This is a genomic window from Pseudomonas quasicaspiana (assembly GCF_021147825.1).
GTDB classification, from domain to species: domain Bacteria; phylum Pseudomonadota; class Gammaproteobacteria; order Pseudomonadales; family Pseudomonadaceae; genus Aquipseudomonas; species Aquipseudomonas quasicaspiana.
Genome location: NZ_JAGTPI010000055.1, coordinates 1 through 40,894 on the forward strand (window position 1 = coordinate 1; position 40,894 = coordinate 40,894).

At 55.8% G+C, this 40,894-nt stretch carries 37 protein-coding genes and 2 pseudogenes; 18 read left to right on the plus strand and 21 right to left on the minus strand.

All coding sequences use genetic code 11. The features are described from left to right. Positions 1–4,155, minus strand: a 4,155-nt coding sequence (locus KDX30_RS29590; RefSeq protein WP_319946098.1) for a M10 family metallopeptidase, incomplete at its 3' end; no start/stop codon positions are given. A 310-nt stretch (positions 4,156–4,465) separates the two neighbouring features. Between KDX30_RS29590 and KDX30_RS23495 the strand changes: the two are divergent. Together KDX30_RS23495 and KDX30_RS23500 are read left to right on the plus strand one after the other, a co-directional pair. After that, positions 4,466–5,111, plus strand: a pseudogene (locus KDX30_RS23495) (MBL fold metallo-hydrolase). Positions 5,112–5,211: 100 nt separating this feature from the next. Next, the gene (locus KDX30_RS23500) at positions 5,212–5,916 is read left to right on the plus strand and encodes an OmpA family lipoprotein (RefSeq protein ID WP_027899547.1); all 705 of its coding nucleotides are present in this window, start codon (positions 5,212–5,214) and stop codon (positions 5,914–5,916) included. 149 nt (positions 5,917–6,065) lie between these two features. Here KDX30_RS23500 and KDX30_RS23505 read toward each other — a convergent pair whose 3' ends face one another. The 3 genes and pseudogenes from KDX30_RS23505 to KDX30_RS23515 all read right to left on the minus strand — a co-directional run bounded on the left by KDX30_RS23505 (position 6,066) and on the right by KDX30_RS23515 (position 9,588). After that, positions 6,066–6,977, minus strand: coding sequence for an acyltransferase (locus KDX30_RS23505; protein WP_231677630.1), 912 nt, complete (start codon positions 6,975–6,977; stop codon positions 6,066–6,068). Between the two features lie 80 nt (positions 6,978–7,057). After that, positions 7,058–9,148 (minus strand): phosphate acetyltransferase, encoded by a 2,091-nt coding sequence (pta, locus tag KDX30_RS23510; protein WP_027899552.1) that lies wholly within the window; start codon positions 9,146–9,148, stop codon positions 7,058–7,060. Positions 9,149–9,236: 88 nt separating this feature from the next. Beyond that, positions 9,237–9,588, minus strand: a pseudogene (locus KDX30_RS23515) (DUF3565 domain-containing protein). On the opposite strand from KDX30_RS23515, the gene KDX30_RS23520 reads away from it, so the two are divergent. The 3 genes from KDX30_RS23520 to KDX30_RS23530 all read left to right on the plus strand — a co-directional run bounded on the left by KDX30_RS23520 (position 9,557) and on the right by KDX30_RS23530 (position 12,214). Further along, complete coding sequence (locus KDX30_RS23520) at positions 9,557–10,042, plus strand: FKBP-type peptidyl-prolyl cis-trans isomerase (RefSeq protein ID WP_027899554.1); 486 nt, start codon at positions 9,557–9,559, stop codon at positions 10,040–10,042. The pseudogene KDX30_RS23515 and the gene KDX30_RS23520 sit on opposite strands and share 32 nt — an antisense overlap. Positions 10,043–10,162: 120 nt before the next feature. After that, positions 10,163–10,645, plus strand: a complete 483-nt coding sequence (locus KDX30_RS23525) for a glutathione peroxidase (protein WP_027899555.1) — start codon at positions 10,163–10,165, stop codon at positions 10,643–10,645. Between the two features lie 465 nt (positions 10,646–11,110). Continuing rightward, the gene (locus KDX30_RS23530; protein ID WP_231677631.1) at positions 11,111–12,214 is read left to right on the plus strand and encodes an NADH:flavin oxidoreductase; all 1,104 of its coding nucleotides are present in this window, start codon (positions 11,111–11,113) and stop codon (positions 12,212–12,214) included. Here KDX30_RS23530 and KDX30_RS23535 read toward each other — a convergent pair. Beyond that, positions 12,211–13,404, minus strand: a complete 1,194-nt coding sequence (locus KDX30_RS23535) for a glycosyltransferase family 4 protein (RefSeq protein WP_231677632.1) — start codon at positions 13,402–13,404, stop codon at positions 12,211–12,213. The two genes, KDX30_RS23530 and KDX30_RS23535, sit on opposite strands and share 4 nt — an antisense overlap. Positions 13,405–13,725: 321 nt before the next feature. On the opposite strand from KDX30_RS23535, the gene KDX30_RS23540 reads away from it, so the two are divergent. Continuing rightward, positions 13,726–14,130, plus strand: coding sequence for a hypothetical protein (locus tag KDX30_RS23540; protein ID WP_231677633.1), 405 nt, complete (start codon positions 13,726–13,728; stop codon positions 14,128–14,130). 61 nt (positions 14,131–14,191) lie between these two features. Here the strand turns inward: KDX30_RS23540 and KDX30_RS23545 are convergent, their stop codons facing one another. The 3 genes from KDX30_RS23545 to cysZ form a co-directional block, all read right to left on the minus strand. Next, complete coding sequence (locus KDX30_RS23545; RefSeq protein ID WP_231677634.1) at positions 14,192–14,710, minus strand: hypothetical protein; 519 nt, start codon at positions 14,708–14,710, stop codon at positions 14,192–14,194. Positions 14,711–14,731: 21 nt separating this feature from the next. Beyond that, on the minus strand, positions 14,732–15,022 hold the full coding sequence (locus KDX30_RS23550) for a hypothetical protein (protein WP_231677635.1): 291 nt from the start codon (positions 15,020–15,022) through the stop codon (positions 14,732–14,734). Between the two features lie 349 nt (positions 15,023–15,371). Beyond that, positions 15,372–16,127, minus strand: a complete 756-nt coding sequence (gene cysZ / locus KDX30_RS23555) for a sulfate transporter CysZ (RefSeq protein WP_231677636.1) — start codon at positions 16,125–16,127, stop codon at positions 15,372–15,374. 423 nt (positions 16,128–16,550) lie between these two features. On the opposite strand from cysZ, the gene KDX30_RS23560 reads away from it, so the two are divergent. Together KDX30_RS23560 and trxB are read left to right on the plus strand one after the other, a co-directional pair. After that, the gene (locus KDX30_RS23560) at positions 16,551–17,150 is read left to right on the plus strand and encodes a peroxiredoxin (protein ID WP_027899561.1); all 600 of its coding nucleotides are present in this window, start codon (positions 16,551–16,553) and stop codon (positions 17,148–17,150) included. Between the two features lie 142 nt (positions 17,151–17,292). After that, entirely contained in the window at positions 17,293–18,255 is a 963-nt protein-coding gene (trxB, locus tag KDX30_RS23565; protein ID WP_027899562.1) for a thioredoxin-disulfide reductase, read from the plus strand. 260 nt (positions 18,256–18,515) lie between these two features. Here trxB and KDX30_RS23570 read toward each other — a convergent pair whose 3' ends face one another. The 4 genes from KDX30_RS23570 to KDX30_RS23585 form a co-directional block, all read right to left on the minus strand. Continuing rightward, a complete protein-coding gene (locus KDX30_RS23570) occupies positions 18,516–18,857 on the minus strand; it encodes a HopJ type III effector protein (RefSeq protein ID WP_122395468.1) in 342 nt (113 codons plus the stop codon). Then, positions 18,850–19,146 carry a DUF1244 domain-containing protein gene (locus KDX30_RS23575; protein WP_099270462.1) on the minus strand — a complete coding sequence of 99 codons (297 nt, stop codon included), beginning with the start codon at positions 19,144–19,146 and terminating at the stop codon, positions 18,850–18,852. Before KDX30_RS23575 ends, KDX30_RS23570 begins: the two co-directional genes overlap by 8 nt. 75 nt (positions 19,147–19,221) lie before the next feature. After that, the gene (gene folM / locus KDX30_RS23580; RefSeq protein ID WP_231677637.1) at positions 19,222–19,920 is read right to left on the minus strand and encodes a dihydromonapterin reductase; all 699 of its coding nucleotides are present in this window, start codon (positions 19,918–19,920) and stop codon (positions 19,222–19,224) included. Positions 19,921–20,093: 173 nt separating this feature from the next. Continuing rightward, positions 20,094–20,663, minus strand: coding sequence for an antibiotic biosynthesis monooxygenase (locus tag KDX30_RS23585; protein ID WP_231677638.1), 570 nt, complete (start codon positions 20,661–20,663; stop codon positions 20,094–20,096). A gap of 237 nt (positions 20,664–20,900) precedes the next feature. Here KDX30_RS23585 and KDX30_RS23590 point away from each other — a divergent pair, with 237 nt between their 5' ends. Continuing rightward, a complete protein-coding gene (locus KDX30_RS23590) occupies positions 20,901–21,851 on the plus strand; it encodes a MerR family transcriptional regulator (protein WP_231677639.1) in 951 nt (316 codons plus the stop codon). Between the two features lie 9 nt (positions 21,852–21,860). Here KDX30_RS23590 and KDX30_RS23595 read toward each other — a convergent pair whose 3' ends face one another. Together KDX30_RS23595 and KDX30_RS23600 are read right to left on the minus strand one after the other, a co-directional pair. Further along, positions 21,861–22,469, minus strand: a complete 609-nt coding sequence (locus KDX30_RS23595) for a hypothetical protein (protein WP_027899568.1) — start codon at positions 22,467–22,469, stop codon at positions 21,861–21,863. A 69-nt stretch (positions 22,470–22,538) separates the two neighbouring features. Beyond that, a complete protein-coding gene (locus tag KDX30_RS23600; protein ID WP_027899569.1) occupies positions 22,539–22,985 on the minus strand; it encodes a PAS sensor domain-containing protein in 447 nt (148 codons plus the stop codon). Positions 22,986–23,083: 98 nt separating this feature from the next. On the opposite strand from KDX30_RS23600, the gene KDX30_RS23605 reads away from it, so the two are divergent. The 4 genes from KDX30_RS23605 to KDX30_RS23620 all read left to right on the plus strand — a co-directional run bounded on the left by KDX30_RS23605 (position 23,084) and on the right by KDX30_RS23620 (position 29,547). Continuing rightward, positions 23,084–23,539: a flavodoxin gene (locus tag KDX30_RS23605; protein ID WP_027899570.1), complete on the plus strand. Its 456-nt coding sequence runs from the start codon at positions 23,084–23,086 to the stop codon at positions 23,537–23,539. A gap of 128 nt (positions 23,540–23,667) precedes the next feature. After that, complete coding sequence (locus KDX30_RS23610; protein WP_231677640.1) at positions 23,668–24,579, plus strand: SDR family oxidoreductase; 912 nt, start codon at positions 23,668–23,670, stop codon at positions 24,577–24,579. Positions 24,580–25,193: 614 nt separating this feature from the next. Beyond that, entirely contained in the window at positions 25,194–25,757 is a 564-nt protein-coding gene (locus KDX30_RS23615) for a hypothetical protein (RefSeq protein ID WP_141562239.1), read from the plus strand. 352 nt (positions 25,758–26,109) lie between these two features. Beyond that, the gene (locus KDX30_RS23620; RefSeq protein WP_231677641.1) at positions 26,110–29,547 is read left to right on the plus strand and encodes a dermonecrotic toxin domain-containing protein; all 3,438 of its coding nucleotides are present in this window, start codon (positions 26,110–26,112) and stop codon (positions 29,545–29,547) included. Here the strand turns inward: KDX30_RS23620 and KDX30_RS23625 are convergent. After that, the gene (locus tag KDX30_RS23625; protein WP_231677642.1) at positions 29,544–30,347 is read right to left on the minus strand and encodes a SirB1 family protein; all 804 of its coding nucleotides are present in this window, start codon (positions 30,345–30,347) and stop codon (positions 29,544–29,546) included. The two genes, KDX30_RS23620 and KDX30_RS23625, sit on opposite strands and share 4 nt — an antisense overlap. A gap of 171 nt (positions 30,348–30,518) precedes the next feature. On the opposite strand from KDX30_RS23625, the gene KDX30_RS23630 reads away from it, so the two are divergent. Next, a complete protein-coding gene (locus tag KDX30_RS23630) occupies positions 30,519–31,541 on the plus strand; it encodes a Glu/Leu/Phe/Val dehydrogenase family protein (protein WP_231677643.1) in 1,023 nt (340 codons plus the stop codon). Positions 31,542–31,626: 85 nt separating this feature from the next. Here the strand turns inward: KDX30_RS23630 and KDX30_RS23635 are convergent, their stop codons facing one another. The 3 genes from KDX30_RS23635 to KDX30_RS23645 all read right to left on the minus strand — a co-directional run bounded on the left by KDX30_RS23635 (position 31,627) and on the right by KDX30_RS23645 (position 33,768). Next, complete coding sequence (locus tag KDX30_RS23635; protein WP_231677644.1) at positions 31,627–32,559, minus strand: FecR family protein; 933 nt, start codon at positions 32,557–32,559, stop codon at positions 31,627–31,629. Further along, on the minus strand, positions 32,552–33,091 hold the full coding sequence (locus tag KDX30_RS23640; RefSeq protein WP_049826849.1) for a sigma-70 family RNA polymerase sigma factor: 540 nt from the start codon (positions 33,089–33,091) through the stop codon (positions 32,552–32,554). The genes KDX30_RS23635 and KDX30_RS23640 overlap by 8 nt, the downstream gene beginning before the upstream one ends. Positions 33,092–33,513: 422 nt before the next feature. Further along, a complete protein-coding gene (locus tag KDX30_RS23645) occupies positions 33,514–33,768 on the minus strand; it encodes a YebG family protein (protein ID WP_027899577.1) in 255 nt (84 codons plus the stop codon). Positions 33,769–34,124: 356 nt separating this feature from the next. On the opposite strand from KDX30_RS23645, the gene KDX30_RS23650 reads away from it, so the two are divergent. Continuing rightward, the gene (locus tag KDX30_RS23650) at positions 34,125–34,574 is read left to right on the plus strand and encodes a phosphate-starvation-inducible protein PsiE (RefSeq protein ID WP_027899578.1); all 450 of its coding nucleotides are present in this window, start codon (positions 34,125–34,127) and stop codon (positions 34,572–34,574) included. A 61-nt stretch (positions 34,575–34,635) separates the two neighbouring features. Here KDX30_RS23650 and KDX30_RS23655 read toward each other — a convergent pair whose 3' ends face one another. Both KDX30_RS23655 and KDX30_RS23660 read right to left on the minus strand, forming a co-directional pair. Beyond that, a complete protein-coding gene (locus KDX30_RS23655; protein WP_027899579.1) occupies positions 34,636–34,965 on the minus strand; it encodes a YXWGXW repeat-containing protein in 330 nt (109 codons plus the stop codon). Positions 34,966–35,280: 315 nt separating this feature from the next. Continuing rightward, positions 35,281–35,616 (minus strand): DUF3509 domain-containing protein, encoded by a 336-nt coding sequence (locus KDX30_RS23660; protein WP_027899580.1) that lies wholly within the window; start codon positions 35,614–35,616, stop codon positions 35,281–35,283. Between the two features lie 165 nt (positions 35,617–35,781). Between KDX30_RS23660 and KDX30_RS23665 the strand changes: the two genes are divergently transcribed. Together KDX30_RS23665 and KDX30_RS23670 are read left to right on the plus strand one after the other, a co-directional pair. Further along, positions 35,782–36,327, plus strand: a complete 546-nt coding sequence (locus tag KDX30_RS23665) for a sigma-70 family RNA polymerase sigma factor (protein ID WP_231677645.1) — start codon at positions 35,782–35,784, stop codon at positions 36,325–36,327. After that, the gene (locus tag KDX30_RS23670; protein WP_231677646.1) at positions 36,324–37,286 is read left to right on the plus strand and encodes a FecR family protein; all 963 of its coding nucleotides are present in this window, start codon (positions 36,324–36,326) and stop codon (positions 37,284–37,286) included. Before KDX30_RS23665 ends, KDX30_RS23670 begins: the two co-directional genes overlap by 4 nt. Before the next feature lie 85 nt (positions 37,287–37,371). Here KDX30_RS23670 and KDX30_RS23675 read toward each other — a convergent pair whose 3' ends face one another. Then, positions 37,372–37,800, minus strand: coding sequence for an HPF/RaiA family ribosome-associated protein (locus KDX30_RS23675; RefSeq protein WP_027899583.1), 429 nt, complete (start codon positions 37,798–37,800; stop codon positions 37,372–37,374). A gap of 250 nt (positions 37,801–38,050) precedes the next feature. On the opposite strand from KDX30_RS23675, the gene KDX30_RS23680 reads away from it, so the two are divergent. Beyond that, positions 38,051–40,549, plus strand: a complete 2,499-nt coding sequence (locus tag KDX30_RS23680) for a TonB-dependent siderophore receptor (RefSeq protein WP_231677647.1) — start codon at positions 38,051–38,053, stop codon at positions 40,547–40,549. Positions 40,550–40,894: the final 345 nt, after the last annotated feature.

A 40,894-nucleotide genomic window follows, 5' to 3' on the forward strand; every position in this document is an offset into this window, starting at 1 on the left:
GTCATCGCCTGCACCGCCGTTGAGGGTGTTGGCGAAGGCATTGCCGACGAGGATGTTGTTCTGATCGTTACCGATCACACCGAACAACCCCGCACCCAGCAGCGTGACATTTTCCACGTTACGCAGGTTGGCGCTGCTCAGATCCACGGTGTTGTTGATCGCTGTGGCGGCGAAGCTGATATTCAGGGTGTCGGAGCCCTGATTGCTCAACTCTTCAAGCAATGCCAGTTCGGCAAACTGGTCGAGCACGAAAGTGTCGTTGCCATCGCCGCCTTTCAGAGTGTCGATACCTGCACCGCCGTTGAGGACGTTATTCCCGGCGTTGCCAATCAAGACGTTGGCCAGAGCGTTGCCAGTGCCGTTCAGGTTATCGCTGCCGGTGAGGGTCAGGTTTTCCAGATTGGCGCCCAGAGCCCAGTTGACTGAGGATTCGACGGTGTCGATTTCAGTGACCAGGGTGCTGGTTTCGACGACCACGTCCTTGAGGTTGTCGACCACATAAGTGTCGTTGCCCAAGCCGCCGGTCAAGGTGTCGATGCCAAGGCCACCGTCCAGACGGTTGCTACCGCTGTTGCCGGTAATGCGGTTGTTCAGTGCGTTGCCGGTGCCGTCGAGGCTGTCGCTGCCGGTGAGGGTCAGGTTTTCGACATTAGCGCCTAGCGTGTAGCTGATTGATGCCTGAACGGTGTCGATCTCGGTGAGTAGTGCGCTGGTTTCAACGACCACGTCACCGATGTTGTCGACTATATAAGTGTCATTGCCCAGGCCACCGATCAGGGTGTCGGCCCCCGCTTTACCATCAAGAACGTTGGCGGCGTTGTTGCCGGTGAGGGTGTTGTCCTGATTGCTGCCAGTCAGGTTGATCGCCGCAGCGCCCAGCAAGACACCGTCTTCTACAAAATCGCTAAGGGTGTAGCTGACCGTGGTTTGCACGGTGTCACGGCCTTCGCCGTCGAGTTCGGTAATCTTGTCGCCGAGGTTATCGACGACGTACGTATCGTTGCCGGTGCCGCCGATCAGGGTATCGATGCCCGCGCCACCGTTGAGGGTGTCGTCGCCTGCACCGCCTTCAAGAGTGTTGGCCAATGCGTTGCCAAGCAGCAGGTTGTCTTGGTCATTGCCGGTGAGTCTTAGCGCAGCGTTGCCGAGTAACCTGCCTTCTTCCACGAAATTGCCGAGCGTATAGCTGACCGAGGTCTGCACCACGTCGTAACCTTCGTTATCGAGTTCGGTGATGGTGTCGCCGGAGTTATCGACGATGTAAAAATCATCCCCGGTGCCACCGACCAGCGTGTCTATACCAAGCCCGCCATCAAGACGGTCGTTGCCCGCGCCGCCGCGCAGAATATCGTCACCCGCTGCGCCGCTCAGGCTGTTGGCGCCATCATTACCCGTCAGGGTGTTAGCCAAGGCATTGCCGATGCCATTTAGGTTGGCGCTTCCGGTAAGGGTCAGATTTTCCAGGTTGGCGCCCAGGGTCCAGTTGATTGACGACTCAACCGTATCTATTTCGCCTGGCAGGGTACTGGTCTCCAGGACCACGTCACGGAGGTTGTCTACCACATAGGTGTCATTGCCCAGTCCGCCGACCAGGGTGTCGATGCCTATACCGCCATCGAGGCGGTTGTTGCCGCTGTTACCGGTGATGCGGTTGTTCAGTGCGTTGCCGGTGCCGGCGAGGCTGTCACTGCCGGTGAGGGTCAGGTTTTCGACATTGGCGCCCAGCGTGTAGCTGATAGAGGCCTGTACGGTATCGATCTCGTTGAGCAGTGCGCTGGTTTCGACGACCACGTCGCCTACGTTATCCACGATGTAAGTGTCATTGCCCAGTCCGCCGATCAAGGTGTCGGCTCCCGCCTTGCCATCAAGGATGTTGGCGGCGTTGTTGCCGGTCAGCGTGTTGGCTTCGTCATTGCCGGTGAGGTTTATCGCTGCTGTGCCCAGCGCTTGTCCGTCTTCGACAAAATCGCTGAGGGTGTAGCTGACCGAGGCTTGCACCAAGTCACGGCCTTCGCCGTCGAATTCGGTGATGAGGTCGGCAACATTGTCGACGATGTACGTATCGTTGCCTGTTCCGCCTATCAGCACGTCCAGGCCCGCACCGCCATCGAGACGATCATCGCCCGCACCGCCTTGCAATTCATCATTACCCAGGCCACCGCTGAGAACGTTATTGCCTGCGTTGCCGATCAGCAGATTTTTCAGCGCATTACCGGTGCCGCTCAGGTTGGCGCTGCCGGTGAGGGTCAGGTTTTCCAGATTGGCGCCCAGAGTCCAGTTTATGGAGGCTCTGACTGTGTCGATTTCTGTTATCAGGTTGCTGGTTTCAACAATCACGTCGAGGGTGTTGTCGACCACATAGGTGTCGTTGCCGAGGCCGCCGGTCATGATATCGGCACCAGCACCACCGTCGAGAGTGTTGTCGACAGCGTTACCGTTGATCCGGTTATTGAGTGTATTGCCCGTGCCGTTGATGGCGTCAGGACCGGTGAGCGTGAGCACTTCCAGGTTGGCACCCAAGGTGTAGCTTACCGACGCCTGAACGGTATCGATTTCGCTGAGCAGTGCGCTGGTTTCAACTACCACGTCGTCAACGTTATCCACGATGTAAGTGTCATTGCCCAAGCCACCGCTCATGATGTCGGCACCGGCTTTGCCGTCGAGAACGTTGGCGCCGTTGTTGCCGATCAAGGTATTGGCCTGGCTATTACCCGTCAGGTTTAGAGCTTCGGTGCCCTGCAGTCGGCCTTCTTCGACAAAGGCGGCGAGGGTATAGCTGATCGAGGCTTTGACGACGTCATAGCCTTCGCCGTCCAGTTCTGTGATCGTGTCGCTGACGTTGTCGACGATATAAGTATCATCACCGGTTCCGCCAATCAGTTTGTCGATGCCTGCCCCACCATCGAGCACGTCGTTGCCTGCACCTGCGCGCAGCTCATCGCTGCCCGCGCCCCCATTGAGGCTGTTGTCGCCATCATTACCGATCAGCAGATTGTCACGGGTGTTGCCAGTACCCCTCAGATTGGCAGTACCTGTGAGGGTCAGGTTCTCCAGGTTGGCACCCAGGGTGTAGCTGACTGAAGCGATGACCGTATCGATTTCGCTTGGTCGCACACTGGTTTCAATCACTAGATCGGCAACGTTGTCAACGATGTACGTATCGTTACCCGCCCCGCCCAGCATGAAATCGGCACCCGCGCGCCCATCAAGTACGTTGGCCAGGTCGTTGCCAACCAGTGTGTCGTTGAAGGCCGAGCCAGTCGCGTTTTCGATCTTTGCACCGAACGCGATGGCCAGGCCGTCATTGATGTATTTCTGTTGCTGGTAGTCGTAAAAGGTCTTGCCAATATTGCTGAACTCGCCCTCATTGAGATTGAGGAACACGCTGCTGGCCTGATTGCTGGCGTCGATGGTATCGACGCCGCCGCCGTCCCAGATGGTTTCGAAAACTGACTGATCGGCACCCCAGCTGTAGGTTGTGTTGCCTGCTTCCCAGAGTGCATTCGCCCCGTACAGCTTCTGGATGGCGAGGATGTCTAAAAGCATGGGGGTGGTGGGTTCGTAAGAATAACCGTTGGTGTAGCTCATGATGGTGTAGCGCACGTCATCCAGCATCGGGGACAACGTGGTGCTGTTGTAAAAGCTCTGCTCGAATGGGTGCTTGAGACCCAGCGCATGACCAATTTCATGCATGAACGTCATGTAGTCGTAACTGCCCTCAGCGGGTGCAGGTTCATTGGTTTGGGGGCCTATCCATACATCGCCCGCCACAGGGGTATTGTCGGGGAGGTAGGCCCAGGCCGCGGTGTTGTCATCCATCCCGGCGTAGCCACCGAAACGCAGATCGCCAACAGTGGTATCGGTGTCAGTCACCTGGGTGAATTTGACATTGGATACAGCGGACCACTTGGCGAGGCTGTCGATGATTGCTGTTTGCTGTGCAGGGGCCAGCTCGTAGGCGTCTAGATATTCCTGACTTGCGCTGTACGAGAGGGCGTATTTCGAAGTGCCCTCTTCGAAAAAGCTGTACGTCAGATTGGTGACTGTGAACCCACTGCTCCAACTCCATGAGGTGCCGTAAAGCAAGCTATTGAGCTGAGAATTGCTGCTCGCATAGGCCGAATAGCTCATGGTGTAACCCGTTGGAGTAGGCATTGTTGCTTCCTGAATGAATCGCGGTCTGTCCAATGTGACCGCTACATCGAGTGATTCCAGCCGGAACTCATCTCTCAAATGCGGTTGCTGATTTCTGACGCCAGAAAAGCGCACATTCTATCCAGCTTGTATCTGGATATGTATCAAAAACGTTACTGGTTATGGCTATAAGCCATCAACTGGCCGATGAGCGGTCATTCGTGGTTTGACTGGCGAGGATTTTGCCGTTTGGGCGGTCAGCTTTATGATGCAGAGACCGGTGATCTCAGCCAGTGCAAATGGCTATGGAAAAACATTCACAGGAACACTTATGCAAGCGGCAAAGCCCACGCTGATACGAGAAACATTCCCCGTTGGCCCATTGCAGTGCAACTGCACGATGCATTGGCGATCCGATTACCCGAAAAGCCATCGTGGTGGATCCGGGTGGCAACCATGAGTTGATTCTGGCTCGCCTGGCAGCACTGGATCTGAAGGTCGTGAGCATCATCCATACCCATGCGCATCTCGATCATTTTCTGGCATCGGGGCTCTTGAAAGAGAAGACCGGGGCGACGTTGCACCTGCATAAAGAGGATCAGTTCCTGTGGGACAACCTTGAGACGCAATGTCAGGTTTTTCGCGTGCCCTATACGCCGGTGCCGCCGCCAGACCGTTGGTTGGCCGATGATGAGGAACTGACTTGCGGCTGTGGCGTGGCGCTGCATACACCGGGTCATACGCCCGGCTCAATGAGCTTCTGGTTTGCCGATGCCGGATTGTTGATTGCCGGGGACACCTTATTTCGTCGAGGTATCGGTCGTACGGATTTGTGGGGCGGGGACCAGCCGACCATCGTGCGTTCCATCAAGCAGCGTTTGTACACACTGGATGAAGAGGCTACGGTTGTCACAGGGCATGGTCCTGATACCCGGCTGGGGGATGAAATGCGTGAGAACCCATTCGTTCGGGCTTGAGCGCTGTTCAGGCAGGGTTAAGGAATTTAACAGGGCTGCCATGCTCTAATTTCGTCACAAGTCTGAGGACTTGATGTTCATAGAATTCAGGAGCATCTGCATGTTTACCTCGCGTCGTTTGATTATTGCCGCTACTGCCGTGGCTATGCTTTCCGGGTGTGCGTCACCAAACCCTTACGACAATCAGGGCCAGGCGCAGAGCGCTGGCGGTGTCAGCAAAACGGCCAAATACGGCGGGCTGGGTGCGCTGGCGGGGGCTTTGGCTGGTGCAGCGATCGATCACAATAATCGCGGCAAAGGGGCTTTGATTGGTGCTGCGGTAGTGGGTGCGGCTTCCGCCGGCTACGGCTACTACGCTGACAAACAGGAAAAGGCGCTGCGCGAAAGCATGGCCAACACCGGCGTCGAAGTGCAGCGTCAAGGCGATCAGATCAAGCTGATCATGCCGGGCAATATCACCTTCGCGACCGATTCCTCAGCTATCGCCAGCAGCTTCTACTCACCGCTGAACAACCTTGCCGGTTCGTTGAAACAGTTCAATCAGAACAACATCGAGATTGTTGGTTACACCGACAGTACCGGTTCGCGTCAGCACAATATGGACCTGTCCCAACAACGCGCGCAGAGCGTGAGCACCTATCTGACGTCTCAAGGCGTTGATCCTGCCCGCCTGTCGGTGCGGGGTGCAGGTCCTGATCAGCCGATTGCCAGCAACGCCGATGTGAATGGCCGCGCTCAAAACCGTCGGGTTGAGGTCAACCTCAAACCGATTCCTGGTCAGCAGTACGAGCAGTATCAGCAGTAATTCGAGGGGCTGCGGTGCCAATGGCACCGCGCTGTCGCGGGGCATACGTTAGATCTGTAGGAGTGAGCTTGCTCGCGATAGCGGTTTGTCAGTCACTGGGTATATAGCTGACAGACCGCTGTCGCGAGCAAGCTCACTCCTACAGGGCTTCACGGCCTTACGTTACCCGGATATTCGGCATGCAGCCGGGCCAACAGTTGATCCTTCTCTTCCCACAGCTTATTGATCCACTGCTGGAATTCCAGGCGGTATTCGCCGTCCTGATCGTAGTTCTTGCCGATGAAGTGCTGCGGAATCTTGATCTCTTCGAAATGCGCGACCACTTCGCGAACATTGCCGCATAGCAGATCCCAGTAACCTGGCCGACCCTGCGGGTAATGAATCGTGACGTTGATGATTGACTCCAGCTGTTCACCCATCGCATCCAGTACAAACGCGATTCCGCCTGCCTTGGGCTTGAGCAGGTAGCGGAACGGTGATGACTGCGCGGCCTGTTTGCCGCTGGTGAAACGGGTGCCTTCAGCGAAGTTGAAAATACCCACCGGGTTGTTGCGGAATTTGGCGCAAGTACGGCGTGTGGTCGCCAGGTCCTTGCCTTGCTTCTCCGGGTGTTTCGCCAGATACGCTTTGGAGTAGCGCTTCATGAACGGGAAACCCAGTGCCCACCATGCCAGACCTATGACCGGCACCCAGATCAACTCTTGTTTGAGGAAAAACTTCAACGGACGAATCCGGCGGTTCAAGACGTACTGCAACACCATGATGTCGACCCAGCTCTGGTGGTTGCTAGTGACCAGATACGAGTGTTCGTAATCCAGGCCTTCCAGACCGCTCAAATGCCAGCGGGTATGCCCAAGCAGATTCATCCAGCGGTTGTTGTTGGCGATCCACGCTTCGTGAATGTGGCTCATCAGCCAGTCCGTCACGCGTTGAGCGGCAGGGAAGGGCAGGCACAGCTTGAAGATGGCGACGACGAACAGCGGCGTACAACAAACAATGGTGTTCAGCGCCAACAGCAGCGAGGCGATGAAACCGCGCAATGGGGCAGGCAGAAAATCCATACCGGAAGGGCTCCAGAAGAGAATTCGGATGCTGTCGCCTGGCAGGCGACAGCATCGTGTAAGTATGACGCAGCAGTGTGTCAGGAAAGAGTGGCTGCCTGAATCGCGGTCAACGCGATGGTATAGACGATGTCATCCACCTGTGCTCCACGTGGCAAATCGTTTACCGGCTTGCGCAGGCCTTGCAGCATAGGGCCGATGCTCACGCAATCAGCGCTGCGTTGTACGGCTTTGTAGGTGGTATTGCCGGTGTTCAGATCGGGGAATACGAACACATTGGCGCGACCGGCTACGGCGCTGTCAGGTGCCAGTTGCCGGGCGACGTTCTCGTTGGCGGCAGCATCATATTGCAGCGGCCCGTCGATCAGCAGGTCGCGTTGCGTTTCCTGGGCGAGTTGGGTCGCTTCACGAACCTTTTCCACTTCTTCGCCACTGGCCGAATTGCCGCTGGAGTAACTGATCATCGCGACCCGGGGCGTAATGCCGAAGGCCACTGCGGAGTCGGCACTTTGCAGGGCAATTTCCGCCAGCTCGCTGGCGCTTGGGTGCGGGTTCATGATGCAGTCGCCATAGACCAGTACCTGATCCGGAAACAGCATGAAAAAGACCGATGACACCAGCGTGCAGCCCGGTGCGGTCTTGATCAGTTGCAAGGCTGGGCGAATGGTATTGGCGGTGGAGTGGATGACCCCGGAAACCAGCCCGTCGACCTCGTCCAGCGCCAACATCATGGTGCCGATCACCACCGTGTCTTCCAGCTGCTGTTCAGCCATCGGCGCATTGAGGCTTTTGCTTTTACGCAACTCGACCATGGGCGCGATGTAACGCTCGCGAATCAGATCCGGATCGAGAATCTCAAGGCCCGGCGGCAGTTCGATGCCCTGTGCCTTGGCGACCGAATGGACTTCTTCGGGCTTGGCGAGTAGCACGCACCGGGCGATCCCGCGTGCGTGGCAGATCGCAGCGGCCTGAATGGTCAGCGGCTCGCTGCCTTCCGGCAACACGATGCGTTTGTTGGCGGCCTGAGCGCGCTGGATCAATTGATAACGGAACACCGCCGGGGACAGGCGCAGTTCTCGCGGGGTCCCACAGCGTTGGTGCAGCCAGTTGGCGTCCAGATGACTGGCGACGAAATCAGTGATGATCTCGGCACGCTCGCGGTCATCAATAGGGATTTCCTTGTTCAATTGATTGAGCTGGGTGGCGGTGTCGTAAGAACCGGTACTGACCGACAGAACCGGCAGGCCCGCCTGCAAGGCGCCGCGACACAGCTCCATGATGCGCGGGTCCGGCACGGTGTCGCTGGTCAGCAGCAAGCCTGCGAGTGGCACGCCGTTCATGGCCGCAAGGCTGACGGCAAGAATGATGTCGTCACGATCACCGGGCGTTACCACCAGCACGCCCGGTTTGAGCAACTGCACGGTATTGAGCACGGTGCGGGCGCAGATAATGATTTTCGACATGCGCCGCTGATCGTAATCGCCGGCATTGATAACCTGCGCGCCGAGCAGTTCGGCCACATCACGAGTACGCGGCGCGTTCAGTTCGGCCTGATAGGGAATGCAGCCCAGCAACCGGAAGTCACCGCTGCGCAACAAAGGCGAATGGTCTTTGAGCCGCGCGGCGAAGGCTTCCATGCTTTCATCGGTGCGGACTTTATTGAGAATCACCCCCAGGACTTTCGGGTCTTTAGGGCCGCCGAACAGTTGAGCCTGCAATTCGACCCGGCCCGAGAGTTCGGCCAGCACTTCGTTCTCCGGCGCGGACACCAGAATCACATCGGCGTCCAGACTCTTGGCCAGGTGCAGGTTTACCCGGGCCGCATAACTGGCGTGTCGGGTCGGTACCATGCCTTCAACGATCAACACGTCTTTGCCGACTGCAGCCTGTTGATAGAGGCTGATGATTTCTTCCAGCAACTCATCCAGCTGACCATCGCCGAGCATCCGCTCTACGTGGGACAAGGCCAGTGGTCGTGGCGGATTGAGGCCATGAGTGCGAGCGACCAGCTCGGTAGAGCGCTCCGGGCCCAGATCGCCGGGGTGCGGCTGGGCGATGGGTTTGAAGAAGCCGACTTTCAGCCCGGCACGCTCCAGGGTGCGCACCAGACCAAGGCTGATGGATGTCAGACCCACACCAAAGTCTGTGGGGGCAATAAAGAAAGTCTGCATTCAGGGTTCTCGCTTGAGCAGTACAAGGGCCATGGCGGCGATGGACAGCCAACTGACCGGAAACAGGGCGCTGTCGAATTGCAGCGTCTCAGAGGTGGCTAAGGTTATCGTTATCCGTAGGCTGCGCACACCAGCCACAGCGAAAGCCTTTAGCTATTTTTTGCAGCCGTTGTTTTGGATCAAGTACCCAGGCACGTGATTGCCAGGGTGGTTGATGACGCAGGTGCTGAGTATGTCCGCACGAGAGTATGACCACCCAATGGCCCTCTTCGTCCTGCCGGAAATCTGTAACCGTCACGTTATCCAATAGGGCCCGTCTGTCTGCGTCTGTCCGTGTTGCGTTCGCTTTCGAGCGATGGCTTGGTTAAACTTGCTCGTTCTTCAATCTTAAGCAAAAGGTCTTGACCCATGCCGATCGCCGCCAATAAGGCTGTCTCCATTGACTATACCCTGACCAATGACGCTGGTGAGGTCATCGACAGTTCCGCTGGCGGCGCGCCGCTGGTTTACCTGCAAGGCGCAGGTAACATCATCCCTGGCCTGGAAAAGGCTCTGGACGGCAAGAATGTTGGTGACGAACTGAAAGTCGCTATCGAGCCGGAAGACGCCTACGGCGAATACTCCGCCGAACTGGTCAGCACCCTGAGCCGCAGCATGTTCGAAGGTGTCGACGAACTGGAAGTGGGCATGCAGTTCCACGCTTCCGGCCCTGACGGCAGCATGCAGATCGTGACTATCCGCGACCTGGACGGCGATGACGTTACCGTTGACGGCAACCACCCGTTGGCCGGTCAGCGCTTGAACTTCGAAGTGAAGATCGTCGATATTCGTGATGCCAGCCAGGAAGAAATCGCCCACGGTCACGTGCATGGCGAAGGTGGTCACCACCATTGATTTGAGCTGCTAAGCTCAGGTAGCTGAAAAGGCGCCCAGGCAGGTTCTGCGCGAACAACTTGGTTCAAGCAGTCTGGCAGGCGCCTTTTTTGTCCGCGGGATTTGAGGGGAGAGTGGGTCATGAGTGCGTTTCACGACATTAAATTGAAGGATCTGGATGGTCAGGAGTTGTCGCTGGCGACCTTCAAGGGGCGAGTGGTTCTGGTCGTCAATGTCGCTTCAAAGTGCGGGCTGACGCCTCAGTACGCGGCGCTCGAGAATCTCTATCAGAAATACAAGGACCAGGGCTTCAGCGTGCTGGGCTTGCCGTGCAACCAGTTTGCCGGGCAGGAGCCAGGTTCTGCGCAGGAAATCCAGGAGTTCTGCAGTCTCAACTATGGCGTGACGTTCCCTTTGGGCGAGAAGCTTGAGGTGAATGATCCTCATCGTCACCAGCTTTACCGCTTGCTGGCCGGTGAAGGCGCAGAGTTTCCAGGCGACATCACCTGGAATTTCGAAAAGTTTCTGGTGGGCAAGAATGGCGCAGTGCTCGCGCGTTTCTCTCCTCGTACAGCACCGGATGATCCGGCTGTGATTCTGGCGATTGAGAAAGCGTTGAGTTGATTTAATCCTTGTAGGAGATCGCCCGGTATCCCTGACAGAGCGCTGTCGCGCAGCAAACGGGGCCTTGGAGCGTGCTTGGTCTGGGTCGATGCGATGCGTCAGCGAAAATGTGTTGCCTGACCCAATGCAATCGCGGGCAAGCGCGCTCCTACAGTTGAAAAGCATTCCAGTCCAGGTCGGATAGTTATTTCATGTTTGATGAGCGCTGCCGAAGGCTGCGATAGCATTCCATTTGGCACACATCTCCTGTAATCGCTTGTGAGCAGCGCGAGGCAGCGATAGCGGGGTTGCCTGATACACCGCTTCGCGGCCGTCTTAACCTCCGTGCGCTCCTACAGCACAGTTGAATTGCCTACATCCTCCGGGTTGCTTCTCAATCCAGATCACCCACATCAATAGTAGTGTCACCCGCCTGAAACCCCGCCCTATCCTTGATGATTCGAAATGATCACCAAGGAGCCTCGCATGCCGGTCAAAGCCCTGTTCAAACCTTTCCACCTGGGCAGCCTTGAGCTGTCGTCACGGGTGGTCATGGCGCCAATGACCCGCTCCTTCTCGCCCGGACATGTCCCCAATTCGAAAGTGATCGAGTACTACCGACGCCGCGCTGCAGCAGGTGTCGGCCTGATCATCACTGAAGGCACCACCGTCAATCACAAAGCCTCCAACGGTTACCCGAATGTGCCCCAGTTCTTCGGTGATGCGCCATTGGCTGGCTGGAAGAAAGTGGTCGAGGCGGTTCATGCCGAGGGCGGCAAGATCGTCCCGCAGCTGTGGCATGTGGGTGCCGTGCGCCGTCTGGGAACGGAGCCGGATGCCAGCGTTCCGGCCTACGGTCCGATGGAAAAGCTCAAGGACGGGCAGGTCGTGGTGCATGGCATGAGCCAGCAGGACATTGATGAAGTCATTGCCGCGTTTGCTCAGGCCGCCAAGGACGCTCAAACCATCGGCATGGACGGTGTAGAAATCCATGGCGCCCATGGCTACCTGGTGGATCAGTTCTTTTGGGAGGGCAGTAATCAACGTGACGACGAGTACGGCGGCAGCCTGGCCAACAGATCGCGCTTCGCTATCGAATTGATTGAAGCCGTCAGAGCCGCGGTCGGCCCTGATTACCCGATCATCTTTCGTTTTTCACAGTGGAAGCAGCAGGATTACAGCGCGCGTCTCGTGCAAACGCCTGAGGCGCTTGATGAGTTTCTAAAGCCATTGTCTGACGCTGGCATCGATATTTTCCACTGCTCTACGCGGCGTTTCTGGGAGCCGGAGTTCGAAGGCTCGGACCTTAATCTGGCCGGCTGGACGAGGAAACTGACCGGCAAACCGACCATTACCGTGGGCAGTGTCGGGCTGGATGGCGAGTTCTTGCAGTTCATGGTCAACACCGACAAGATCGCTCAGCCCGCCAGCCTGGAGAACCTGCTCAAGCGTCTTGGCGATGAAGAGTTTGATCTGGTCGCCGTCGGACGTGCGTTGCTGGTGGATCCGGATTGGGCCGTGAAAGTCCGCGAAGGCCGTGAGCAAGACATTCTGCCCTTTAGTCGCGACGCGCTGACCACGCTGGTCTAGCGTTTGAGCTTCAGCTCGGCACCATGGACCGGTTCAGGCTTTGCCGGTTCTGGTGTCGGGCAGGCACTGAGCATTTTGCGCTCGAACAGATCAATGATTGCTCCCCAACCCTGGCGACTGGCGTGCTGCCGCGCATTAAGGCGTACGCGACGCAAGGTTTCGCTGTCCTCCAGCAACCAGCAGGCTGCATCAATGAAAGCGGCCTCGTCGCCCGGCATGGCCAGCGCGCCATTATGGCCGTGGCGAATATGCTGCCCTGCCGCGGCTTCGTCATAAGCCACGACACCCAGCCCCGACGCCAGCGCCTCCAGCACAACGTTACCGAAGGTCTCGGTCAGGCTCGGGAACAAAAACACATCCCCGGAGGCGTAGTGTTCAGCCAGAGTTTCACCGCGCTGGGTGCCGCAGAAAATAGCCTCCGGAAGTTGCTGTTGCAGCGCTGCGCGTTGCGGGCCGTCACCGACAATCACCATCTTCAACTGGCGTTGCGGGTATTTGTTGCGCAGCGCTTCAAAGGTGGACTTGAGCAGGCAGAGGTTTTTTTCGGTCGCGAGTCTTCCGACATGCAATACGGCGATATCACCGGTGTTCAGCCCCCAGCTTTCGCGCAGTGGCTGCGAGCGTTTCGAAGGATGGAACAGCGCGCTGTCCACCCCGCGTGACAAGAGCTCGATACGTTCGAAGCCCCGTCTTTCAAGCGCTATTTTCTGACTGACACTGGGTACCAGGGTCATCTTGGAGCGGTTGTGAAACCAGCGCAGGTAATGAGTCAGCAGGCGGTTCATGAAGCCCATACCGTATTGCTGGGTGTACTGCGCAAAGTTGGTGTGGAAACCGCTGATTACGGTAATTCCCAAACGTCGCGCCGCCCGCAAGGCGGACAGCCCCAGCGGACCCTCAGTGGCGATATACAGCACATCCGGACGCTGCCGCTGCCAACGGCGCAACAGCTTGTGCATTGACGACTGCCCCCATTGCAGCCCCGGATAACCCGGAATCGGCCAGCCGCGGCACAGCATCAAATCATCTGCAGCCAGCCCGACATCGCCAGACTGACGAGGCCGCACCAGCTCGACCCGGTGCCCACGCAGCCGCAGCCCATCGCACAAACGGCCCAGGGTATTGGCAACGCCATTGATCTCGGGGGCGAAGGTTTCAGTAATTAACGTGATGTGAAGAATTTGGCTCATGACAGCCAGTGTCGGCTGCAATGATTTCGGTTATGTGGCGGGGGAGTGATGGATTTGTGACGGAGACGTGTAATGGTACGAAAACTTGATAGCCATTGTGATGCCCTTGTAGTTCATGTCCTACATTTTAGAGATGTTGTAGGAGAACTCTGAAAGTGAGGCTGTAATACATATGTCTATAAGGTTCAGGGTTTTCTTGCGTAAAGTGAGTTTTGTCTAGTTTAGACATGTCTGCGATCTCTGGTCGCATTAAAATTTGAAAACAGAGGCGCTGGCTTGGATAAGCTTTTTCAGTGGCCTTTGTGATAAGGATATAGTTTAATGAAAAGTAAAGGCATATATATTGGTTTGGTTTTTTGTATGGCAATGATGGCCGAACTGTCTTTTGCAGATGAATATCATTCGACATTCAGCTTACCCAATATTGAAGTTAAAAATCAGACATATAGATTTAATGTACCCTACGCACCGGCTCCCCCGGTGGCGGTCAGGGCGAGGAATGTTAGCTGGAGCTGGGCGAATCAAGGGCGCTCGCAACCGGTCACGGTTGAGCTATGCCAAATGGTTACCAACCAATGCCTTGATGTGACTAACCGACCGTCTGGCTCTACTTCAGTATTTAATAGCTATTACGCTGAATTTCCATTCTATTTTAATATCAGGGCATATCGGAGTCCGTTTTTCCCGATTCGCACCTTGCAGGGTTCGTTGACTGTTCAATGGTAGAGAGATACTGATCCTGGAGGGTGGGCTGATGAGTGTGTCAGCCCAGCCCTTTATGTTTCTGTCACCAGCCCGCACGCTTTAAAAAATCTGCAGGCATCGTGTCATTGTACTGCCATAGTTTTTTGAGTATTTCCGCCGCTGGAGTACCTTTGGAAAGCTCAGTTTCATAAAGTGATAGTCGGCCGTATTGCCATTCTTTCCAGGTGCTATCGTATTCTGCTTGTACTTCTGGCGTGTAAATTTCTCCTGTAGTTACAAGCCTGAGAATGGGGTATTCCGCGATGCTGTAGGCCACTACGCCGAGTGATTCATGGGCGTAATCCCTTACCCGCATGTCGGCGACTTCAGGATTTGACGAAATTTCATTCATTAAGCGATTGCATTCCGTTTTTGTTGAGACGCTCCGGGCGTAGACAGGGGTTTCCACTGAGCCTGTTTTTTCCTTCAGTGTTATTGCGAATGGAGGTTCTTCAAGACTGTTTTTGTTTTGTTGTGAAAACCTGTTAGTTGGTTTGATACTTTCATTAAGTCTGTCAGAGACAGTCCGCCGTTCGATATATCCTGGATTGTTGATGTTCATTGCTGCTCCTGATCCGCATGTCTAGCGTGTAGTCGATAAAACAAACGGTAAAATCCGCGACTCGCCGATTGTTTCCAGCGCCGCAGGCTTTGGTTTGTGCAGGGTGCCTACTGGGTTGAGACTGGTCAGTTGCAGGTGTGAACGTGGTTTGATCTGGCGGCACAATGCGGCGGGCTGTGCTTCGATTTTTTGAGCGGGTTTTGGTTGGGTCATGTTATTCAGGATTTTCGCGAACCTTGAGGAGTCTTCCTGTGGGTTTTTCTTCGGCGCGGTTGCAGCATTGGGGTGGACGGGATTTGCCTTGATTTCCATGTTTTGCTCACTCCTTGTTTTATAACTCTCATAGCAACAGGAGTGCCAGACTCTTTCGTGTAGGAAATAGAGTGGTTGCAACTGTTAATGAAATAAGGCGAGATGGAAAACGGAGTTATGCTCCTACGTAAACTTCCTACAGAAAGAGTTTTGTAGGAAGTCGGCAGGTGTTTGCCATTAATAGGCAATGGTTTGCCGGGCAGGTTTTAATGGCGTTTTTGGTGTTTGTAGGAAGTATTGGATAGAGGTGTGGGATATTTCTTTTTATATTAATTGCCGGTAAGTTTGGTTGAGCTTGACTTCTTGTGGCGATAAAAAAAAGGCCCAATCAAGGGCCTTTTTATTAGTTTCAGGATTTATGCGTCAGTAACGCTTCTTCGCCTCGCTCCCGCACCCAGAATAAAGTCGCGCCAGCGACAGCCGCCGGCATCATCAGGATGTTGACCACCGGGATCAGCAGCGCGACATAAACGATGCCGCCGAAGCTCAGGCTCTGCCAGCGTTTGGCGCGCAGCCAGGCGAGCATTTCGTTCCAGCCCAGCTTATGGTTGTCTGCCGGATAGTCGATGTATTGGATCGCCATCATCCAGACCCCGAACAGCAGCCACAACGGCGCGGCAATCAGGTTGACCACGGGGATGAACGACAGAATGAAAAGGGCGATGGCGCGAGGCAGGAAGTAGCCCAGTTTGCGCATTTCCCGGCCAAAGGTGCGTGGCACCATGGCAATCAGTTCACCCCAACTGAAGGGTGGAAAGTCATCGGTGCCGCGGACGACCACTTCCACCTTTTCCGAGAGGAAGCCGTTGAATGGCGCGGCGATGATGTTGGCGAGCATAGTGAAGGTGAAGAACACCATGAATATCACCAGGGCGACGAACAGTGGCCAGAGAATATAGCTGAGGAAGCTCAGCCAGCCTGGCAGTTCGGGCATGAGCGTATCGACCCACATGCTGAACTGATGCATGGCCAGATAGATAAGGCCACCGAACAGCAACAGGTTGATGGTCAGGGGCAGCAGCACAAAAAGACGCAAGCCTGGGCTGAGCACCAGTTTCAGGCCTTCACGCAGATATTGCGGGCCCGAGAGAGCGGGAGCAGGCATGGCAGCCTCCGAATGGTGGAAAACCCGCCGACATTACCGGCTTTACGTGGCGGGTGAAAGCGACCTGGGTTCATCTCGTGCCCCTGACACTGCGCAGTAGATGAGTGATTTGTAGGAGTCGCCCAGGTGCCCCTGACACCACGCTGTCGCGCAGCAAACATAGAACCTGTTCGATGTTTAGCGGGAGCCATGGAGAATGGGGTGATCCTGCTGAAACGAAGCATCTGGGTGACAGCCGACATCGCAGTAACAACCCCATGAGCGTAAAATTTTCCTGCCGGCTTGAATCAAGGGCTTATCGGAATAGGGATTGCCTATGAGGTGGATTGTGAAACGATATTTCCTTAATCTTTGCAGCCCCGATAGGCTGGCCACCAATTTCTCAACCTATCCCTTTCAAATTTGATCCTCCAAGGAGACATCATGAGCGTACTGGTAAACAAACAGGCACCGGATTTCGATTCAGCAGCAGTGCTGGGCGACGGCTCCATCGTTGACAGCTTCAAACTGTCCTCGCTGCGTGGCAAATACGTTGTGCTGTTTTTCTGGCCTCTGGATTTCACCTTCGTTTGCCCTTCGGAAATCATTGCCCACAACAACCGCATCGCTAAGTTCCGCGAGCTGGGTGTTGAAGTGGTAGGTGTTTCCATCGACTCGCAGTTCACTCACTATGCATGGCGCAGCACCCCGGTAGAGAAGGGCGGCATCGGCGAAGTCGAGTTCACCATGGTTGCCGACGTCAAGCACGAGATCACCCGCGCTTACGGCATCGAGCATGATGCTGGCGTTGCACTGCGTGCTTCGTTCCTGATCGACCGTGAAGGCGTTGTTCAACACCAGGTGGTGAACAACCTGCCACTGGGTCGTGACGTTGAAGACATGATCCGTCTGGTCGAAGCGCTGCAGTTCACCGAAGAACACGGCGAAGTTTGCCCAGCGGGCTGGCGTCCGGGTCAAAAAGGCATGAAAGCTGACGCAAAAGGCGTTGCTGATTACCTGGCCGAAAACGCTACTAGCCTGTAACACGTTGCTGCGGCTTCGGTCGCAGCTTCAATATTTTTCAGGATTGCCGTGTTTCTGAGCCTTCCCCAAGTGCTTATCGGCGATCCTTTTTATTCCAGCCGGTACGACCACGGCGTCAATGGTCGGTCGATAGGAGTCTGTCATGTCTGATGTACGTCATTCCCGGGTAATCATTCTCGGCTCTGGCCCTGCCGGTTACAGCGCTGCGGTATATGCCGCGCGTGCCAATCTCAAGCCTTTGCTGATTACCGGCATGCAGGCTGGCGGTCAGTTGACCACCACTACCGAGGTTGATAACTGGCCTGGCGACCCGCACGGTCTGACCGGCCCTGTGCTGATGGAGCGTATGCGTGAACACGCTGAGCGTTTCGAGACTGAAATCGTCTTCGACCACATCAATGCTGTGGACCTGGCTGGCAAGCCGTTCAGCCTGAAAGGCGACAGCGGCACCTACACCTGCGACGCGTTGATCATCGCTACCGGTGCTAGCGCTCGCTACCTGGGCCTGCCTTCTGAAGAAGCCTTCATGGGCAAAGGTGTTTCGGCCTGCGCAACCTGCGACGGTTTCTTCTACCGTAACCGTGAAGTGGCGGTAGTGGGCGGTGGCAACACTGCTGTTGAGGAAGCGCTGTATCTGGCTAACATCGCCAGCAAAGTGACTCTGGTTCACCGTCGCGAGACCTTCCGTGCCGAGAAGATCCTGATCGACAAGCTGCACGCCCGGGTTGCCGAAGGCAAGATCGAGCTCAAGCTGAACGCCACACTGGATGAAGTGCTGGGCGATAACATGGGTGTGACTGGCGCACGTCTGAAGAACAACGACGGCAGCACCTCCGAGCTGAAAGTGGATGGTGTGTTTATCGCCATTGGCCACACGCCAAACACTTCACTGTTCGAAGGCCAATTGGCATTGAAAGACGGTTACATGGTTGTGCAGGGCGGCCGTGAAGGCAATGCCACTGCAACAAGCGTTGAGGGTGTGTTTGCGGCAGGCGACGTGGCTGACCACGTTTACCGTCAAGCAATCACTTCGGCTGGCGCAGGCTGCATGGCTGCACTGGATACCGAGCGGTATCTGGACGGCCTGGCGAACGCTTCGTTCTGATAGCGGCTGTTCAGCAGCAATAAAAAAACCGGCCCAGGCCGGTTTTTTTTTGACGCGAAACTCCCGCATGGGGTCCCGCGATCTCCTTGATACAGCGCTGTCGGTGGAGAAAACACTTAATTCTGTAGGAGTGAGCTTGCTCGCGATAGCGTTAGGTCAGACGATCATTTCTCTACAGATCTACCGCTATCGCGAGCAAGCTCACTCCTACAGGAAAGCGTTTCAATTCATATGCTTATCTTGTTTTTGATCCTGCAGGCTCAAGCCTTGCGCGTCAGCGGCTCGCCCGCGAACTTCACGCCTGCCAACCCATTGGCGATCAGTGCACGGATATTGCCGTGATCGCTGCCGTCTGGCGTAGCGACAACCGAGCGGTAATGTTCGCCAAAAGCCAATAGCGCCTGTTCGTCGCTCAGGCCTTCCAGCAGCGCCAGGCCCAATGTCTTGCATGAGCCTTCGTTCTGGCCAGCAGCGTTTTCCACGCCGCCGTTGGTAAACGCCTGTGGCTGGTAATCATAGCCAGCGGCGATGAATGCCAGGGTGTCAGCGAAGAGATGTTCGCCGCTGTCGAGGCTGGCGCGCAGAGTGTTCAGATCAGTCATGCTTGGTTTCCTTGGCAAACGTCGCTTGCTGCTCGACGCTGGCTTCTTTCTGGTATTGGGCTTTCCACTCGCTATACGGCATGCCGTAAACCACTTCGCGAGCCTCATCGAGGCTGACCTCAATGTGTTTCTCGTCGGCGGCTGCCTTGTACCACTTGGACAGGCAATTACGGCAGAAGCCGGACAGGTTCATCAAATCGATATTCTGCACATCCTTGCGGCTGTCCAGATGCGCAACGAGCCTGCGAAAGGCCGCTGCTTCGAGTTCAAGGCGTTGTTGGTCAGTCATATCATTCCTGCCACTTTCAATGGGGGGAGGCGAAGCATGATAGCCCCGCCAACATGAGGGATTTGAAGCGCGTTTTCAAATCCCTTTCTTGAGATGCCGGCCGCCGTTAACGACCACGCTGCTTCCAGTGCTGTATTGCGTATTGAGCAGATAGAACACCGCATCGATCAAAGGCCTGGAGCCGGGTTCGAACTCGAGCAAGGCTTTTTTAAGTGTCTGGCTGCGATAGGCCTCGTCGCTGTTTTCCTTGAGGATCAGCAGGCCCGGCAAGACGGCGTTGACCCGGATATCAGGCGCGAGCTTTTCGGCGAACGACAGAACCATGTTCTGCAGTGCAGCTTTCGTCGCTGCGTAGGCGATATGGCTTTTACTGCCTCGCGATGAGGTTTCATCGCAGATATGGATGATGTCCGACTTCTCGCTCATGGTCAGCAGGGGGGCCAACTCATGATTCAAGTGATAGGGCGCTTCCATGTGCAGCTTGAACATGGTGTTCAGATTGTCGACGCCGTCATCGAGCCAAAGTGACGCGTTATGAATCACGGCTCGAAGAGCGGTGTAATTGGCTTTCAGATAGCCGACAAGTGCCATCCGGTCTTCTGCAAGTAGCAGGTCCGTCTGAAACGAGACTATGTTCGGGTGTTCAGGGGTGTGCGCAATGCTGCGGCTGGCGTTGACTACGAAGTGGCCCGCTTTGGCCAGTTCGATTGCTAACTCGAGCCCCACGCGCTGGCTAGCACCAGTAATCAGGATCGGAGCTTGAGGAAAAACCATCTTGCGCTCGCGGATAGTATGAGAGAGAAACAAGATGTAACTGTAACAAAGTTTAAAGGTGCTTGCTCTACTCCGGACAGGTCAGAGACGAGAGCAAGCAGAAGGCCCATCCGCCCCTGAAAACCTCTATCGGCACCTGCTATTGAAATGTGGCTGCAGGGCCGAACGCTTCGTTACCGGCTGGCTGCTGATCCCGATCGCGCTGGCTGCTCAGGCCCGGTTGGATTCAGCCAGCCGGCCAGCATATGGGTCGACAGCGGGATGAACCAGAAGACCATCAGCGGCGTGAGGATCATTGTGCTGATCATGATGCGTGGTACCAATTGCCAGTCATTGAGCAACGGGCCGAGCACGAAGTTGAACAGCAGCGACACCGGAAAGAATGCCAGCCAGATGGCTACGGCCTGCTTCCAGCGTGGTGGGCGTTGGCCAGCAGCGCCGAACCAGCCGTCGATCCCGCTGACGCGATGCTCTGAAGGTTGTGCAAACAGGCCGCTGCCACGCACCAACCAGGAGCTTCGGGAGGCGGAATGCTCCCAGGCGTGCATGGTTTCAGCGTCGGCAAAGCGGAAAATAATCTGGAATTCGTCGTCTCCGGGTGGCGGCGCGAGCACGCCTGAGCCCAGATAACCGGGAAAGTCGGTGGCCAGTCTTTCGCCTTCATGCAGCCAGGCGATCAGCTCCTGATAGCGGCCATGGGCAACGCGGCGTGCAACCAGCAAGGTGACGGGAGTGGTAGACATTATGTATCTCCGATAAACGAGTGAGATTCCCGGGTAAGGAAGTCACATGACGCAGCTCCGGGGTGGTGGGCGGCGTCAGCTTCGTTGTTCAAGCAAGCAAGGATTATTCCTGAAATCCTTGAATAAGCTATAGGGCGGCAGTAATTCCCTGACGAATAGCCGTCTCAGGCCCTGTTTTTGCGAAATAAGCCCGGTGCAGGCGTACAATGCGCCGATTGTTTTCAAGCGATCCTCGTCATGACTGAATCCGCTACTGGCCTGGACCCTTGCTCCGGACTAAAGCAAGAAGAACTCTTCCCCATTCGCGAAGTGTCCCGTATCACGGGCATCAACCCGGTTACCTTGCGTGCCTGGGAGCGGCGCTATGGTCTGATTCAGCCGACTCGCACAGAAAGCGGGCATCGTCTTTACTCACAGGCCGATATCGACGAAGTGCGAAGCATTCTTGGCTGGATCGAGCGCGGTGTCGCGGTGAGCAAAGTCGGCAAGATTCTGGAGAAAACCAATGACGTCCGGCTCCAGGCATCGGCACTTGATAGCGATGTTCTGCCCGGTGACTGGGCGCAATTGCAGCAGCAGATAAAACAGGCAGTAGGGACGTTTGATGAAGCGCGCCTTGAGCAACTCTACGGCCGGGTCTTCTCGACTTATCCGCTGACGGTGGTGTTCGAAGACATTTTTCTGCCGGTCTGGCGAGAGTTGCTGCTGCACCATGATCAGTTCGGTCAGGCCAGTGAGTGGCTGTTTCTGGACAACTTCCTGCGTGCACGAACATCGCAGCGCTTGCAGTTCGCTCGTGGCTCGGCTGCGCACAAGGTCATTCTCGCTGCCGTGCCTGAGCAGTGCCGGGAACTGGAGCTGTGGGTTGCCGGGCTATTGATTGGCAGCCCGGATCTGGACATTCAAGTGCTGGCCCTCGGGCAGCCACTGGAAGAACTGACGCTGGTGTGCGGCAAGGTCGAGCCCGTAGCCGTGGTGCTCTACAGCAATCATCCGCCAGCCCCGGACTTTTCTCGTCGTCTGAAGCGTCTCTCGCTGGCACTGGATTGTCCGCTGCTGTTGGCGGGCGAAGGGGCGGATCTTGCCCGTGAAGAGCTGGAGGGCTCGCCGGTTGCCTGCATCGGCAGCGAGGGGGTCGCCATGCAGCGTGGGCTGCAATTGTTTCTGAAGGGGCGTCTTGATAGCTGAGGGTAATGCTTATCCGCGGTGCATCGTCGGGTACATCTTGCGATGCTGTTGCAGGATGTACTGACGCAGACGTTCAGTGTCTTCCTTGTTCCGGTCGCTCAACCGGTAAGCTGCCAGACCTGACTCGGTAAGACGCTCGAAAGCGCCTCGCATGGAAATCGGCGCGTGCCCTGGTGGAACGAACCAGGCGTTGAAGAGCTTGGGAGGCCGCGTGGTCTTGCGGTGTTCCAGTAGCACGCCTTTGAACGAAATCTCATGCACCCACAGCGCGGTCTGTGCGCCTTTCTCTGTCTCCAGCGCTACCGGTTCCGGCAGCGTCAGACGCCATGGACGGATGCGTGGCCCTTCCTCGAAGATAGACGGTGCGCCCAGTTCCAGATGCAGCGCGTGAAATTCGTCTTCCACCAGGTGCAGCGGGAAAGTCATTTGCTGGTTATCGAACTGCGCCTGGATCGTGACTTGCTCATGAGCAGCCAGACGTGTCAGCAAATCCTGAATTTGCCTTCCGCCGTTCACAGTCAGGCTACGTGTCGCATCGCGCACGTTCAGCTTGGGGTTGTGCTGCATGCTCTGGATGAAATCCAGCTCAGCCTGAGTGAGTAGCGTTTCGTGGGGCATGATGGAGCTCGAAGGAACCCGTTATTGAGGAAGCAGACCTTTAATTCAACGTTTTGTTACATCCATTCGTCAACTTTTCAATGAATCTATTTCTTCGCGTGCCAGTTTCAGCTCCGCTTCCAGCTGCAGCACTCGCTGTTCGGCTTCGATCTGCTGCGTGACGTTTTTCTGGATACCGATGAAATAAGTCAGCTGATCAGCTTCATTGAACACGGGCGTGATCGACAGTTCATTCCAGAACAGGCTGCCATCCTTGCGGTAATTGCGCACGATCTGGCGGCACGGCTGTTTGTTGATCAACGCTTCGCGAATATGGTCCAGCGCCGCCTGATGGCGGTCGTCACCCTGCAGGAAACGGCAATCCTGATACAGAATGTCGTCGACGGCATAGCCCGTCAGGGTTTCGAATGCCTTGTTGGCATAAATGAGGATATTGTCCTCACCTTCCTGCTCGGCGACGACGATACCGTCGTTGGAGGCGTCAACTACTAGCTGCAGCAGTTTTGCGTTGATCATGAAAGTATCCGGAGCGAAGAAGCAAAGTCCGCATTCTAGGTCATGAGGCCACTTGGGGCATAATGCCAAACGTTTTTTACGTTGCTACAGGATGATTCATGAAAGTCGCCATTATTTCCGGTTCGGTCTACGGATCGGCTGAAGAAGTCGCTCGTCATGCCGGGAAGATCCTGCGTGACGCTGGTTTTGAAGTCTTGCACAACCCTCGCGTGACCCTGGCCGAGCTTCAGGCCTTTGAGCCGCAAGCGCTACTGGGCGTGACATCGACCACCGGTATGGGCGAGCTGCCCGATAATATTCAGGCTATTTATTCGCAGATTCGCGACGTATTGCCAGCTGCCTGGCGCGGTCTGCCGGGCGCAGTGATCGCGTTGGGCGACGCCAGCTATGGCGACACTTTCTGTGGCGGGGGCGAGCTGATTCGTGAGCTGTTTGCCGAGCTGGGTGTGAATGAAGTCCAGGAAATGCTGCGTCTGGATGGCAGTGAAAGCGTCACTCCGGAGACCGACGCCGAACCTTGGCTGGCTACGCTGATCGAGCGGTTGCGCGCCTGACACTGCGTGCGGGACTTCTAAATTATCCCGCTCCGTTATCGCGCACTATTCAGCATCGATTGTGTTGATTGTGACTGCTGCATGGGGGGATGACACTGGTCTCTTGCAATCCTTTGCCGGAGTCAATCATGAGTCAAGCCATTCATTTTGAAGACAAGGTCGTCATTGTCACGGGGGCAGGCGGCGGCCTTGGCCGTGCTCATGCTCTGTTGTTCGCCCGTCACGGTGCGCGTCTGGTGGTCAACGACCTTGGCGGTTCGGCGCACGGTGAGGGCGCCAATGCTTCGGCAGCCGACCGCGTTGTAGCCGAAATTCGTGAGGCGGGCGGTATCGCTGTCGCCAATCATGACTCGGTGACCGACGGCGACAAAATCGTCCAGAACGCTCTGGACGCTTTTGGACGTGTTGATGTGCTGGTGAACAACGCCGGTATCTTGCGCGACAAGTCCTTTGCGAAGATGGATGACGCCGACTGGGATCTGGTTTACCGGGTTCATGTGGAAGGCGCTTACAAAGTGACCCATGCCGCCTGGCCGCACCTGCGTGAGCAGAATTACGGCAGGGTGATTTTCACCTCATCCACTTCCGGTATTTACGGCAACTTTGGCCAGTCCAATTATGCGATGGCCAAGTTGGGCCTTTATGGGTTGACTCGTACCCTGGCGCTGGAGGGACGTAAAAACAATATATTGGTCAACGCTATCGCTCCCACCGGCGGAACCCGCATGACCGAAGGGCTGCTCCCGCCTGACGTGTTCGAACTGCTCAAGCCGGAACTGGTCAGCCCGTTGGTGGTGTATCTGGGCAGCGAAGCGTGTCAGGACACCGCAGGTTTATTCGAAGTGGGTGGCGGCTGGATCGGCAAGGTTCGCTGGGAACGCAGTCTTGGTGCGGGCTTCGATCCCCGTGCCGGCTTCAGCCCGGAAGACGTCGCAGCTCAATGGCAAGTTATCAGTGACTTCAATGAAGCGGTCCATCCGCAGGACAACATGGAAGCGCTTAAAGAAATGATGGCTCATGTGCAGAAGTATGCAGTGTGAGTCGTGCTAATTGAGTGGCGATGGTCGGATAGTTCCATTCTTTGGGGTAGCAAATGATCTGTAGGAGCTGCCCCGGTGCCCCTGACACACCGCTGTCGCGAAGCAAACGGATGACCCTGTAGGAGCCAACTTGTTGGCGAGACGTCGGACCTGCATCGTCAGAAATTCCGCTTCGCCAACAAGTTGGCTCCTACCAGGTCTGCGTTTCAAATCCATTATTGAAGTGATGTTTGATGACAGCTGCCCCGATGTACATGACACACCCCTGTAGCGAAGCAAGCGGGTGCCCCTGGTAGGAGTCAACTTGTTGGCGAGACGTCGGACCTGCATCGTCAGAAATTCCGCTTCGCCAACAAGTTGGCTCCTACCAGTTCTGCGTTTTAATCCTTTATTAAAGTGATGTTGTTATGGGGTAAAAGGATGAGAGCTTATAATGGTGATCTTTCCTATATTATTAATAGTTGTCTGAAATATATTGATGCTGTGTAAGGCTTTTCCACTTCAAATGTAGTACTTCTCTGGATTTTAAATCTGCAGTCCATACCCTATAAAGTCTGCGTGTCAGGCACCGATATGCTCCTCGATACAGGAACTTTCATTGCAGGAGCATGATCATGAGCCGATGGTATATTCCAGAACTTCCGCCCGTAACTTTTAAACCATTACCCACTCAACCTGCGGTCAGGCATCGTGCCGCTGAAGTCAGTCGAATGCTTGACGAGATCGGCGAAAATCGTACGGCGCTTAACACGACAAAGATGGAGTTAGGCAAGCTAAAGCCGATGTTCAAAGGCTTTAATCCGGAAAGTATCAGCTCCTCTGGTCTCGATAAAGTTGGCAAGCAACTCTATTCATTTGGCTTGATTGATAATCTGACTGCCGATTTGTTAGGTCGCGCTGCGCTGGAGTTTGATAAAGACGGTAATCCCTCCAACCCTGATGAAGAAATAAATGTGCTGGAGTTTTTCGTTACGCAGATTGATGAGATAAAGGCGAAGTCTCTTAAAGGCGATAAATACGCGAAGCTGTTGATGCCTGATTATGTGCGAGCCGTACACGTATTGAAGTGCCTGCAGCACTTCGGTGCCACGGGCGACAGCTACGACAGCGTTACACGCAAACGTCGGGAGGATGCAGGTGAAATTCCCAAGCAACAAGCTTTGAAGCCGATCAGGTAGTGGCGAAAAAAAAAGCCGCTGCACGGGCAGCGGCTAAATATTACGCAGATCCAGGAGCTTCAAAATCAACGTGGGCCGGATGATAGTGACTCGCTGGACCCTGAAAAAGAGGGGTTCGAGATATGGAGTGTTGCAGTAAACGCAATGGTCGCTACGGGATTGCTTACAGCCACCGGTAAAGCGTCTGTCAGGCTAACTCGCGTTTCCCGTCAATTTCTGTCCTCGGGGGCATCAATAGATACCGCAAAATAGATCCATCGAACGCGTCTTATGAACGTGTTTTCGGCGGTTCACGTGTTCTTTCATTTGGCTGGATGCCTCTTGGACGTGACTGCTCTATTGGAGCTCTATCATGAATGATCTTTCTGTCGCATCGCGTTTCACGTCCTCGGGTTCTGTTTCGTCCTCTTCACAAATATCCTTTTCTCTGGGCCGACTGTGTGAAGCCTCAGCCCAGGCAGCCGAATTAATTTCTTCTTTGCCAGGCTTGCGTCAAGCGGCGCGGACACTCATAGGCACAGCTCTGCTCAAGGCTGGGGTCGATTACAACCCTGACATCCTGTTTCTCAATGAACGAACAACGGACGGTTCGTTGTTGCGTTCGATTTCTCTCACGGACGGGATGATTCAAACGCTTATTGACGGCATGGATGTATCTCATAGTGATCTCGTTGCGCTGTTTACCCGCCACGACACCGTGGATGAAGCGTTTCTGGCAAGGAACATCGACGATGAGGGTCTCAAGGCAATATTCACTTACACCCGTGAGCGCCTGTCTGAACACTATCTAAATGAGCTGGATGAGTTCTGGTCGCAGGGTATAAAAGATCCGGATTCTGCGGGGCAGCTTATTACGCGTCAAAAGCTCTGGGCTTCTCTACAGCGCACTGCATGTCTCAGTGAGGTGGAGATAAGCCACCTTGGCGGCAATCTGGACGAGCAGGACAAAAGCCGGCTGGACTGGATAATTGATGATCCACTGGCTGAAGGCCTGCACCGTGTTTCGTTGGTCATGCCGGGTCATGCGCCTGCTTTGTTGCACAGTACTTTCGTGATCAACTTGAAGCCTCAGGCCGACGAAACGCCAAGTCTGGCAAGCAGTTTGGGGTCGGTGTTTTTACTCTCCGCCAGGCACGGCGTAGAAAAATTCAGCTCGCTTTCATTGCTCAGCGAAAAGCTCCTCGAACGATTCTCCGATCCAGGAGCCCGCAGCGACTTGCTCGAAGACCTTTTACTGTCAAAAGCCGACCTGTTTTCGGAGGCCTCGGACATTGGGATTCAGTACAGCCCGACCTCTGATCTGGTAAGCAATCTGGTCAAGGCATTGCGGGTCAGGCAACAGGAGGATCTTCACTTCCTGATCGAGAGCAGCCGTGGCGAAAGTGTTTCGGGATTTCTGAACGCTGTGAACACGTCTCAGACTTTCGCCCCCCTCGACGAGTCGCGGCGGCAAAGCGTTCACTCGCACATGCAACGCCTGCAAGCCTTGAACACGCCACGCTGGTTGAAGCACGCCAGTAATAATGAAAAGGCTGACTATGACGTATTCGACAGTGAATACCGTGGCCGTGCCCAAGCGGCAAGCCACCTGTTTGCGGGGCTGGAATCGCTCGAGGACTATGCGTTACTGAAAGTCGATGACTATGTTCGGCAGCATCTTGGTTACCGGGTGGACACTCGAAAAGTATTCATTATCTTGAAAGATCGATGGTCTTCCCCGATAGGCGATTTGAGTCCCGTTTATCGCAAGTCGCTGTTTGAATATGCGTTGAATGGCCTGCCGTTGATTACTGCGGAAGCTGACGCCCGCGTGGAGCTACCTCGGGGTAGCAGTAACCCCGGGTTTACCTTTGAGTTTGTCAAAGCGCTGGTTGCTGATCTGGACTTGCGGCACCGCTATCGGCAAGCGCTTGAGGCTTGTTACCGTCAGCCTGATACCCAGCGAGCACTATTGCATCAACGTGACAGTGGACTGGCGCTGAGTACCTGGGCAGCAAAACTGCAGCACCATATTTCGGACAAGAGCGTGGAACTGGTCTGGGCGTTGCGGGGTGATCTTCAAGAGCAAGGAGTTACGCGTAAAACCGGAGCACTGGAAGTCGGGAAGATGGGTAATCAGTTACGCGATGTCATTGTGTTCAGCGAAGAAACCAGCACGGATCAACACTATGTGCTTTACGCACCCGGTGCGCCTGGTGGGCGCGATATGTTCGAGTTTCGCAGTTGGCGTCACCTCTACCATGAAGTTGCGAAATGGTCAGCCACGCCTAGTGGCCGGGAATACCTCATCGCTCAATCTGCGCCCGTTTTTCAGGATGCCGCCGCCGCGTTCATGCAAGCCGTCAGTCAGAAGCCGACCTTGTGGAATGAAGAGGATGTGCGTTCTGTTGCCATGCCGGAGCCAGACTTTCAGGGCATTATGTCCGCGTTGATAAGCAAGAAACTCGATTATCAATTGGCCGAACTGCCCAAGGTCGTCGGGGGCGAACGGAATACCTCAACCTATACATATCGCCGACAGTTGGCGTTGTGCGAAGCTCGAATCGATTTTCTGCAGAAACGCTATAAAAACAGTATGCAGCTTATTTCCTATCGTCATTTTGCCCGTCTCTCGGGAGAGATCTACATCTCGAATGTTTTGAAAAGAATGGGGGTCGAGCTGATCGTCAATACGGATACGGTTTATTTCGATTTAAATAGCCGCACTCGAAAGCTTCAACCTGATTTTGGCCCTCACACTGATCTGGTCTCCCTGACGCAGTTGCTCATGAATGACTTTATCTACAATCTGGATGAGCGAGCGCCCATGTATTCCTCCACGGGGCAGGATCTTTCAGAGTTGTCCATGCCGGTTATAAGAGAAGTGCTGGCCGCGCCACTTGGCGAGCGATACATCGAAATACTCAAGGAAGACTACAGTGACCGGCAGCAGCCCGAGCATGCGAAGAGGAGGGCGCTATTTGCTCAAAGAAGTTTCTATCAGATGCGGCGTGATGTGGTCATCACCTATCTGGAGCAAGGGTTCACCGAGGCACAGTATCAATGGGCTATAAGCCTGCTCTCGACGGTCTATCCGGATCATTCTGGCCGGAATGGGACGTCAGGTGCAGGTAACAGTTCGCTCAACCAACTGTACCTGAACGGATGCTTGATCGAGGGGGTGTTCGCTTTCAAAACCAATGGCACTGGTGACGCAGATTACAATCTGATTTATACGCCTGACGCGCCCGACGGCATTCGCTTCAGAAATTACGGTATTTTCATTTCCACCCTGAACTCTCCAGGGATGGATACTTATTATTACAATCGGGTCAGTTATAAAAATCAGCCGGCTATTGGCACGTTCTTCTCGGCACTGGTGAAAAATCCACAGCAGGCACTCAAGTCGCTGACCATTGGAACCAATGACCAGGTTCAAGACCTGCAGGCTCTGCATGACGCCATGATCGAGCGCATGATCCAGGACGTGGATGAGCAATCGCTCAGCAAGGCAGAGACCTTCGCTGAAAACCTTTACACGCTGGTTAAGTGGACTGGCACGATTCTGCTGCTTCCATTCCCGCCTGCTGCGCTGGCGTGGAGCTTGCTCAATACCTCTATCGGTCTTGCCCGGGGATACCTGGCTTATCTTGATGGGGACCGGGCCGCAGCAACTCCGTATTATGTCTGGGGCGTCTTTGGCCTGGTGCTTGGCGCTTCGGGTGCAAAAGACCTCGCACAATCGAGCGCTGGTCTGGGGTACAAAGCATTGGGATGGGCGTTGCGCAAATCACATCCCGGTTTTGCTTAATGAATCGCCCTTCCATGAGGTAACTGGCCCAATCGTTCGGTGAGTCTCAAGCGCTGAACGGCGTCGTCACTCAACATCAAGGCATGCTCCAGGTCGTAACGCTCGGCCTGGGGACATTCCAGCGTGCGATACAAGCTGGCGCGGGCCAGATAGTCGGCGGTGGTTGCCGAGCCCAGTTCCATCACCCGGTTTGCGTCCTTGAGTGCAGCCAGAAAGTCATCATTGATCTGATGCAGGTGTCGCAGGTTACGCGACAGGCGTTGCAGCATATTGACTTCGGTGGCCCGCGCCATGTGTTCGGCGCGCAACGACATGTCCGGCCCGAACTGGCGCGCCAGCAACTCACGACAGTCTTTGGGATAAAGCCTGCGGCCGCCGCAGGGGTCCAACAGATGATCGGCACCCGGTACCCGCAGCAGAAAATGCCCCGGGAAGCTCACACCTTCGAGGTTGATATCCAGACGTCTGGCAAGCTCCATCGCCACTAGCGCCAGGCCGAGTGGCTGGCCTCGACGGCGCTCCAGGACTTTATGCAACAACGCCGAGTGCGGTTTTGGCGGATTCCAGTCGTCCTGAGCAAAGCCAAGTGTATTGAGCTGTCGCAGTAAGGGCTGAGCAAGCTCCGAGACGGGTAAACCCGGCAGGGCGGCTCTGACCTGTCGCAACAGGTCATCCATGCAGTTGAGCGCCAGTTCGGGCGTGAACTGCTGATCATGCTCGGCGGATATCCACAGCGCCGCTTCGAAAACATCGCACGGTGTTCGTTGCAGGCAAGCCAGGCAGTGTTGGCGTGGTGTCATGTCGCTCTCCGAGCAGACCTTGGCAGTCATGACCTGTTTTAGACCCACTGATGCTTTTCGTCCAGCGCCAAATAGCCCTGTGAATATGTTTCATTCCATGTATCGAGCGGTCGGTCATTTTTTTTCGAAACGCCTATACTCGGTTCATAAAAACATACCGGAGCACCGTCGATGTTCGCACTCATGCATACATCACGTGTCGAGTCGCTGCATCTGGTCGTCGACCCGGAAACCGGCCTGAAAGCAGTGATCGCCATCGATAATTGTCGTAAAGGACCGGCCCTGGGGGGCTGTCGCTATCTTTCTTACCCGGATGAAGACAGCGCCATCGAAGACGCCATCCGCCTCGCCCGAAGCATGAGCTACAAGGCTGTACTCGCCGGGCTGCCGTTGGGCGGTGGAAAAGCCGTGATCATGCGTCCGGCACATCTTCCCAATCGTGCGGCGCTGTTTGAGTCGTTCGGCCGTTTTATTGAAAGTCTCAACGGGCGTTACATTACTGCTCTGGAAAGCGGCACCTCCAGTGTCGACATGGATTGTATTGCGCAACATACCCGACACGTGACCAGCACCAGCGAATCGGGTGATCCGTCTGCGCACACGGCCATGGGCGTGTTTACCGGCATTCGAACCACGGCAATGGCCCGCTTGGGCAGCGACAATCTGGAAGGCTTGCGTGTGGCCATACAAGGCCTTGGGAATGTGGGCTATGCGCTAGCCGAGCAGTTGCATGCCGCGGGAGCAGATCTGTTGGTCAGTGATCTGGATCAGGGCCGTGTGCAGTTGGCCATGGAGCAGTTCGGTGCTCATCCCATTGCCTGTGAAGCGTTGCTCAGCACGCCCTGCGATATTCTTGCGCCCTGTGGCCTTGGCGGCGTGCTCAACAGCCAGACGGTCGCGCAATTACGCTGCGCGGCGGTGGCGGGTGGTGCCAGTAATCAGCTTAGTAGCCTGCAGGTCGCCGATCAGCTTGAGAGTCGCGGCATTCTTTATGCGCCGGATTATGTGATCAATTCTGGTGGTCTTATTTACGTCGCGTTGCAGCACCAAGGTGAAAATCTGGGGACCATCACGGCTCATCTTTCTCGCATCGGTCATCGATTGACCGAGGTATATGCGCATGCTCAGGCGGAAAAACGCTCACCGGCGCGGGTAGCGGACATGTTGGCGGAGCATTTATTGAAAGAGGGGTAGGGCAGGCTTGCGTGGCCTTTGATGTCTGTCGGGCAGCTTAGCCGGACACGAAATCCCTGTAGGAGCTCACCGAGTTTGTCAGCCTTTACTTCAACACCGTCAACAATGGCGAATAGCGCACCAGCGTGCCACCAATCGGCTTGGCCAGAGCCTGCAACGCCCGTTGGGTATCGCGCAGATCATAAAGCCCCGTCACTCGCTTCTGCCCCAATGCGTTGTCACCGATCACAATCCAGCCACGCTGATATTTGCGTAATTGCTCGACGACTTCCTGCACGGTAGCGTTTTCGAAAAACTGCTGGCCGCTGACCCAGGTCGCGACTTCGTCGGGAGCCATTGCGGTTTGCTGAACGCTACCCTGGAGGGCGTCGAACCACAGGCGCTGGCCTGCGCCGAGGCGATAGGGCGAACCGTTTGCACTGACCCCGACTGTACCTTCGCGGACTTCGACCTTGGTACCTGTCTCACTGCGCGCCACGTCGAACGATGTCCCCAAGACTCTGATAACCATGTTACTGGCGTCGACCTGGAAAGGGCGGCGGGCATCATGCACCACGTCGAACAGTGCTTCACCGCTGAGCAACGTTATGCGTCGGGTGTTGCCGCTGTAATCCACATCTACGGCGCTGCGCGCGGCGAGGGTCAGTTGGCTGCCATCGGACAACTGTACAACACGGGTTTCCCTCGTGCCCGTGTGGTAGTCAGCCTGCCAGTCCGGGTTGTTCAGCCACGCGACGCCCACGGCTATGACGCAGACGCAGGCCGCTGCAAGCATCGACCATTTACGGCGCGAAGGTTTGAGCTGTGTGACTTGTGTGGCTGCGGGCCAGTGGGCTGTGGTCGAGGGCTGCTCGATGGCTGACCAGGCGCGATTGACCTGAGCCCAGGCGCTGAGGTGTTCCGGACTGGCATGTAACCAGTGATCGAATTCTTCGAAGCGCGCGGGTTCAGCCTGAAGTTCCAGTAACCAGTCACTGGCCTGTTCCAGGCTGGCCCTGGAAGGCGTCAACTCATGCACGTGGGCGCTCCTTGCGTTGAACTGCCTGAACAGGCTGTTCAACCTCGATACTGGAGGCCAGCTGAACCACGGCGTCGCGTACCAGACGGTGAGTCATGGACAGCGAAATGTTCAGGTGGCTGGCGATTTGCTGCAGAGTATAGCCACCCAACCGGTGCATCTCGACGGCAATACGCGTTTGTTCAGGCAGGTCGGCAAAGGTCGCGGCTACGCGACTGACGTCTGCTTGCTGCAGAAACTGCTGTTCGGGAGAGTGCAACTGACCGGGCTGCATCCATTGCGGCGGACTCTGCTGTTGACGGTTTTCGCTGTTCTGACGGCGCATGGTATCGAGCGCCAGATTGCGCACGATTCGATACAGATAAGCTGCGGGCTGTTCCAGTGCCGCGCTGGTCGCCTCGCTGAAACGCAGAAAGGCATCCTGCACTACATCTTCCGCGCTCGCTCGATCGCCCAAGACCCCTTTGGCGTAGTTGATCAACGCAGGACGATGGGCAAGATAGAGGCTAAGCCTGGCGGCTTTATCGGGCACGGCAAAACGCTCTGAAAAGCAAGGTTCGCCGCCCATGGCAGCCACAGATAATGTGTCGGCGAGGCTATCATGGATGAGACTGCTTCTCAATTGCTTTGGTGTTGATGAATCTGGATGCCACTATTTTTGCAGGAGATTGCCTTGTGTCTCGTGGCAAACATTGGATCTGGAGCTGCCGAAGGCTGCGATCGCGGTGTATGAGGAGAAATGCTTCGCAGCCTTCGGCAGCTCCTACAGAAAATGCATTTCAATCCATTAATTTGCATTTCGTTTGATGAGAGCGTCACCGTAGTCCAGACAGCCGCGCTGTCGCGCAGCAACCGGAGACTTTCAGGAGCGCGCTTGCCCGCGATGGCGGCGTGTCAGGCAACACGCTATCGCTGCCTCGCATTGTTCATGAGCTCCTGAAGGCCTGTGAGAATTCAGCCTTCCTGACCCAACTCGGCCAGCGCACTTGCGTTGTTCTTGAACGCAGCCGCGAATACAACGCGGTTTTTAGCCATGAAGATACTGGTGTCTTCAGCTTGTTTCTCGGTCAGGCCCGGTACGTTCTTCATCAGAATCTCGGTCAGCGACTCTGCCAGTTCGAGCATCTGGTCGTGTGCATCGGCGAGTTTACGATCCACGAATGTAGTCTCCAAGTCGCGGGTACTGCGATATAGGGTTTCAACAGCCATGTGAGGCCTCGTAATCAGGTGCAGTATTGGAGGGGAACGCCCCCGGTTGTGCTTGTGAAACGGTCAACGCTTGTATTGCAGGTCAAAATGCCGACCTGCAACGATGCAAGATCTGGTTCTGCGAATACTGGTTGTTTATACAGTTGTAAGCATAAGCCAATCGTCGCGGCTTGAATAGTGGCGAACACGCATCTTTTTTACTCCCTTCGTGTGCCTTGCGACAACCCGTCGCGCTTTTAACCCTGGCTAATGGCCTCGTTCCTGCTTGAGAATCACGCGCCACGAGGCTTCACCTACAAAGCGGCATTATATTGACCGGTAAGTGTTGCTCAATTTTTGTACAGGAAGAGTTGAAGATGTCAGAACTGAAATGGGCTGAAAAGCTACGCAAGACTCTGCACGATCAAGCAGATTCGCTTGGCAATCTGTGCGTAGAGGCTTTCCATTACCTGGCACTTTTCGGGATTGGGGCGATCACGGCATACGGCGCGATCCTGGCTTTCATAGAGATGATCGGCAAAGGCAGCGTCAGCGTTGATGACATTCTGCTGCTGTTCATCTATCTGGAGCTTGGAGCGATGGTGGGTATTTATTTCAAGACCAACCACATGCCAATCAGATTCTTGATCTACGTTGCAATCACCGCCCTGACGCGGTTGCTGATCAGCGACGTGTCTCATCATGCGCCGCCTGATCTGGGGATCATCTACCTGTGCGGCGGGATTCTGCTGCTGGCGTTTGCGATTCTGGTGGTGCGATTTGCTTCGTCGCGCTTTCCGTCGGTGAAGGACAAGTCGGAAAGCTGAGGGGATGGGATTGCGTGTCCCGCCTGGCCTATGGGCCTTGCAGGACAGGCGTTGTCAACAGCTAGTTAAGCCACACGCCGGCATGCCAATGCCAGCCATCTCCTGCTCGTTCCCAATGCGGATGCTCATAGCGATAGCCAGGGCGCTCTGCTTCCCAATGGCCTCGCACAGGTACATAACGGGCTCCATCCCAATGCCAGTAACCGCGCGCCCAGACATAGCCTGGTCGAGGTGCGGGTTCGACTTCCACAATGCGCTCAGGCGGGGCTTGTGGTGCCACGACCTCAACGTACTCGTGGTGCACCGGACTTCGTTGGTGGACGATTCGCTCTTCTACGCAACCGGACGCCACTGTTACCAGTGCAATCAATGCCACATAACGCAAGAACATGTTGCCTCCTCGGAGTTATCCGTCGGTGGAGTGACGCTGCGACAGGAGGATCCTGTCACCCAACAACCTAGTCTCAGTAATGTTGTAACAGTCCTTGTCTGTACCTCGCCTGAACAGTGACCGAAGACAAACAGGTGCCTGGCAAGCGAGCCATCAGCTTGAGAACGACGGGGAGGGGAGTAGTGGGGGGCGGGCTATTCAGGCGTGTGGCGACGCGCACGCAAAATTCAGATCCTGCTGCCGGTCGACGTCAGCAGGATCTGAATGGGGGTGTGATGATTTATCGTAAACAGGCTTACAGGCACTGAACCGGCATCAAATCCCCACCGACACCGGCGGGCGGGTCGCCAGCAGATTAGCGAGCTTGGAGGGTGGAGGCGCAAGTCGTTTCACGTCGCCGTCGGTCATGGCCGCCAGGATCTTGATAGCGCTGTGACCTTCCTCGATTGCGATACCGAATTGCACGCTTTCGATCAATCGCTTCAAACGCTTGGGATCGTTGCGTTGTGCGGCGCTGATCAAGCGTTTGGCGACCACACCCGTTTCATTCGACAGCGTCAGCATAATGCTGCCGTCGAGGCCTTGAATGCTCAGGTTCACCCGGTAGTCAGGATGAAATACGTCGGTAATCTGCTGAAAAGGATTATCCATTTTCGGTACCTGCCAGTAGGGACTGCATAAATTGACTGGGCGTTTGACCCTTTAGTTCTCGACGGTTGAGTGAAAAATCGGAAAATTCCTGCGCTTGCCGTTGTGACTGAATAATGGCATCTTCCGCGTTAATGATAATTTTTCGTGTTTAAGAAGCATTGCCACATGCGCGACACTCCTGCACCCAATGACGACCTGATCCTTCGTCACCGGCAATTTACTGCCCTCTACAGTGACCATCACTCCTGGTTGCATGGGTGGCTGCGTAAAAAGCTCGGTTGTTCGCAGCGTGCGGCTGACCTTGCTCATGACGCCTTCATCCGAATCCTGACGCTCGCTGAACCGCAAAACCTTAAAGAGCCTCGTGCATTCCTGACCACCACCGCCACGCGTCTGCTGATCGACGGTGCCCGGCGTCGCAAGATCGAGCATGCCTACCTTGAGGCGTTGGCTCTCAGCGCCGACGATGCCAATATCCCTAGCCCTGAGGCGATTCACGCCGCCCTGCAGATGCTCGACAAAATCTCCCGAATGCTGGAGGGCTTGCCCCCCAAACCCCGCGAAGCGTTTTTACTCAACCGTCTGGACGGTTTGAGCTACAACGAAATCGCCAAGGTGTTGGGTGTGTCCGCCAGCATGGTCAAGCAGTACATGGCCAGCGTATTGGTGCATTGCTATAAGACTGTGCATGGTTCGGGCCACATGTCATGAATGTAGAGCACGAACCCTCGGAGTCGATGATCGGCCAGGCCGCGCAGTGGCTGGCGTTGCTGCAGGACGATGCCGTGAGCAGCGCTGACCGGCTGGCCTTCAACACATGGCGTCATGCAGACCCTCGGCATGCATTGGCGGTTACCCGCATGCAAGCTGTCATGGGCAGCTTCGAGCAGTTGCCCGTCGAGCCCGCCAGGAAGGCATTGGGCAAGATTTTTCCCCCGGCCAAACGGAGAATCTCCCATCGCCCGGTGCAGGCTATTGCCTTGTTGGGTGTGCTGGTTTTTGGCTGGTTCAGTGTTGATCAGGGGCCGGTGTGGCTGGCTGATGAACGCACTGACACCGGCGAAAAACGTGAGATTTTGCTGACCGACGGTAGTGAGTTGCAGCTCAATAGCGGCTCGGCACTGGACGTTGAATTCGACGAACGGCAGCGCGTCATTGAGTTGTACCGCGGGGAAATGTGGGTGCAGGTCGCCAAAGACCCGCAGCGACCGTTCGTGGTCAAGACGCGTGAAGGCACCATAACGGCGCTGGGTACGCGCTTTGTGGTGCGTAAAGAGCAGGACGGTTCAGTTCAGGTCAGCGTGCTTGAGTCGGCGATCGCCGCCAATGCTGATCGCTCGACCGACGTTCGGGTCAACACCGGTCAACGGGCGACGCTCAAGGATGGCGTGGTACAGATACCCACAGCCATCGGCAATGATGATCCGGCTGCGTGGACGCGCGGGATGCTCAAAGCGGATGACCGGCCACTGGTCGAGGTGTTGCAGGCCCTTGAGTCCTGGCGACATGGCGTTCTGCAGTTTGATAAAGAGGCGCTTCGCGGGATTCGTGTATCCGGCGTGTTCCGTCTGGATGACACCGATGCTGCCCTGGCTACGCTGGCCGATAACCTGCCCATCAAGGTCGAGCACTTCACGCCGCTGTTCGTCAGGGTCACTCCAGCCAGATAAAGCCGAAAACGAAAAAGGGCGAACCTGCTGTGCAAGTCCGCCCTTCTTTCAAGAGGTCGTAATGTGATTCAGGTTAATGCGTGGCTCAACCCAATTGGGCGACGCTTTTTTCCTGCTCCTTCTCCAGAAATTCTTCTTGCAACAGAGCGTCGGGGTTTTCCGATTCAAGCTCTGAGTCGTCAACGACCGGGGCTCCTGCGCGCTTTTTGCGCAATTTGCCAAATAGATGCTCAAGGGCATGGTCAAGTTTGACTGCGGCACCATCTACGGCCTGATCCAGGGTATCGGCCTTGTGAGTTACGGAAATGGGTTGGTGACCTTTTGGTCGGGCTTCCATTTGGCAGCGCATGTCATGCGGGCCGGGCTTGTCACCGTTCTCATCGCGGATGTGGACTTCGATGCGGGTCAGATCCTCTTCGTAACGTTCGAGCGTGCTTTCAACAGTGGTACGTACCCACTCCTCCAGTCGGATGCTGCTTTCGATGTGGTTATCGCAATTGACCTGGATTTGCATAGTTGTTCCCTTCTAAGGCTTGCTCTTGTGAGATCGGACAGGGCTCCTGTTCAGGAGGTTCATTTTTGTCCGCCTCAGTCACAGTGTTGGCGCTTCTGGAGGAACAATTCAACCCCGGCGTGAAAGAAATATTTCGCGGCAAAAAATCAGGCGTGCAGTATTTGAATGTTAATCCATCTCATTCACTGTCTGTTTTCCTCGCGCGTGCGTCATGGCTAGGAGTACTTCATTTCCCAGCCAAGGATTGTCCATGTCACGCGCTGTCCATTCTCTGCAACCACTGGCTCTGGCCGTCGTCATGGCGTTCGCCGTTGCGCCGCTCAACGCTGCTGAATCCGTGCCGAACGCGCAGGCATCGGTAAGAAATTTTTCGATTCCGGCCGGTGATCTGAGCCAGGCACTGAACAGCCTGGCCGAGCAGGCGAGTCTGGCGCTGGCCTTCGATCCGGCTCTCACTCGTGGTAAGCGCAGCCCTGGCTTGCAGGGTGATTTCGATACTAATGTCGCTCTGGCACGCTTATTGGCAGGCAGCGGTTTACGGGCAACGGCATTGTCGGCCAATCGTTATCGCATTGAAGCCGTCCCCGAGGCCGTGGCAGGGGCCTTGGAGTTGGGGGCGACGGATATTCAGGGGGCCTGGCGCAGCGAAACAGCTTCGGGGCCGGTTTCCGGTTACGTGGCAACCCGCGGCCGCACCGGTACCAAGACCGACACCGCGTTGATCGAAACACCGCAATCGATTTCGGTCGTGACCAAGGACCAGATGACTGCGCAGGGCGCGCAGAGCCTGAATCAGATCCTGCGTTATACCGCAGCCGTTGTGCCGGAGACTCGCGGTGCGACCGCTTCGCGTCTGGATCAACTGAGCATTCGCGGGTTTTCGCCTGCGACATACCTGGACGGCCTGCGCATGCCGGGCAGCCGAGATGCTTCACCGCAGAAGGATGCATTTGATCTGGAGCGCGTCGAAATCCTGCGTGGCCCGTCGTCCGTGTTGTATGGACAGGCCAGCCCCAGCGGTGTGGTGAATATGGTCAGCAAGCTGCCGACCGAAACCCCGTTTCACGAAATCGGCCTGACGTACGGCACTTTCAACAAGAAGCGTACAACCTTCGATTTCGGCGGCCCGATTGATGATCAAGGTGTGTATTCCTACCGGCTTTCCGGTTTATACGACGATGCCGACGGGCAGGTCGAGCACACGGAAACCCGCCGCCAGTCCATCGCCGGGGCGTTTACCTGGCGTCCGAGTGAGGATACGTCGCTGACGCTGCTGGCTAATTACCAGGCTGATCCGAAGGGTGCTTCGTATGGTGCCGTTCCTGCGTTTGGTTCGGTATTGAGAAGCCCGACCGGTCGTGACATCGACGTCGATTTTTATGACGGGGAGAAGGATTTCGAGAAAAGCGACCGTAATTATTACGCGCTTGGTTACCTCTTTGAACATCACCTGAATGATGTCTGGACGATCCGTCAGAACACTCGATACATGCGCAGTGAGGGGCTCTATCGCAGCATCTACAACAGCTCTCTCCAATCGGATTTCCGCACCTTGAACCGAAGCGTCATAGCGACTGATGCCAATATCGATTCATACACCATTGATAATCAGGTCCAGGCTAAATTTGCCACGGGGCCTTTGCAACACACTGTGCTGTTTGGGGGCGATTATCAAAACACTAGCACTCACACCAAAGCGTCCGGCGGATTAGGTTCTTCCGGGCCTTCTCTGGATATCTTCAACCCCGTCTACGGCAGCCCAGTGACAGTGCCTCCTTATGTCTCCGACGCCACAGGCCGCAGCCAACAAAAAGGCCTGTATCTGCAAGAGCAGATGAAATGGGACAAATGGGTGTTTCTTGCCGGAGGTCGTTATGACTGGGCAGACAGTACTAACAGCTCTACGACCATTGCCTCCGGTGTTAAAACCAAAAGCGCGACCGAGGCTGAAGCCTTTACCGGACGTCTGGGGCTGGTCTATCTGTTCGATAACGGCCTGGCGCCCTACATCAGCTACTCCGAATCCTTTGAGCCACAATCGGGCACCGGTTTAGGTGATAAACCGTTTGATCCAACCGAAGGCACGCAATACGAACTGGGTATCAAGTATCAGCCGCCAGGGAGCAACAGCTTCATCACCGCGTCGATCTTCGATCTGCGTAGAACCAATGTGCTGACCCCCGACCCGGATCCAGCGCCTCGGTGTAACGGTGCACGGTGTCAGGTGCAATCCGGTGAGGTGCAATCCCGAGGTTTCGAGCTGGAAGGCAAGGCTAGCCTGAGTGATAACCTGGACATCACGGCGGCCTATGCGTACCTGGATAACAGGACGACCAAATCGAACAACACCGTGGTTGTGTCGCCGGGAAGTGGCATTGCCAACGGTCCGACCGAGTCGGCTGAAGGCAAGACGTCTGTGGCTATTCCACGTCATACCGCCTCCGCCTGGGTTGATTACACCTTCCGTGACGGTCAGATGAAAGGCTTCGGTGTTGGCGGTGGGACACGTTATGTCGGCTCGACCTGGGGTGACACTGCCAACTCGTTGAAGGTGCCTGGCTACACCTTGTTCGACGCATCAGCGCACTACGATATTCCAAGCCTCTACAACCCGATGGACAACCTGCGCCTGGCGCTTAACATCACCAACCTGGCCAACAAGGAATACGTCGCCTCCTGCAGCGGTTATGGCTGGTGCTGGTATGGCTCGCAACGCACCGTGCAGGCCAGTGCGACCTATCGTTGGTAAAGCCATCACTGTGGGAGCCGGGCTTGCCAGCGATGCATGAGACGCAGCCATAAGCCACACCGCGCTATCGTTCATCGTCGGAATGCCGCCCAGACCAAGCCCGGCTCCTGCAGAGGAATGCGATCACCGTGGGAGCCGGGCTTGCCCGCGATGCATGAGACGCAGTCATAAGCCACACCGCGTTATCGTTCATCGTCGGAATGCCGCCCAGACCAAGCCCGGCTCCTACAGGGGAATGCGATCACTGTGGGAGCCGGGCTTGCCCGCGATGCATGAGACGCAGTCATAAGCCACACCGCGTTATCGTTCATCGTCGGAATGCCGCCCAGACCAAGCCCGGCTCCT

What these genes read in the sequence shown, in the direction of transcription:
- KDX30_RS23500 (WP_027899547.1), top strand. Translation starts at nt 5,212, where the DNA reads ATGTTTACCTCGCGTCGTTTGATTATTGCCGCTACTGCCGTGGCTATG.
- KDX30_RS23505 (WP_231677630.1), bottom strand. Translation starts at nt 6,977, where the DNA reads ATGGATTTTCTGCCTGCCCCATTGCGCGGTTTCATCGCCTCGCTGCTG.
- pta (WP_027899552.1), bottom strand. Translation starts at nt 9,148, where the DNA reads ATGCAGACTTTCTTTATTGCCCCCACAGACTTTGGTGTGGGTCTGACA.
- KDX30_RS23520 (WP_027899554.1), top strand. Translation starts at nt 9,557, where the DNA reads ATGCCGATCGCCGCCAATAAGGCTGTCTCCATTGACTATACCCTGACC.
- KDX30_RS23525 (WP_027899555.1), top strand. Translation starts at nt 10,163, where the DNA reads ATGAGTGCGTTTCACGACATTAAATTGAAGGATCTGGATGGTCAGGAG.
- KDX30_RS23530 (WP_231677631.1), top strand. Translation starts at nt 11,111, where the DNA reads ATGCCGGTCAAAGCCCTGTTCAAACCTTTCCACCTGGGCAGCCTTGAG.
- KDX30_RS23535 (WP_231677632.1), bottom strand. Translation starts at nt 13,404, where the DNA reads ATGAGCCAAATTCTTCACATCACGTTAATTACTGAAACCTTCGCCCCC.
- KDX30_RS23540 (WP_231677633.1), top strand. Translation starts at nt 13,726, where the DNA reads ATGAAAAGTAAAGGCATATATATTGGTTTGGTTTTTTGTATGGCAATG.
- KDX30_RS23545 (WP_231677634.1), bottom strand. Translation starts at nt 14,710, where the DNA reads ATGAACATCAACAATCCAGGATATATCGAACGGCGGACTGTCTCTGAC.
- KDX30_RS23550 (WP_231677635.1), bottom strand. Translation starts at nt 15,022, where the DNA reads ATGGAAATCAAGGCAAATCCCGTCCACCCCAATGCTGCAACCGCGCCG.
- cysZ (WP_231677636.1), bottom strand. Translation starts at nt 16,127, where the DNA reads ATGCCTGCTCCCGCTCTCTCGGGCCCGCAATATCTGCGTGAAGGCCTG.
- KDX30_RS23560 (WP_027899561.1), top strand. Translation starts at nt 16,551, where the DNA reads ATGAGCGTACTGGTAAACAAACAGGCACCGGATTTCGATTCAGCAGCA.
- trxB (WP_027899562.1), top strand. Translation starts at nt 17,293, where the DNA reads ATGTCTGATGTACGTCATTCCCGGGTAATCATTCTCGGCTCTGGCCCT.
- KDX30_RS23570 (WP_122395468.1), bottom strand. Translation starts at nt 18,857, where the DNA reads ATGACTGATCTGAACACTCTGCGCGCCAGCCTCGACAGCGGCGAACAT.
- KDX30_RS23575 (WP_099270462.1), bottom strand. Translation starts at nt 19,146, where the DNA reads ATGACTGACCAACAACGCCTTGAACTCGAAGCAGCGGCCTTTCGCAGG.
- folM (WP_231677637.1), bottom strand. Translation starts at nt 19,920, where the DNA reads ATGGTTTTTCCTCAAGCTCCGATCCTGATTACTGGTGCTAGCCAGCGC.
- KDX30_RS23585 (WP_231677638.1), bottom strand. Translation starts at nt 20,663, where the DNA reads ATGTCTACCACTCCCGTCACCTTGCTGGTTGCACGCCGCGTTGCCCAT.
- KDX30_RS23590 (WP_231677639.1), top strand. Translation starts at nt 20,901, where the DNA reads ATGACTGAATCCGCTACTGGCCTGGACCCTTGCTCCGGACTAAAGCAA.
- KDX30_RS23595 (WP_027899568.1), bottom strand. Translation starts at nt 22,469, where the DNA reads ATGCCCCACGAAACGCTACTCACTCAGGCTGAGCTGGATTTCATCCAG.
- KDX30_RS23600 (WP_027899569.1), bottom strand. Translation starts at nt 22,985, where the DNA reads ATGATCAACGCAAAACTGCTGCAGCTAGTAGTTGACGCCTCCAACGAC.
- KDX30_RS23605 (WP_027899570.1), top strand. Translation starts at nt 23,084, where the DNA reads ATGAAAGTCGCCATTATTTCCGGTTCGGTCTACGGATCGGCTGAAGAA.
- KDX30_RS23610 (WP_231677640.1), top strand. Translation starts at nt 23,668, where the DNA reads ATGAGTCAAGCCATTCATTTTGAAGACAAGGTCGTCATTGTCACGGGG.
- KDX30_RS23615 (WP_141562239.1), top strand. Translation starts at nt 25,194, where the DNA reads ATGAGCCGATGGTATATTCCAGAACTTCCGCCCGTAACTTTTAAACCA.
- KDX30_RS23620 (WP_231677641.1), top strand. Translation starts at nt 26,110, where the DNA reads ATGAATGATCTTTCTGTCGCATCGCGTTTCACGTCCTCGGGTTCTGTT.
- KDX30_RS23625 (WP_231677642.1), bottom strand. Translation starts at nt 30,347, where the DNA reads ATGACACCACGCCAACACTGCCTGGCTTGCCTGCAACGAACACCGTGC.
- KDX30_RS23630 (WP_231677643.1), top strand. Translation starts at nt 30,519, where the DNA reads ATGTTCGCACTCATGCATACATCACGTGTCGAGTCGCTGCATCTGGTC.
- KDX30_RS23645 (WP_027899577.1), bottom strand. Translation starts at nt 33,768, where the DNA reads ATGGCTGTTGAAACCCTATATCGCAGTACCCGCGACTTGGAGACTACA.
- KDX30_RS23650 (WP_027899578.1), top strand. Translation starts at nt 34,125, where the DNA reads ATGTCAGAACTGAAATGGGCTGAAAAGCTACGCAAGACTCTGCACGAT.
- KDX30_RS23655 (WP_027899579.1), bottom strand. Translation starts at nt 34,965, where the DNA reads ATGTTCTTGCGTTATGTGGCATTGATTGCACTGGTAACAGTGGCGTCC.
- KDX30_RS23660 (WP_027899580.1), bottom strand. Translation starts at nt 35,616, where the DNA reads ATGGATAATCCTTTTCAGCAGATTACCGACGTATTTCATCCTGACTAC.
- KDX30_RS23665 (WP_231677645.1), top strand. Translation starts at nt 35,782, where the DNA reads ATGCGCGACACTCCTGCACCCAATGACGACCTGATCCTTCGTCACCGG.
- KDX30_RS23670 (WP_231677646.1), top strand. Translation starts at nt 36,324, where the DNA reads ATGAATGTAGAGCACGAACCCTCGGAGTCGATGATCGGCCAGGCCGCG.
- KDX30_RS23675 (WP_027899583.1), bottom strand. Translation starts at nt 37,800, where the DNA reads ATGCAAATCCAGGTCAATTGCGATAACCACATCGAAAGCAGCATCCGA.
- KDX30_RS23680 (WP_231677647.1), top strand. Translation starts at nt 38,051, where the DNA reads ATGTCACGCGCTGTCCATTCTCTGCAACCACTGGCTCTGGCCGTCGTC.